At 49.8% G+C, this 57,671-nt stretch carries 53 protein-coding genes and 1 pseudogene; 24 read left to right on the top strand and 30 right to left on the bottom strand.

Annotation, left to right across the window (positions count from 1 at the left end):
• Window positions 1-151: 151 nt before the first annotated feature.
• Together FD09_RS08415 and FD09_RS08410 are read left to right on the top strand one after the other, a co-directional pair.
• Complete coding sequence (locus tag FD09_RS08415; RefSeq protein WP_057820325.1) at window positions 152-1,090, top strand: ABC transporter ATP-binding protein; 939 nt, start codon at window positions 152-154, stop codon at window positions 1,088-1,090.
• Window positions 1,087-1,851, top strand: coding sequence for an ABC transporter permease (locus tag FD09_RS08410; RefSeq protein WP_057820321.1), 765 nt, complete (start codon window positions 1,087-1,089; stop codon window positions 1,849-1,851). Before FD09_RS08415 ends, FD09_RS08410 begins: the two co-directional genes overlap by 4 nt.
• 3 nt (window positions 1,852-1,854) lie before the next feature.
• Here FD09_RS08410 and FD09_RS08405 read toward each other — a convergent pair whose 3' ends face one another.
• The 3 genes from FD09_RS08405 to FD09_RS08395 are packed head-to-tail and all read right to left on the bottom strand — an operon-like array spanning window position 1,855 to window position 3,819.
• Complete coding sequence (locus FD09_RS08405) at window positions 1,855-2,205, bottom strand: iron chaperone (RefSeq protein WP_057820319.1); 351 nt, start codon at window positions 2,203-2,205, stop codon at window positions 1,855-1,857.
• A gap of 31 nt (window positions 2,206-2,236) precedes the next feature.
• Window positions 2,237-3,121, bottom strand: a complete 885-nt coding sequence (locus tag FD09_RS08400; protein ID WP_057820318.1) for a sensor histidine kinase — start codon at window positions 3,119-3,121, stop codon at window positions 2,237-2,239.
• Entirely contained in the window at window positions 3,118-3,819 is a 702-nt protein-coding gene (locus FD09_RS08395; protein WP_057820316.1) for a response regulator transcription factor, read from the bottom strand. Before FD09_RS08395 ends, FD09_RS08400 begins: the two co-directional genes overlap by 4 nt.
• A gap of 176 nt (window positions 3,820-3,995) precedes the next feature.
• Here FD09_RS08395 and FD09_RS08390 point away from each other — a divergent pair, with 176 nt between their 5' ends.
• Entirely contained in the window at window positions 3,996-4,583 is a 588-nt protein-coding gene (locus FD09_RS08390) for a GNAT family N-acetyltransferase (protein WP_057820314.1), read from the top strand.
• A gap of 154 nt (window positions 4,584-4,737) precedes the next feature.
• Here the strand turns inward: FD09_RS08390 and FD09_RS08385 are convergent, their stop codons facing one another.
• From FD09_RS08385 to nrdD, 3 genes are all read right to left on the bottom strand, one after another.
• Window positions 4,738-5,649 (bottom strand): LCP family protein, encoded by a 912-nt coding sequence (locus FD09_RS08385; RefSeq protein ID WP_235812248.1) that lies wholly within the window; start codon window positions 5,647-5,649, stop codon window positions 4,738-4,740.
• Window positions 5,650-5,842: 193 nt separating this feature from the next.
• Entirely contained in the window at window positions 5,843-6,466 is a 624-nt protein-coding gene (gene nrdG / locus FD09_RS08380; protein ID WP_415649698.1) for an anaerobic ribonucleoside-triphosphate reductase activating protein, read from the bottom strand.
• Between the two features lie 123 nt (window positions 6,467-6,589).
• The gene (gene nrdD, locus FD09_RS08375) at window positions 6,590-8,779 is read right to left on the bottom strand and encodes an anaerobic ribonucleoside-triphosphate reductase (protein WP_057820312.1); all 2,190 of its coding nucleotides are present in this window, start codon (window positions 8,777-8,779) and stop codon (window positions 6,590-6,592) included.
• A 345-nt stretch (window positions 8,780-9,124) separates the two neighbouring features.
• Here nrdD and FD09_RS08370 point away from each other — a divergent pair, with 345 nt between their 5' ends.
• The 7 genes from FD09_RS08370 (at window position 9,125) to FD09_RS16275 (ending at window position 15,839) form a co-directional block, all read left to right on the top strand.
• Entirely contained in the window at window positions 9,125-10,048 is a 924-nt protein-coding gene (locus tag FD09_RS08370; protein ID WP_057820311.1) for an NADP-dependent oxidoreductase, read from the top strand.
• Between the two features lie 22 nt (window positions 10,049-10,070).
• Window positions 10,071-12,032, top strand: a complete 1,962-nt coding sequence (locus FD09_RS08365) for a cation:proton antiporter (RefSeq protein WP_057820309.1) — start codon at window positions 10,071-10,073, stop codon at window positions 12,030-12,032.
• 36 nt (window positions 12,033-12,068) lie between these two features.
• Window positions 12,069-12,368 carry an ArsR/SmtB family transcription factor gene (locus tag FD09_RS08360; protein ID WP_057820307.1) on the top strand — a complete coding sequence of 100 codons (300 nt, stop codon included), beginning with the start codon at window positions 12,069-12,071 and terminating at the stop codon, window positions 12,366-12,368.
• An 87-nt stretch (window positions 12,369-12,455) separates the two neighbouring features.
• Complete coding sequence (locus FD09_RS08355) at window positions 12,456-13,610, top strand: MFS transporter (RefSeq protein WP_057820305.1); 1,155 nt, start codon at window positions 12,456-12,458, stop codon at window positions 13,608-13,610.
• Window positions 13,611-13,743: 133 nt separating this feature from the next.
• Window positions 13,744-14,439: a VIT1/CCC1 transporter family protein gene (locus tag FD09_RS08350; RefSeq protein ID WP_057820492.1), complete on the top strand. Its 696-nt coding sequence runs from the start codon at window positions 13,744-13,746 to the stop codon at window positions 14,437-14,439.
• Window positions 14,440-14,792: 353 nt separating this feature from the next.
• A complete protein-coding gene (locus FD09_RS08345) occupies window positions 14,793-15,620 on the top strand; it encodes a transglutaminase-like domain-containing protein (RefSeq protein WP_057820303.1) in 828 nt (275 codons plus the stop codon).
• An 81-nt stretch (window positions 15,621-15,701) separates the two neighbouring features.
• Window positions 15,702-15,839 carry a hypothetical protein gene (locus FD09_RS16275; protein ID WP_157053732.1) on the top strand — a complete coding sequence of 46 codons (138 nt, stop codon included), beginning with the start codon at window positions 15,702-15,704 and terminating at the stop codon, window positions 15,837-15,839.
• A gap of 341 nt (window positions 15,840-16,180) precedes the next feature.
• Here the strand turns inward: FD09_RS16275 and FD09_RS08340 are convergent, their stop codons facing one another.
• Together FD09_RS08340 and FD09_RS08335 are read right to left on the bottom strand one after the other, a co-directional pair.
• Entirely contained in the window at window positions 16,181-16,510 is a 330-nt protein-coding gene (locus tag FD09_RS08340; RefSeq protein ID WP_057820301.1) for a hypothetical protein, read from the bottom strand.
• Window positions 16,510-17,409: an AAA family ATPase gene (locus FD09_RS08335; protein WP_235812247.1), complete on the bottom strand. Its 900-nt coding sequence runs from the start codon at window positions 17,407-17,409 to the stop codon at window positions 16,510-16,512. The genes FD09_RS08340 and FD09_RS08335 overlap by 1 nt, the downstream gene beginning before the upstream one ends.
• Before the next feature lie 327 nt (window positions 17,410-17,736).
• On the opposite strand from FD09_RS08335, the gene FD09_RS08330 reads away from it, so the two are divergent.
• Window positions 17,737-18,090 carry a PadR family transcriptional regulator gene (locus FD09_RS08330; protein ID WP_057820299.1) on the top strand — a complete coding sequence of 118 codons (354 nt, stop codon included), beginning with the start codon at window positions 17,737-17,739 and terminating at the stop codon, window positions 18,088-18,090.
• Complete coding sequence (locus tag FD09_RS08325) at window positions 18,074-18,898, top strand: DUF1129 domain-containing protein (RefSeq protein ID WP_057820298.1); 825 nt, start codon at window positions 18,074-18,076, stop codon at window positions 18,896-18,898. Before FD09_RS08330 ends, FD09_RS08325 begins: the two co-directional genes overlap by 17 nt.
• A gap of 41 nt (window positions 18,899-18,939) precedes the next feature.
• On the opposite strand, the gene FD09_RS08320 is transcribed toward FD09_RS08325, so the two are convergent.
• The 3 genes from FD09_RS08320 to FD09_RS08310 are packed head-to-tail and all read right to left on the bottom strand — an operon-like array spanning window position 18,940 to window position 21,309.
• The gene (locus FD09_RS08320) at window positions 18,940-19,560 is read right to left on the bottom strand and encodes a hypothetical protein (protein ID WP_235812246.1); all 621 of its coding nucleotides are present in this window, start codon (window positions 19,558-19,560) and stop codon (window positions 18,940-18,942) included.
• A gap of 44 nt (window positions 19,561-19,604) precedes the next feature.
• Entirely contained in the window at window positions 19,605-21,026 is a 1,422-nt protein-coding gene (locus FD09_RS08315) for a DHA2 family efflux MFS transporter permease subunit (RefSeq protein WP_057820294.1), read from the bottom strand.
• Window positions 21,027-21,042: 16 nt separating this feature from the next.
• Window positions 21,043-21,309: a hypothetical protein gene (locus tag FD09_RS08310; RefSeq protein WP_057820292.1), complete on the bottom strand. Its 267-nt coding sequence runs from the start codon at window positions 21,307-21,309 to the stop codon at window positions 21,043-21,045.
• Between FD09_RS08310 and FD09_RS16700 the strand changes: the two genes are divergently transcribed.
• Window positions 21,308-21,529 (top strand): hypothetical protein, encoded by a 222-nt coding sequence (locus tag FD09_RS16700; protein WP_235812245.1) that lies wholly within the window; start codon window positions 21,308-21,310, stop codon window positions 21,527-21,529. The genes FD09_RS08310 and FD09_RS16700 overlap by 2 nt on opposite strands.
• A gap of 13 nt (window positions 21,530-21,542) precedes the next feature.
• Here the strand turns inward: FD09_RS16700 and FD09_RS08305 are convergent, their stop codons facing one another.
• From FD09_RS08305 to FD09_RS08290, 4 genes are all read right to left on the bottom strand, one after another.
• Complete coding sequence (locus FD09_RS08305; RefSeq protein ID WP_235812244.1) at window positions 21,543-21,923, bottom strand: hypothetical protein; 381 nt, start codon at window positions 21,921-21,923, stop codon at window positions 21,543-21,545.
• A gap of 82 nt (window positions 21,924-22,005) precedes the next feature.
• A complete protein-coding gene (locus FD09_RS08300) occupies window positions 22,006-23,073 on the bottom strand; it encodes a HAMP domain-containing sensor histidine kinase (protein WP_057820291.1) in 1,068 nt (355 codons plus the stop codon).
• A complete protein-coding gene (locus FD09_RS08295) occupies window positions 23,070-23,741 on the bottom strand; it encodes a response regulator transcription factor (protein ID WP_057820289.1) in 672 nt (223 codons plus the stop codon). Before FD09_RS08295 ends, FD09_RS08300 begins: the two co-directional genes overlap by 4 nt.
• 51 nt (window positions 23,742-23,792) lie before the next feature.
• Window positions 23,793-24,161: a hypothetical protein gene (locus FD09_RS08290; protein WP_057820287.1), complete on the bottom strand. Its 369-nt coding sequence runs from the start codon at window positions 24,159-24,161 to the stop codon at window positions 23,793-23,795.
• Window positions 24,162-24,310: 149 nt separating this feature from the next.
• Between FD09_RS08290 and FD09_RS16270 the strand changes: the two genes are divergently transcribed.
• From FD09_RS16270 to FD09_RS08255, 8 genes are all read left to right on the top strand, one after another.
• Window positions 24,311-24,457 (top strand): hypothetical protein, encoded by a 147-nt coding sequence (locus tag FD09_RS16270; RefSeq protein ID WP_157053731.1) that lies wholly within the window; start codon window positions 24,311-24,313, stop codon window positions 24,455-24,457.
• A gap of 12 nt (window positions 24,458-24,469) precedes the next feature.
• Window positions 24,470-25,387 (top strand): ABC transporter ATP-binding protein, encoded by a 918-nt coding sequence (locus tag FD09_RS08285; protein WP_057820285.1) that lies wholly within the window; start codon window positions 24,470-24,472, stop codon window positions 25,385-25,387.
• Window positions 25,356-26,147: an ABC transporter permease gene (locus FD09_RS08280; protein ID WP_083487689.1), complete on the top strand. Its 792-nt coding sequence runs from the start codon at window positions 25,356-25,358 to the stop codon at window positions 26,145-26,147. The genes FD09_RS08285 and FD09_RS08280 overlap by 32 nt, the downstream gene beginning before the upstream one ends.
• The gene (locus FD09_RS08275; RefSeq protein ID WP_235812243.1) at window positions 26,113-27,237 is read left to right on the top strand and encodes a sensor histidine kinase; all 1,125 of its coding nucleotides are present in this window, start codon (window positions 26,113-26,115) and stop codon (window positions 27,235-27,237) included. Before FD09_RS08280 ends, FD09_RS08275 begins: the two co-directional genes overlap by 35 nt.
• Entirely contained in the window at window positions 27,234-27,839 is a 606-nt protein-coding gene (locus FD09_RS08270) for a response regulator transcription factor (RefSeq protein WP_057820281.1), read from the top strand. The genes FD09_RS08275 and FD09_RS08270 overlap by 4 nt, the downstream gene beginning before the upstream one ends.
• A 278-nt stretch (window positions 27,840-28,117) precedes the next feature.
• Window positions 28,118-29,356 (top strand): MFS transporter, encoded by a 1,239-nt coding sequence (locus tag FD09_RS08265; protein WP_415649681.1) that lies wholly within the window; start codon window positions 28,118-28,120, stop codon window positions 29,354-29,356.
• 67 nt (window positions 29,357-29,423) lie between these two features.
• Window positions 29,424-30,113: a beta/alpha barrel domain-containing protein gene (locus tag FD09_RS08260; protein ID WP_057820279.1), complete on the top strand. Its 690-nt coding sequence runs from the start codon at window positions 29,424-29,426 to the stop codon at window positions 30,111-30,113.
• A 61-nt stretch (window positions 30,114-30,174) separates the two neighbouring features.
• Window positions 30,175-32,160 (top strand): GTP-binding protein, encoded by a 1,986-nt coding sequence (locus tag FD09_RS08255; RefSeq protein WP_057820277.1) that lies wholly within the window; start codon window positions 30,175-30,177, stop codon window positions 32,158-32,160.
• A 314-nt stretch (window positions 32,161-32,474) separates the two neighbouring features.
• Here FD09_RS08255 and FD09_RS08250 read toward each other — a convergent pair whose 3' ends face one another.
• From FD09_RS08250 to FD09_RS08205, 10 genes are all read right to left on the bottom strand, one after another.
• Entirely contained in the window at window positions 32,475-34,283 is a 1,809-nt protein-coding gene (locus tag FD09_RS08250; RefSeq protein WP_057820275.1) for a PTS lactose transporter subunit IIBC, read from the bottom strand.
• 257 nt (window positions 34,284-34,540) lie between these two features.
• The gene (gene lacG / locus FD09_RS08245) at window positions 34,541-35,974 is read right to left on the bottom strand and encodes a 6-phospho-beta-galactosidase (protein WP_057820274.1); all 1,434 of its coding nucleotides are present in this window, start codon (window positions 35,972-35,974) and stop codon (window positions 34,541-34,543) included.
• A 13-nt stretch (window positions 35,975-35,987) separates the two neighbouring features.
• Window positions 35,988-36,350, bottom strand: a complete 363-nt coding sequence (locus tag FD09_RS08240) for a PTS lactose/cellobiose transporter subunit IIA (protein ID WP_057820273.1) — start codon at window positions 36,348-36,350, stop codon at window positions 35,988-35,990.
• Between the two features lie 24 nt (window positions 36,351-36,374).
• On the bottom strand, window positions 36,375-37,238 hold the full coding sequence (locus FD09_RS08235; RefSeq protein ID WP_057820272.1) for a PRD domain-containing protein: 864 nt from the start codon (window positions 37,236-37,238) through the stop codon (window positions 36,375-36,377).
• A 184-nt stretch (window positions 37,239-37,422) separates the two neighbouring features.
• Window positions 37,423-38,271 carry an AraC family transcriptional regulator gene (locus FD09_RS08230; protein ID WP_057820263.1) on the bottom strand — a complete coding sequence of 283 codons (849 nt, stop codon included), beginning with the start codon at window positions 38,269-38,271 and terminating at the stop codon, window positions 37,423-37,425.
• Between the two features lie 71 nt (window positions 38,272-38,342).
• Window positions 38,343-40,508 (bottom strand): 1,3-beta-galactosyl-N-acetylhexosamine phosphorylase, encoded by a 2,166-nt coding sequence (gnpA, locus tag FD09_RS08225; RefSeq protein WP_057820255.1) that lies wholly within the window; start codon window positions 40,506-40,508, stop codon window positions 38,343-38,345.
• A gap of 266 nt (window positions 40,509-40,774) precedes the next feature.
• On the bottom strand, window positions 40,775-41,122 hold the full coding sequence (locus FD09_RS08220; protein ID WP_057820248.1) for a PTS lactose/cellobiose transporter subunit IIA: 348 nt from the start codon (window positions 41,120-41,122) through the stop codon (window positions 40,775-40,777).
• Window positions 41,123-41,133: 11 nt separating this feature from the next.
• A complete protein-coding gene (locus FD09_RS08215; RefSeq protein ID WP_057820240.1) occupies window positions 41,134-42,129 on the bottom strand; it encodes a LacI family DNA-binding transcriptional regulator in 996 nt (331 codons plus the stop codon).
• 68 nt (window positions 42,130-42,197) lie between these two features.
• A complete protein-coding gene (gene lacG, locus FD09_RS08210; RefSeq protein ID WP_057820239.1) occupies window positions 42,198-43,637 on the bottom strand; it encodes a 6-phospho-beta-galactosidase in 1,440 nt (479 codons plus the stop codon).
• A gap of 44 nt (window positions 43,638-43,681) precedes the next feature.
• The gene (locus FD09_RS08205; protein ID WP_235812251.1) at window positions 43,682-45,391 is read right to left on the bottom strand and encodes a lactose-specific PTS transporter subunit EIIC; all 1,710 of its coding nucleotides are present in this window, start codon (window positions 45,389-45,391) and stop codon (window positions 43,682-43,684) included.
• Window positions 45,392-45,794: 403 nt separating this feature from the next.
• Here FD09_RS08205 and FD09_RS08200 point away from each other — a divergent pair, with 403 nt between their 5' ends.
• Window positions 45,795-46,562, top strand: coding sequence for a DeoR/GlpR family DNA-binding transcription regulator (locus FD09_RS08200; protein WP_057820238.1), 768 nt, complete (start codon window positions 45,795-45,797; stop codon window positions 46,560-46,562).
• A gap of 118 nt (window positions 46,563-46,680) precedes the next feature.
• Here the strand turns inward: FD09_RS08200 and FD09_RS08195 are convergent, their stop codons facing one another.
• The 4 genes from FD09_RS08195 to FD09_RS08185 form a co-directional block, all read right to left on the bottom strand.
• On the bottom strand, window positions 46,681-50,406 hold the full coding sequence (locus FD09_RS08195; RefSeq protein ID WP_057820236.1) for a KxYKxGKxW signal peptide domain-containing protein: 3,726 nt from the start codon (window positions 50,404-50,406) through the stop codon (window positions 46,681-46,683).
• A 243-nt stretch (window positions 50,407-50,649) separates the two neighbouring features.
• Entirely contained in the window at window positions 50,650-52,347 is a 1,698-nt protein-coding gene (locus tag FD09_RS08190; protein WP_057820235.1) for an oleate hydratase, read from the bottom strand.
• A gap of 19 nt (window positions 52,348-52,366) precedes the next feature.
• The gene (locus FD09_RS16265) at window positions 52,367-52,507 is read right to left on the bottom strand and encodes a methanol dehydrogenase (protein ID WP_157053730.1); all 141 of its coding nucleotides are present in this window, start codon (window positions 52,505-52,507) and stop codon (window positions 52,367-52,369) included.
• 178 nt (window positions 52,508-52,685) lie between these two features.
• Window positions 52,686-53,240: a TetR/AcrR family transcriptional regulator gene (locus FD09_RS08185; RefSeq protein WP_057820234.1), complete on the bottom strand. Its 555-nt coding sequence runs from the start codon at window positions 53,238-53,240 to the stop codon at window positions 52,686-52,688.
• Window positions 53,241-53,410: 170 nt separating this feature from the next.
• Between FD09_RS08185 and FD09_RS08180 the strand changes: the two genes are divergently transcribed.
• Window positions 53,411-55,063 carry an ABC transporter ATP-binding protein gene (locus tag FD09_RS08180; RefSeq protein ID WP_083487681.1) on the top strand — a complete coding sequence of 551 codons (1,653 nt, stop codon included), beginning with the start codon at window positions 53,411-53,413 and terminating at the stop codon, window positions 55,061-55,063.
• 278 nt (window positions 55,064-55,341) lie between these two features.
• Here FD09_RS08180 and FD09_RS08175 read toward each other — a convergent pair whose 3' ends face one another.
• Complete coding sequence (locus FD09_RS08175; protein ID WP_057820232.1) at window positions 55,342-57,222, bottom strand: beta-N-acetylhexosaminidase; 1,881 nt, start codon at window positions 57,220-57,222, stop codon at window positions 55,342-55,344.
• Window positions 57,223-57,442: 220 nt separating this feature from the next.
• Here FD09_RS08175 and FD09_RS08170 point away from each other — a divergent pair.
• Window positions 57,443-57,671 (top strand): annotated as a pseudogene (locus tag FD09_RS08170) (hypothetical protein); the annotation flags it as partial.

The raw sequence follows: 57,671 nt of genomic DNA, 5'->3' as shown, positions 1-57,671 counted from the left end.
ACAATTACGACTATAGTGTAGCCAGCCAGCCGCGCAGATGCCAGCAAAAAGGCTCCATGAAGCTGAGTTAATCTTTAATTAATATCCACTTAACGCCCCACTTAACAGTCATCCGATATGGTAGAGACAGTTAAGAAAGGAGCTGATCGTCATGGCGACAACTGCGTTACAACTCAGCGATGTAAGCAAAAAATTTGGTCGACAAACGGCGCTCAATCATATCAATATGACAATTGAACAGGGTGACATCTATGGTCTGATCGGCGAAAACGGCGCGGGTAAGAGTACACTGATGCGGCTTATCACTGGCTTGTCGCCGCTGCGCAATGGTCAAATTATGTTGTTAGGAGAGAACCGCGGCCAGGCCGGGTACGACCGGTCCTTGCAGCGCGTGGGGACCATTATTGAAAGCCCGGCGCTTTATCCCCATTTAACGGTCTATCAAAATTTGGTGGTCAGTGCCAAACAAAAAGGGGTAGCCAACCGCCAGGACATTCAAGATACGATTCAGTTCGTGGGATTAACAGAAAAGGCCAAGGTGAAAGCAAAAAGATTATCCCTTGGTCAGCGGCAACGACTTGGCTTGGCCATTGCTTTATTGGCGCAACCCGACTTTCTGATCTTAGATGAACCCATTAATGGGTTAGACCCCATGGGTATTATTGAGATCCGCGACTTGCTGCACCGGTTGAATACCGAGCAACAAACAACCATCCTCATCTCCAGCCATATCCTCACCGAACTGTATCAAGTCTGTACTCGTTTTGGCTTTATTCATCGCGGACATTTGATTCAAGAAATTACCAAAAAGGATTTGGATGCCGCTAACCAATCCGGCATTATTCTCCACGTGGCCGATGTGAATGCAGCGTCTGAAGTCTTGGATGCCCAGCATATTAAGCCGTTCAATGTGATGAACAACCATCAGATTATTATCTACAACAATACGCTGGATACTGGTGAAATTAATTATCAGTTGAATCACGCTGGCGTCCGCGTCGATGATATTCAAACTCAATCTGGTTCACTCGAAACCTATTTCACCACGCTACTGCAAAAAGCGGATCAGAAAGGCGGTGCGTCGGCATGATGCGCATCTTCAAAAGTGACCTTTATCGCTTATTTCATACCACTGGATTCTGGGTGACCCTCGCTGTCACCCTCATCGCAGCCGTGGTTTCGGCGGCCAACGAGGCGATCGGCGGAATCACGATGGGGACCTCGGCTTTAGAAAACATGGCTGCCCCGAATTGGACCGTCTACAATACGGCCCGGTATCTGTCCTTCAGTACAACGTATCTCCCCTACATTTTTATCGGTCTCTTCGTCATTTTGATCGGTTATGAATTCAGTCAACAAACATACAAAAATACCCTCACGGCGGGGATTGGCCGATGGCAATTTATCATCAGTAAGAATCTCACCCTACTGTTGACCGTTGGCGTACTCATCGCCCTGTTTTTCTTTAGCGGCGTGTTAACCTCCGCAATCGCTGGTCGACCGATGGGGGCCTCAGTGGGCAAAATAATCAGTCGAATTCTGTTGTATACCGGCTCGCAACTGGTGGGGATTGCCGCCGTGTATGCCCTCGCCACGATTTTGCTGGTGCTGTTTCACAGTACGGTGATTTCCGCTGTTTTCATCGTTGTTTTTCCATTATTTGTACCTGGATTCAACACTTTTGTTCACTGGTCTTGGCTGAAGTACATTGATTTTCTATCCACCAGTCAAAACTTAACGGCTGGCATTCTCAGCAACCAAACGCTGAGCCGGTTTATTCTAGTTTCTGTCCTCACTACCATCATTGCATGGCTGGCGAGTGCGCTGATTTTAAAGAATCAAGAACTTTAGCCATTACGCTTGGGTATTATGTGCCAGACACCAGCGGGCAATATCGGTAATGAGGGCCAGTGGCAACGGGGCATCATTGGGTAATTGAATACTGCCCTTGCCGGTCTTGTACCCTGTCAACTGATCTGCAAAAACCGTGGTGGCTGTGCCGCCGGGATATAATCCAATGTGGTTTTTGAACGCCGCAAAGTGGATCAAGTTGCGGTGTTGCCAAAATGTGGGCATTTGATAGGATATTTTCTCTGCGGCGTCCGGCATGACGGCTTTAATCGTGTGATACACAGACGTTAACCGCGGTTGAATGTCTTTGGTCTGAGCCAGGATGTATTCTTCAATGATTGTTGATTCTAACATTGATTTCTCCCTCACTTCTTTTGACTTTCAGCTATGATTCACTGACACCTGGGAAAGTAATCTGAACCACAAATTGTGTCCGCGTAGACGCGGCCAGTGATACGGTACCGCCCAATCGCTGGACCAGCGTTTGCATGATATTCAGTCCTAAGCCGCTGCTCTGGGCAGTCTGATGGGCGGTCGCAAACCGCGCTAAGAGCGCCGCCACATTCGGAATTGGCTCTGCCACGGCATTAGCAAAGGTAAACTGAACGCGTTGATCTGCTAACCGTTCCCCCTGAATAGTTGGCTGACCCACCCCGTAAGTTAGAATGTTGCCGATCAAGTTCTGGAATACTCGGCTCAACAAGCGTTCATCGGTGCGAATAGTGAGATTTGGAGCCAATTCGATATCAGGAGTCAGCTTTTTCGCCGTAAACGTATCGTAGTAGGTCAACAGCAGCCGGCTTAATAAGTCGGTGACATTCACCGACTGCAAGGTTAATCCGCTGTTGGTTTCTTGTAACAAGCTAAAATTCATCAAGGTATCCACATAGTGGCTGACAGTCGCCAAGCTGTCAGCCACTTTTTGTGTCCGGGCACGATCCTCCGGGGCAGGGGCGTTCTTCTGAACAAGCTGATTGTATCCGGCCGCGATGGCCAACGGTGTTTTGATATCATGCACTAGATTGGTCATTAACTGCCGCACCCGGGCATCTTCCTGTTGGCGGGTCCGAAGCAAATGACGGGTCGTATCCAATGTGGTATTGATTTCTTGCACCAGGGGCCGGTGCACCGCTAATGTGGCCGTCACCTTGGCATTGGTGTTCGTTTGATTGATACGGGTCAGTTCTCGCTTAATTCGCCGCATGTCCAATAAGAGAATGACAACGACAAGGATGAGGACAACAATCACTAGCCACAGCAGTATCATCATTGGCCTGCCTCCGCGTGCGGGGCAAAACGAACTCCTAATCCCCCCAACGATTGAATGTATTGTGGTCCACCAGGCTGATTGATTTTTTTGCGCAGGTTGCTCAGATGCACCGCCAACGTGTTTTCACCACCGATATAGGGCTCATGCCACACCGCTGTATAAAGGTCAGCCTTAGGAAAGACCTGCTGGGGATGACCCATGAGCAGTTTCAAAATGGCATACTCTTTCTTAGCCAAGGGAAAAGATTGATCCCCCACTTGGACTGTATAGGCGGTGGGGTCCAGAATAATGTCGCCAATTTGCAAGGTCGCCTGGGACACTGGTCTCCCCGCAGTGTTGGCAGTCCGCAATTGCACCCGAATCCGTGCAGTCAACTCATCGAGATCAAAGGGTTTGGTTAAATAGTCATTGGCACCGGCCTCTAACAAATCGACCACCTTGCCCTTATCTTGCACCGCCGTCAGCACCAGTATCGGCACGGTACTGGTCTTGCGCACCGTCTTCAACACACTTTCACCGCTCACGATGGGCAGCATCAAATCCAAAATCACCAAATCCGGAGGATCCGCCAAGACCTGTGAGATGCCAGTTGCCCCGTCTTGAACATAGCTGACAGCAAAATCTTCCTGCAAAGTCTCCACCAACAGATCATCCAAACTCTGGTTGTCCTCAATCACCAATATCCGCGGCTTGTTCATTACTGTCCATCTCCCATCTCACCCATTATACCAATCTCGGACTACTGGTCCCACTGGATAGAAAAGGCTTACGAAACTTCTTGACACCACTCGAACAATCCGGCAAACTATGCTTATCGAGACTGATCACACGTTCCCCTTGTGTAATCGTGTGAATCTATTGAGGAGGAAGAAAAATGACTGATGTTTTCGCCCAATGTCCGATCTTTACCAGTACGCACTACCTTGCCCGCCAAACGACACCCAAAGATGCAAATGATTTATTGCAGGTATACAGCGACCCCGCCGCCGTCCCGTTATTCAATAGCGATAATTGCGGTGGTGATGATTTCCACTACCAAACATTAGCCAGAATGACGAAGGCAATTGCGTATTGGCAGACGGAATATGCCTATCACGGTTTTGTCCGGTGGTCCATCATTGATCGACAAACAAAAAAAGCCATCGGCACCGTGGAAATTTTTGATCGGCATGCCGATGACTTCTTTGATGATACGGCAATCTTGCGACTAGATTTAGGCAGTGCGTATGAACAATCAGAAGCAATCGCTGAAATCATGAATCTATTTCTTCCCCAAATTACCAATTGTTTTGTTTCTTCAAATGTGGCTACCAAGGCGCCGCGTGCGGCTCATGCTCGAATTGATGCGCTGAAACAGCTGGGCTTCACTGGCTCATCAGAAGTCCTGGTGGGCCACGATGGCACGGCGTATACGGACTATTTCACTCTTCCAACCCGCCTAGCAGCAATCAAGGTAAATTAAATATCGTGTAATTCTGATTGTCGGTGGCGTTAAATTTGAAATTGGGATTTTTAGCATTCTGTTGGGTTTCCGCGTTGACCAGGACTTCTTTAGATAAGCCCAGACTCTCCCGGGTCTTATCCGACACCCGTTGCAACTCGCTGGTGCCGGCGACTTAATAGGCCAGCGGGAACGAATACTCCGGTGTTTGAACCAACGCGTTTTGCCCGTGCAGCGTATCGGTAGACACAGTCTTCGCCGCACCGCGATAATGACTGAAGATGCCGACCATATCGTCAAAGCTGAGATCGGTGGATAAATTACCAGAGATGGATTTAAGCAACGCCGTAAAATGGGTAATCCCATTCATTGAGATGGCCTTACTCAATACCGCTTTGATCACTTGCTGCTGCCGTTCTTGCCGACCGTAGTCACCCTTTTGCACATCTTCATGGCGCATCCGCGCGTAAGCCAGGGCCATGTTGCCGTTCAGATGCATGGGCCCCTTGGTGAAGTGCTGCCCGCCAGTATAGTGGCTGGTGAATGAGAAAGGCACGTCCACATCAATACCGCCCACGGCATTCACGATTTGTTCCATACCGCCCATGTTGACGGTGACGTAATAATTAATAGGAATGTTCAACAGCTTAGAAATTGTGTTCTTGGCCATGGTCGAGCTGCCCACATTATAGGCGGCATTCACTTTTTGCATGTTGAATTGGCGGGTACCAATCAGCTGGGCTGCTGTGTCCCGGGGAATACTTACCAACAATGTCTTCTTTGTTTTGGGATTAATCGTGGCGACGATCATGGTGTCTGAATTTCCCTTATCGATGCGTCCTTCAGCCCCTGTATCGACTCCCAATAACAAGATTGAGATCGGTCGTTGATCGGAAAAGTTGGCCACAGCGTTGGCGCTTTTCCCAGTAAATGTTTGTCCAATTGAATCACGGGCAACAAAATACAGGCGCAGGGCATAGGCACTCGCACTCATGATGAGCAGGAAAGCGAGTAGAAATACGACCTTCATCACCCCATGCGTCACCCGCTGCTCTTTACCGCGTTGCCGATGTAAGTTGTTTGCCATTCTAGACACACCTCACCATTATGGTTGACTCTAATTATATCAATTTCAATTTAAAATCCACAAAATAATCAAGACTTTAATTTATCTTGAGATGTTTTCAGCGTTAACCACAAAAACAGCCAGTACCTATCCGTCATCTCTGACAGGCACTGACTGTTTTTCAAATCAAATGGATAGTGACTGATAAAACTGGTCACTTGACCAGTCGGGGCCAGATCACCACTTTATTTTGTTGCAGTGAAGCTGGTACATCGATGATCCGCTGATTGCTAGAACCGCGGAATTGCAAAGTTAAATCTTTTTGCGCTTCCAAGAATCGGCCATCCACCAAAATATCCAGCATACTGAGTAGTTCCAGCTTATCTGCCGATTCTTTTTGCAATTCGTCCCAAGTGTACCCGGTCCAGGACCAAATATCTTTGGTGTGACCGAATCTCTCTCGAATTGCCCGACACAATTTCAGGCAGACCTGCGTATTCAGAAACGGTTCGCCGCCCAGCAGCGTGATACCCTGCACGTAAGAGTGCGATAGGTCAGCCAGAATCTTTTCTTGGACTTCGTCCGTATAAGGTTGACCGTAATGGAAGTTTTGGGCGACGGCATTGTAGCACCCCGGGCAAGCAAATTTGCACCCAGAAACATACAAACTACACCGCACACCTTCCCCGTCCACCATCACAAAAGGCTTGTAACTGGCATAGTAACCCAAGGACAAATCCTTGGCCAACCATTCCTGGGGCTTGGGGTTCTTCGGCAGTCGGGCAATTTTTTTCTTGCTCTCTTTGTCCATACGCTTTTGAATTTCTGTACGATCCATTGAATTTATTACTTCCTTACTACCATCTCTCGAGGACAAATCATGCTAATTTGAAAGTGTAGAAGATTCACGGCTATATAGTGCCATTACGTAGCAAGCTGCGGCACGGCAATAGAGCCATTTTTAATAGCGTGCGTTCGCGATTTGATCGTTGCTAAAGCTCATATGCTTCACCCGGTGAATAATTTCTTCTTGACGGCCATGAACCATCGGCCGCTTATTGGGATTGCCCAAATAACCGCATAACCGCTTCACAACATCACACGTTTCAGGATCGTGGTTGCCGCATTCTGGACATTCGTAACCCTTCGCGGTCGCCTTGAACTCACCCTTGAAACCACACTTGAAGCATTGATCAATGGGGGTGTTGGTACCCAAATAACCAATTTTGTCATAGGCATAGTCCCAGACAGCTTCCAGCGCTTTCGGGTTTTGTTTCAAATTCGGATATTCACAGTAGTGGATAAAACCCCCTGCACTGTATTGGGGATAATCCTTTTCAAAATCGAGCTTCTCAAACGGCGTCACTTTCTTGCGAACATCGTAATGGAAGGAGTTGGTGTAATATTCCTTATCGGTGATGTCTTTGACAACGCCGAATTTCTTCCGGTCATCCCGGCAGAAGGTGTCCGTTAATGACTCACTGGGCGTGCCGTAAACAGAGAAGTGATACCCGTATTCTTTCTCCCACTTCTTGCAGTGGTCCGCCATGGACTTCACAATGCTGACAGAAAAGGCCTTAGCTTCAGGATTGTGTTCCCAATTGGGGCCGTAGAAGACGGTACCGACTTCGTACAGGCCAATGTAACCCAATGATACAGTAGCCCGGCTGTTGCGGAACAGGGAATCCACAGTATCTGTGGAGGCCAACCGATGACCAAAGGCACCATACTTATACAAGATTGGAGCACTTTCGGGCGTCGCCTCCTTGGTCCGTTGTACCTTGTATACCAGACCCTGCTTGCAGATATTCATGCGTTCTTCGAAGATTTCCCAGAACTTCTGTTGGTCACCCTTGGATTCCATGGCGATCCGGGGCAAGTTCACCGTGATCACGCCCAGGTTCATCCGCCCGGAATTGACCTCTTTCCCGGTTTCAGGATCAGTCCAGCCCTGCAAGAACGAACGGCAACCCATAGGCGCTTTGAAGGAGCCAGTCAATTTTTTAATCATATCGTAGGACAAAACATCGGGATACATCCGTTTGGTGGCACATTCAATGGCCAGTTGTTTGATGTCGTAGTTGGGGTCTTCTGGATGCAAATTCAGGCCCTTCTTCAAGGTAAAGACCAGCTTCGGGAAAATGGCCGTCCGCTTTTCCCTACCCAAGCCAAGAATTCGAATCCGCAAAATATCCTTCTGAATTTCCCGTTCGATCCAACTCTTCCCCAAGCCAAAGCCAACGGTCACAAAAGGCGTCTGGCCTTGGGTTGAATACAATGTATTGACTTGATATTCCAATGTTTGTAAGGCATCATAAATGTCCTTGCGAGTCCGTTCCTTGGCAAAGGCGTCTACCTTGGCCGGGTCGTCAGTCAATTCCTTGGCTTCCCGGATATGTTTTTGGTAGTTTTTTTCAGCGAAGGGGGCCAAAACTTCATCCGTCCGGTCACTGGAACAGCCGCCGTATTGGGAAGAGGCGACGTTAGCGATGATTTGCGTCATCTGGGTCACTGCTACCCCAATACTGTGGGCAGGTTCAACTTCGGCATTGCCAATGGCAAAGCCGTGGGTCAACATGTATTTGAAATCAATCAGGCAACAGTTGGTTTCTGCCATGTAGGGGGTATAGTCCAAATCATGCCAGTGGATGTCTCCGCGCACATGGGCGTTGGCCACGGCTTTGGGCATCATCTTTAACCCGATGGCCTTGGCCACTGCGCCAGCCGTCAAGTCCCGCTGGGTCGAAAATACCCGACTATCCTTGTTGGCATTTTCATTCACAACGGTCTTATCCTTATTTAACAGCCGGTCGATTTGGAAATTGACATCCCGCCGCTGTTTCCGTTTCAGATCTTGTTTCAGCCGATATTGAGTGTAGCTTTCGGCCCAGTCATATTTACCATCATTAATTAGCGATTGTTCTACGATGTTTTGAATCTCAGAGATTTCCACATCAGTCGTATAGCGGTCTTGGATTTTGGCGACCACATCATTAGTAATATCGTCGATGGTGTTGGTGTCCGCGGGGGACAACTCACCGACACTCTGGGCCGCCTTTGTAATTGCCCGTTGAATTTTGCTGGCATCAAAACTGACGATGCGGCCGTCGCGCTTTTTGATTTTTGTTGTGACTGTGTGTACCTCTAACATCGTGACCACTCCTTCTTGAAGATAGCACCCATGTGCGGCCAACTGTACCAACGGTTCATCCGTTGCCACTACATGATGTGTTCATGAATCATATTAACACAACATATGGCATATGGGTATTACAATTTACAGAATTGGCGAAATAGTTAACAGGTGTACTGACGCTTCTGAATCTCCGTCAAAAGTCAAGCACCCCAAGACAAGTTCTACGGTATCTTTTTTGGACTAATCAATTGTGCACTACCAGATTGTTCAACGCTGAATTGTCTACTAAACGAAGCAGGCATATTGTTTGTTGTACCGCCCTTTTCCGGCTAAAATGACCGTCAAAAGGGAGTTGAATTAATGATGAAAGCATTTGGTTTTACACACGGAGGCGGCCCTTCCGCCATTCAAGAATTCGAGGTTTCTGCGCCAAAGCCAGGCCGAGATGAAGTGTTGATTGATGTGGAGGCCATCGGGTTGAATAATCGGGAACGGTTGTCCCGGGAACAGGGCAGCTTTGGCGGTCCCACCATTCCCGGCCGGGACGCCGCCGGTATCGTGGTCGCGGCAGGAAACGGCGACAGCCCTTATCAAATCGGTGATCGCGTTGTCGCCCACGTAAATCAGAGTTATGCGGATCAGGCCGTGGCCGCCGTGCGCAGCACTGCAAAACTCCCGGACAACCTCCCTGCCGTCACCGCTGCCGCCCTAGTGACCCCAGGAATCACGGCTTACCGGATGGTGTACACGTTTGGTCGAATTAAAGCTGGTGAGACAGTGATCATCAAAGGGGCTTCTGGCGGGGTCGGTTCCCTTGCCGCCCAACTCGCCAAACAACTGGGGGCCACCGTCATTGGTATTGGCAGTGCCCGCAATCAAACATTAGTGGAAAAGCTCGGGGTCGATCGCTTCGTCGCCTATGATCAAGTCGACATCGCCAACGAATTAGCCGCCAGCGGTGATGTCGTCCTCAATGCAGCGATGAATGGGACTGGCGGCGATCAGGACGCGGCCATGACGAAACCCAATGGCCGCATCATTTCTGTGAGTCATCGTACCCCGGTCCTGCGTGATGGCATTACGTTCCAACATACGTATCCTGGCGATGACACGGATCACGCGGCATTGCCGCTGCTCGTTAAAGAAGCCGCCGCTGGTCAACTCACGATTGCCATTGATCAGGTCCTGCCATTCACCCTGGCCGGTTTTGTGGCTGCCCATGAAGCACTAGATGGTCGGCACACCGGCCGCATCGTCATCGCTAAGGCGGCGAAGACGTTATAATTCAACTGAAGGGGGAATAATCGTGGATCAAGTCTTTGTATTTGTATTGATGATGGCCGCCGTGGTATTAGCCAATGTGCTGGCCAAACACCTGCCAGTGATTCCCCTGCCTTTCTGGTTAATCGGGTTGGGGATGGTCTTGGCAATTTTCCCTTTCTTCCGCAGCTTCACCTTGGATCCATCCGTTTTTGCTTTTGCCATCATCACTCCATTGTTGTTCAATGAAGGGCAAAACGCCTCCCGCCTATGGATTGGCCGGACCTTGGGCAACATCCTGTCCTTGGCCGTGGGCCTAGTTCTGGTCACCGTTTTAGTGTTGGGTTTCGGCTTGAGTACCGTCACTTTTGTCCCATTAAGTTTAGCCTTTGCCCTCATTGCCATTGTGACCCCGACAGACGCCTCCGCCGTGACCGCCATTAGCCGCACCAATCCCCTGAGCGAGGGCCAGTTATTAATCCTGGAAAACGAATCGCTCTTTAACGACGCTGCCGGTATTGTGGCCTTCGACTTGGCGCTGGCCGCATTCGTTTCTGGTCAATTTTCAGCCTGGCAGGCCACCGGTCAATTTCTTTACGTCGCCATTGGTGGAATTCTCTTCGGGGCCATTGTCGGCACCTTAATCGTCAGCCTGCGGACGCAATTGATTAAATGGGGCGACGATGAGCCGATCATCATGACGACCCTCCAGCTGCTGACACCGTTACTGGTTTACTTCTTCTCCGAGGAAATGGGCTTCTCCGGTATCCTCGCTGTCGTCGCTGCTGGGATCGCCCACGGCGTGGAACGGGACCGGTTACGGCTCACCAGCGCGCGGATGCAGATTGTGTCGACCAATGTGTGGGAAATGGTGACTGGCATTTTGTCTGGTCTGGTATTTGTCTTATTGGGCGTCACGCTGCCCACTGTGATCAGCGACGCCTGGTACGACAACACGTTTATCCTGCTCAACTTTATCGGGCTGGGCATTTATTTCAGCAAACTGATCATGCGGATTTTGTGGAGTCGTTACTTAGTCAAGGTGCCCCACAGCAAACGCCATTGGCATGATGCCTTAATCATCGGCTTTGGCGGAGCGAATGGAACCATTACACTATCGCTGGCCTTTTCCATGCCGCGGACGATCGCTATGCGCAACGAACTGATTTTCATGGCAGCCGTCGTGATCATTATCAGTTTGATCGTACCGCCGTTAGTCTTCCCGTTTTTGGTGAAAAAACAGCCCGTCGCCAACAAGCAGCATATCTGGGTCCGCCGGATGCTGGCTGAGGGCATCAAAGCCATGAGGGAAGAAACAGAACACCCCGCCGAAGCACAGATTGTCCTGGATAGTCTGGCCCAAGAACGAATTTTGGACGATGCCCCGAATCGCAAAACGCAACAATTGCTCTTTCAACAGGTCATTGATACAGAGAAACAAACCATCGAAAGCTTACGTCAGGCCAAAACCATTACCGATGACGAGGCCCATTACTATAATAATTTCATCGACTTGAACAACTTCACCGCGGATCAGCGAATCTGGAAAAATCTGTTTTTACGCGCCCGTTTTTCCTTACACATGGGTCATGTTTACCGCGACCTGCGTTCGGTGCAAGATGCTTTCCTCACCAGCCCAATCAATTTGGAACCAATTTATTGGAAGAAACAGTTCACGGCTCACGGAGAGGATATCCTCCCGATCGAAAAGATCGGGTATGATGCCGTGATGAAACATTTAAGTGAACTGGAGACTAAGGACAATCGAGCAGAGTTGAATAATATCCGCCGTTTCTACCGGGATCGCCACCGCCGGATACAGGTCGACTCCGTCGATGCCGATATAATTTATCAAATGTTTCTCAAGGCTTTCCACGCTGAATATGAGTTAATTCAAGCGGCGTTGGGCAAGGGTGAAATCACCGCTGAGTTGGCTGAACGCTTGCAGCAGCGAATCACGTTTGACGAGATCACTTACCTGCAAAATCGTAATGCGTTTCAAATTTAGGTTGCATCCCAAATGGAAGGATGGTAAAACTGTTTTATGGATATCAAACAATCATCAGCCACTGAGACAGAAGAATTCCGACGCCGAATCTTCTTCGCCTTGTCCGAACCGGGGCGTTACACCATTGTGCGTATGCTGTACCACGTCGGTCACGAAATGGGCTGCAGTGAACTCAACCGTCATGTTGAAATCGACAAGTCCACGATGTCATATCATCTGCGGACATTGCGCGAAATCGGCATGGTCACGACCCGCACCCAGGGCCGAGAGAAGTTTGTGCGGCTCAACACGGAGCGGATCAATGCAGTATTGCCAGGCATTCTGGCCAGTCTTTAACCAAAAAGCGTGCCCATCGTGGTGCACGTTTTTCTTTGCGATAATTGTTTGAAAGATTTCCAACTATAAAACAGTTAGGTGACAAGTATGAAACGCAAACGATTATCATTACTCTTCTTTTTAGTTGTGTTCATCATTGGCACAGATACATTCCTGGTTTCTCCGTTGTTACCGACGCTCACGCGGTATTACGGAATTACCACGAATCTTTCCGGTTTTATTGTCAGTGCCTACGCGCTGGGCTATACCCTGTCGGCAGTGATTGTTGGACCGATATCTGACCGGCATGATCGGCGGCGTATCCTGCTCATCGGGATGACCGTCTTCGCCGGGGCGACTGCCCTGGGCGGTCTCGCTAATACCTATCCGCTGATGCTGGCCGCCCGCTTTCTGGCAGGACTAGCCGCTGCGTTTGCCGGCCCGCAGGTATGGGCGGCGATCCCACTGTTGTTCCCGAAAGACCAGGTGGTCAAAGAGATGGGGTATGTTACCGCCGGTTTAGCGGTGGCCCAGATTATCGGCGTTCCGCTGGGCAGTTTCTTAGCCGCCGTTTCCTGGCGCTTCCCGTTCTTCTTTGTCGGCACCATCGCGTTGCTCTTGACCATATTAAGTGCGCGTTACTTACCCAGTCTCAACGCCGACACCGATCAAGCACCCACCGCTGTCTACAGTCAGGTTTGGCATAATCGGCCAGTCGTGAAGTTATTGTTTGCCTATTTCTTGTTCCAGATGGCCAACTTCTGTGGTTTCGCCTTCATTGGGACATGGTTTGCCAAAAGTTACAGTCTCGCCATCTCGCTAATTGGCAGTCTAATGCTGGTAATTGGAATCGGTCAATTTATCGGCAGTCTACTAAGCAGTCGCCTCGTCCACTGGTTGACCCTGCCCAAGGCCTTCGCGCTGGAGTTTCTGCTCTTTATTGCCGGTTACATTGTGTTACCCATTGCCCCGTCCGCATGGCTGGCCACTTTGATTTTGGCTTTCATTTATTTAATCGGCGGTGCCATTTTTCCATTATTCATGTCCACTCTGCAGGAACAAGCGGGTGAAACCCGCGGCACCATCGCCTCTTTAGCCAATGCAGCGATGTATTTGGGCGAGGCCATCAGCGGCGGCATTGGCGGATTTTTGATCGCCAACTTCACCGGGTTCTACGGCATCGCTTGGTTTACCGCCGCGGGTGCATTAGTCGCTGCCCTACTCTACGGCGCCCAGGGGTATTTTCGGACCGTCAAAAATTAATTGTGATCCTTTTCTCTACCTTTTAACGGAAAAATGCGGTATGCTTTTCGTAATCAATACCCAAACCGACAAATAATGTACTGGGGTATGGAAAATGAGGGTGTCAATTTTGATTGGACCAAAACAGCCGCACATGACCTGGCGTCAACGCTTATCCTTTCGCCGCGATTTGGGTAATCGGCTCAATGTGTTACGAGCCGGCGTGATGGGCGCTAACGATGGAATTATTTCCACCGCCGGAATCGTGATGGGGGTCGCCGGTGCCCACATGTCGTCCACGGCCCTGCTGCTGGCCGGTGTGTCGGCGATGATTTCCGGGGCGTTATCGATGGGCGGCGGTGAGTACATGTCCGTTTCCGCCCAGCGGGATTTGCAGGACTCAATCTGTCAAAAAGAACAGGAACAACTGGAAAACGACAAAGAGGCCAGTTTCCAAGGCATGTACAAGCACTACTTGGACAAAGGATACGCCGCCGAAAATGCCGCCGCCATGGCCCACAGTATCGTCGATAACAACGATATTGCAACGATTTTAGCGGAAAAGTTCCAAATCAAATTGAATAAACTGCTCAATCCCTGGCTGGCCGCCGCCGCTGATTTTGTGGCCTTTATTATCGGGGCCTTGCTGCCGTTACTGTGCATCACTCTGATTCCTGATCCCTACAAGGTCAGCGTGACCATGGCCGCCGTGGTAGTTTGTCTCTTCGGTACCGGCTATACCAGTGCGCGTTTGAGCAATGTTCCCGCCCGTAAAGGCGCGCTCAGAAATATGATTGTAGGCTTGTTGACGATGGTCATCGGGTTGATTATTGGCTCGTTGATTGGTTAATTGCTGTGCTTAAATGCGCACTAGATACGCCTTAAAATCCGTATAATACACAAATGGTCAAGCAGATGACTATATTCTCCTCATCTGTTTGACCATTTTGTTAAATTCTTTTGGGAATACAAATAATTGCCCAGTTGTCTACTGCTTCTGGCGCCTTTTATTAGCCACAAATCCGGCTGCGATGGCGATGACAATACAGACAATAAGTACATATCGCATGTTCTCACATCCTTTTCATCAGTCTATCTAATTGTCTTGGTCATTGCAATCAACAGCCAATGGCGACAGTTGTACTAATCCCTAGAGCAATATGATACAGTAAGGAAAAGTGAAAGAAGAAAGCAGGTGACCGCGTGAAAAGTTCTTACATTCATTCAACCGATCCCGAAATTAAGCAATTAGTAACCGACTTAGGCGGTCCCGACCAATCCGCCTTAGAATTATGTGCCAATATCCTGGACTGGTTTGACGCCGAGAAAATCGAATATAGTCGATTAGACGTACCGCATTCTTCCATGTCGCGCAGTGACTTGGATGTATTGCACACCCACAGTGGCATTTGCAGTGATTTCAGTCATCTGCTGGTCAGTTTATTGACGGCCGCTGGCAAACCAGTCCAATATGCCCATGTTCAGCAAGATTGTTACGGCGATCGGCAGGAACATGTCTGTGTAGCAATCCAGGTGAACAATCAGTGGCAACTGGTGGATGCCACTGATCCCTACCGTAAGTGGTACGGACTGGACTGTCCCCATCAGCAGTTCACGCTTTTGTCGCCTGCACAGATGACAGCCTATCTCCAACAGACCCAGGCCACGCCAAGCCTGCTCAACGCCCCCTGGCTGCATGACCAGATCGTGATGGAAACAGAAGAAAGTATGGGGTCCGTTTCTGTAGTGCTTAGTCTACCCCAGACCCACCAGTGGCGGATTGACGCCTACTACCATTACTACACCGCCCTTTGCAGCGGCGCCCTCGTGCGTCAGGTAGCTACGCCGGATCACTCATATTTGCAGTTCTCTGAATTTTCACCGGAAGACATTTGGGATGAAAAGCAATGGTCCAACCCCTGCACCGTCCAGGAATTGCCTAATAAGCTGGTCTTTGCCAGCCAACAAATCGGCGACGTCTTGCATGAACATCAACTCGCTCTCACAAAAATCATCCAGATGGTCGCTTAATCGCTCACATGCGCACTGATCAATGCATAGTTTTCTGAAAAGACTATACTAATCAGTGGAACCAGGATCGAGGTGAGTTCCGTGAAGCGGCGACAAGATCTTAACCAGCGTCAATCTTCCACTGAAGATGCGACACTGCCCAAGAACAGCAAGAATGACGAAGTTGAACAAATTTTTGCTGCGATGTTTGTCAATGCGTTGGATAACTGGTGGGTTTGAGGTTCAAACCTGGCAACCACCGTCAAGAATCAATCAAAGCTTGTTGGTAGTGAGGTCAAAGTGCTCACGATTTTGATTGTTTTCAGTCCGTCGGTTGCAAGCAAACGGCCCAGATTCGTTTTTGTTGACGAATCTGGACCGTTTTTTTTTGCCTGTTTTTTCATCCTATCTGCCAGTCATATTCTCTGACATTGGCAGATAGTGGCAGGTAGTGGCAGATAGCGTAAGATAGTGGCAGATAACCTCACGATTGTTTCTGCCTGCCAGTCATCTCCCGGTATCTCCCGGTCAGACCGGGAGATAAGTTACTATTTGGAAACTTTCCGTCTAAAGAATCCTATCTATTTTGCGGCATGGTCCAATACTGCCTGCATCGCTCCCTGCTCCGCGGCGGTGGGTAAGGCCGTCCCTTGGGCAAATCCTGCCAACCGGTCTGCGGCAATGCCGCTCATCGCCGCTAAGTCAGTGTCGCTATAGTGATGGGCTTCCACCAGTTTTTGAAACCGGGCATAGACGATCAACGCATCCAAGTCGTCATCACTGACGATCTTGCTGTCATAATGTTTGTACTCCAGAAAATCGCGGAGAGAGTCCTTGGAGAGAATTGCCCCCAGGCCCATGGCGAATGCCCGTAACTGCCGCATGATCCAATCTTTATCTTCAGTATTCACTATTCAAACTCCTTTGCATGCTGGTGGAAAAAATCATAATAGGCCCGCACTTCTGGCAGCTCTGTCCACTTTTTCACCGCTACCGGGACTGTATCCATGTCGTAGATCTTTGCTTCCGGCATCGCCAAAATGAAGGGCGAGTGGGTAGCAATGATGAATTGGCAATTGAAGAAACGGGCCGAATCGTTGATGAACTTCACCAACTCGGTTTGTTTTTGCGGTGACAGGGAATTTTCTGGTTCATCTAATAAATACAGACCGTTTTCTTTGATCCGATCCGTAAAGTACGCCATCGCACTTTCGCCATTCGACCCTTCTGTCAGATTACGCATTAAATGATCCCGAATGTAGCGCGACTGGGTCTTGCTGCGGGTTTCTAGAATGGCCTTGAGCTGATCGTAGTCTTCAGGTCCGTTGAACTGGAAGCGGGCGTGCTTGGTTTCTAAATATTCATTCTCCAGATGATCCCGCTGCCGATCAATGCCGGCATTGGCCTCCCGAATCGTCAACATGTAATCAAACACATCGTCACTGGTAATGATTGCACTCATCTTGGGCACCTTGCCCACCGTGGTGGCGTCTGTTCGTTTCAGATAATCCTGGTAAAAGTTGGTCCGATTGTACGGCGCTTCCCGATGCAATTTCAGCTTTTCCGCAATAATATTTAACACGGTGGTTTTGCCAGAACCGTTACCACCATTCAGAATGGTAATTGGTGCACAATCCAGTTGGGTGAGTCCCTTATCTGGCAGCACTTGAAAGGGATAATATGTATTGTATGTTTTCTTTTTCAGATCAATGAAGAAATGCCATTCAGCGTCTTCATCAGGAAAGAAAAATTGGGTCAAGTACAGTATCGCCGCCACCGCCTTTCTCGTTGGCTCTATTGTATCATTCAAGCCACCAGAAGCAGAAAGTACCGTAACCTCGTGCGGTTTAGTCTTTATTGACCAAAAACAAAGAATCGCCGATATTTGCATTTGAGCCGACGGTTCCCAGTATCAAAACGCAAATATCGGCGTTTTTTTCGTTAGTACCCGGGTATGTATCGCATAATAATCAAAAATTCTTTAATTTTTCCGTTTTAGCCGTTAAAGTTTTGACCGATGCTTGGTTGCGCACCGCCAATAGCCATCAAATATCGGCCTTTTTCGGACTACATTGTTTGACAAGGTAGTCAATTTTTTATATACTTTGCATTACAAGGTAGAGAGGGCGGTGATGGTATGACGACAGAACGAATCCCTTCACAAATGCTGAAAGGCATTTTGGAAGGGGCGATCCTCATTATTATTGGTCAAGGCGAAACGTACGGCTACGCCCTGCACGAGGCGCTGAATCGCTTGGGCTTCGGTGACATTCCAGAAGGGACGATTTATCCATTATTGTTGAAGATGCAGCGCAATAACCAAATTGTCGGTGTGCGTCATCCGTCCACCACCGGCCCGGATCGCAAATATTACCATTTATCGGCAACTGGTGAACAAGATGCCATTGCCTTTAGCCGTCAGTGGCAGCAGCTTGCCGCCGCTATGGACCAACTAACCGAAGGGAGTGAGCCGCGTGAAGACGAAGATTGAGAAAGATAACGATGCTCGGATGGCTCGATTGAAGGGACTCAACCATCTGTACGTCGAGGAATTAACCAACTATTTACGCAGTCAGCGCAACAAAAACTTTTTAGCAATTGAAGAGACTGTCGCCGACATCATTGACGATGTGGCCGATGCCCAGTCCCATGGTTTGTCGGCCCGGGACTTTTACGGAAAAGATGCCCAAGGCGCAGCCGATGCCATCTTGGCCACCATCCCCAATGCCAGTTTCAGTGAGAAAATGGTATTCATCATCCCAATATGCAGTATGTTGGCTGGCTATCTGATTTATCCCACCTTGTTACGTCCGCAAATTCGCTTTGGGTCTGATCTTTTTACCGGTCTCTTCGTCGCCCTCGCCATCTTTATCTTCTTGCCCCAAATGGATTCGCTGAACCCGAAGAAAGCGGCCTGGGCAGTGGGCTTAATGTTCATCATCCCGGTAGCCTGTATGCTAGTATACGTGATCATCGGCAGTCAATTACCGGTGCATCCCACCGTCTGGTTATCCACTTGGCCGGTGGCGGCCACCCTGCTGGTCGCGATGCCGGTGGCCTTTTTCATCATGACCTTGAGCATGCACCACTTGCGCGTCATTGATCTTTCTTGGTTTGGGCTAACCTGCGCAGCCTCGATTGTCGGTTTTCTGATTCATTATTTATCCTCTTTCAGTCAACCCCACATCTACGTCAGTGTGAATATTCTCCTAGCAATCGCCGGCATCACTCTCTTCATCTGGCAAATCGTCCACTTGTCCAGCTACCGTGAGCAATTCTCGCAAGTCCAAGACAACTAAATAAATAGCGTTGTTCCCGTATACCAAGAGCAACGCTATTTTTAGTGGGACCATTTCACTTTTTGCACAATCAGCGCGGCCACGCCGACCAGAGCAATGACCGTACCCACCGCCATACCGAATAGCCCAGTCACTTGATTGACCGCTTGGCTTTCCATTGATAACAACGCGTATTGAGTCAAAACAATAGCCATGGCGCCATCAGCCAGACTCATCGCCTTCAAGAACACCAACGGACCATGGGCCGACCGCCGCGCCCGGATAAACCCCACAATTGCCAGAGTGATCTTATAGAAACCCATCGTGGCGACGGTGATGGCGGCAATGCGGCTGAAGTGGGTTTGGTAACCGCCGCGAAACATAATATAGGCGCACGCCGTAAAGGCCGTTCCCAAAAGCACATACGCAAAGCCGCCGGCGCGAACAAACTGCTGCGCTGCCAGCACTTCATTTTTCCGCCGAGAGCGGGAATAGTGCTGCAAGAACAGCGACCGGGCAATCGCCAACACGACGTAATAACCACCAAAGATCAACAACCAGAGGGAACTGGTCCAAACGCCAATGCCAATCTTCACTAAGGCCAGGACGAAGCTGAAACTCGTACTCACCATACCCATTAAGGCCACCCGATCCGCCCGGTTCCCAGCGTGGCGGTGGTACAATCCCTGCAGTCGATTAATGACGATTCTCCTCTCTCCGCATTAGCTTACTTGGTGCCTTCCTCTACCACCTGGACTGTCGGTTTCGTAGACCGCACTTTCAAGAAGACAATCACAGCCATGACGGTGACAATACCGGCCATCATGATGAATGCCGCATTGACGCCGCCAGCAGTGGCCACGACGGTATGCCCCGTCACACCCCGGTTAGCGACAAAGGACATCAGGGCCACGCCTACGGAAGCCCCCACAGCCCCTGCCACGGTCCGTAAAGTCGTCAACACCGCTGAGGCGGAGGCAATGGCGCCACCGCTCAATTGGGTGACACTCCACGTCACAATCGGCATCATCAGAAATGATAAGCCCGCGCTGCGCATTGCCCAAGTCACCGTCAAATACAAGACTGACGTCCCCACACTGAGAAAGCTGGTACCAACCGTACTGACCAGCACCAACAGGACACCCACAATCGCCAGTGGCCGAATACCGAAGCGATCATACAACCGGCCGGTAATTGGACTCATCACGGCCATGATCAGCGCACCCGGCATCATGATTAAGCCGGACATGGTGGCGGACAAATGATGGACCGTCTGGACATAAATCGGGAAAATCGTCGACACGGCCATCAGTACCGCATACATCAAGACGCTGAGAATCACGGCAGTCCGAAAGACCTGATCTTTGAAGACATGCAGATCCAACAACGGTTTGTCGATATGCAGCCCCCGATAAACAAACGCCGCGCCTGTCACCACTGCGACCAGCAAGGGACCCACAATTCCTAAGCTCATGAATGGCGCCGTACCAAGATTACCAAATCCCAAAGTGGTACCGGTGAAGGCGGCGCTGATCAGCAGAAACGACGGCCAGTCAAAGCGTAATTTTTCTGTCGGCAACACATTCTTCACGACAACCAAGGCCAACAAAATATCCGCTACGGCCACCACTAATCCGGTCCAAAAAATGATGCGCCAGCTCATATAGTCAATCAACAATCCGGTAATCGTTGGCGCAATAATCGGTGCGGCACTGGCCGCCAGACCATATATGCCCATGACACCGCCCTGCTTCTCTGGGGGATAAATGGTCAAAATAACAACCTGGGTCAACGATAGCAAAATACCCGTTCCCAACGACTGAATAATGCGCCCCGCGAGTAAAATCGGAAAGATGGGCGCAATCGCCGCCAGCAGCGACCCGCCGCCGAACAGCAGCATACTGGTGATGAACAATACTTTAGTGGGCAATCGTTTGATCAAAAAAGCGGTCGCCGGAATCATGATCCCCATGGCCAAGGAGAAGCCGCTGGTCAGCCACTGTCCCGCGTTCGCGGTCACATGAAACTCTTTAATAATATCCGGCAGCGCGGTGGTCAATGCGGTTTGCAGCAATGAGGATATTAACGTGCCAATTAGTAGTACGGTAAAAGTTAGATTTCGTTCCTTCGATGATGGTGTTTTGACCATTCGTCGGACCTCTCTTTCATTTTTCAATAATTCGTACGCATTGGCGGTACATCACCGTTGCAAACGCACTGAACAACAATCCGCCGATGAATACCGGCAAAAAATCAAGACCCATGATCACTGGGCCAAATATGATGAACCGGTCGGTGACGACGGCGCCAAGAACACCAAAAACTAAACTCAGGGTCAGGACAATCAGATTTTCACCCCGCCACAACTTATCAATCGCCCCCACTAAGGCACCGCAGACCAAACCGATCAAACTACAGAAAATTAAAATCATGGCCGATCAACCTCCTCGTTACCAATCCACGGCGATTCCCGCGACCAACAAGATACTGAGCATTCCGGCAATGGCATACATGAATAGTGTCATGGTGTTTTCCTCCTTCAGTGCAGCAGTGCAAAGGCCGCTTTGCTGGTTTCCGCAATGGCATCGTATTGCTCGTCAATTAACGGGGTCACCTTCATCGTTTGGCGGCCCTGCCACCAGCGATAGATAAAATAAGCAGTGCCTCACGCCAGGAACCCTGGCACGGCCAAGATAATGGAAAGAACGATCAGCGCCGCTTCCCAGGCAAATACCGAACCCGCCATGAACGCCGCACCACCGATTCCCACCGTCAGCCCGACGATTCGAGCCCCGACGCTTTTCGCGCGTTCCAGTCGGATCACCCGGGCCAGTTGTTGTTCAAAGGTCTTTTGCAACCGATTCAGTTCGGTCTTATGGGCGATGGTGCGATCGCGTTTAAACGACAACGTCACGCCATGGACGCCTTCTTTGACTTCTTGCAGTTGCCAGCCGAAGTTGGCATAGCCGTCCACATAGGTGTTTTGCATTCTCACCGCCACAGTTTGCTGCAGGTATTCAAAAGCGACAAAGTTATCTAGTGCCATCAAAAACGCCTCCTGTATTTCTTAATGAGTTAAGAATACAGGGGGCGTGTTTTTGAATTGTTCACAAGATGTTGCTGAAATGTTAATTGTCGTGCTGGGGGATCGACACAATCATCGTCGTGCCTTGACCCAGTTGACTGTGCACTGCAATTTGGGCACCGATCAACCGAATGATTTGGGCCACCATGGCTAATCCCAGCCCATTGCCTTCCACCGCGTGGGAAGTATCGCCTTGGTAAAACTTGTCAAAGATATGGGTCTGGGTGGCCTCGTCCATGCCCGCACCATCGTCTTGAATCGTCACTTGCACCATTTGATTGTGTTTTTCAGCGGCTACCTTGACATGCCCCTGTGCGGGCGCGAATTTCACCGCATTACCAATGATGTTATGCCACACGATCCCCAGCAATTCTGGATCACTGGCAATCGTTAACGTGTCTGGTATGGCCACCGTCAAATCCAGGTCTTTCTGGTCCAAGGCGTCATCATAATCGAGTATTGCTCTCGTCAACTGCGCACTGAGGTCAAATGGGACATGAGTCGGCTGGCTGACTTGGGTCTGCAGCTTATTCAGTTTCAAAATATTGGTAACCAATGCGGCCAGTTGTGTGGCCGCTTGATTAATCGTTGCAATGTAGCGCGCCTTATCAGCTGGGCTCAAACCAGGTTCCTGTAATGCTTGGGCATACCCTTGAATATTCGCCAGGGGGCGTTTGAATTCATGGGACACATTGGCGACAAAGTCCTCCCGCAACGTTTCCGTGGAACCCAATTCAGCTACCATGATGTTGAAATTAGCAAACATGGCGTCCAAATAATCATATTTCTCAGGCGCATGGACCGGCTGCAAATATACCGAAAAATCACCCCCGGCCACTTTCTCCGCCGCATCGCTCAAGTCCCGCAACGGCTTATCAAACGCATGATACTTCTGCCAGGCCGTAAAAGCAGAAAACGCAGCCGCTACCAGAATCCAGTAGATCACATACCAGACCAGTTGCGGGCTGATGACCAGGTGCCAGTTATTGCCCAAGATCAAGCCCGGCATTGCCGCAAGAATACTCATCACAAAGAACGAGCCAAAAAATTGAAACCAGGAGAAGTGCCGATTGACTCGGACGCGGACTGCTTTATATTTCATATTGTTCATTTCAGCACCGCCTTATAACCGAGTCCATGAACGGTTTTGATGGTGAACCCATCTGCGTCTTTGAACTTATCCCGCAATTTGGTGATATACACATCCACGGCGCGCATGCTGGTGTCACTGGCCAGATCCCAAAATTCGTCCATCAACTCCGCCCGCGAAAAGGCATGGTCCGGGTAGGATAACAGCTTGTACAGAATTTGAAATTCCCGCACGGTGACACTGATCTCTTGACCGGCCAATATGGCGCTGACCGCTTCGTTGTTCAACGTCAGATTGCCCACCGTTAAGACATTGTCTTCAGTGATCTTGGCCCGCCGTAATAACGCTTTGATCCGCAACTGCAACTCGTCAAAGTTGATCGGTTTCACCATGTAATCATCGATGCCGCTATTGAACCCGCGTTCCTTCGAGGCGATGTCGTCGCGCGCAGTGATGAAAAGAATCGGAATGTCGGGGTTGGTCCGGCGGATATCTTGGGCAAATTGATAGCCATCCACCTTAGGCATCATGATGTCCGACAAAATCAAATCGAATTGACTGCCATGCAAAGCATCATAGGCCGCAGTCGGATCGGCAGCGCCCTGAACGGTGTAACCGGCCTGACGCAATATTGTTTGCATGATGTCGTTAAACTGAGTGTCATCCTCAACCACCAAAATTTTGACCATATTGATTGTTCTCCCTTTTCCGTCAATCGATGGGCTTAGTGCACGCGTCCTTCATCGTTCGCGCTTTTTTGCCACGGCCGCCAGTGCCACCACAGTGCTGCGGCCCACGAGGTAGACCGCCTCTGCCAAAAACCAAGTCATATACTGACTGCCGCGAAAGATTGCCGGTTCGCTTTGCAGGCGAACATGTACCACCACAAAAAATCCCACTAAAAAGAGGGTGATCGCCGCATCCACGATTCCCCAGCGGCCACCCTTCTGCTGCCAGATCAACCAACCCAGCCAGCCAATACTGGCGGCGACGGCTACCACCAGCACAATATTGAACCAGGTACCCAACGGTTCAACAAACCGCGCAATCGCACACAAAATCAGAAACACAATTAGGACAATATCCGTCCGCCACGTTTGATTGCTCACTGCACTCACCTACTTTCGTTACTGGATACTATACCGATATCCATGACATTTGTCATGCCCACTCATGACAGTCCTTACTACTGGCCGGACCAGTTTTTTTATATTCTTAGTTCATCAACAAAGCAGAAAACAAACGGAGGTTACCGATCATGAAAAAAGTCATCCATAACAATTCTTCTGACTCACAGGACCTGAATCCATGGCACAACCCGAAATTCCGCACACTCCATGCCCTAGTCTGGAGCATCATCATTCCGGTGTTGGCGATCCTCAAATACAGCATGCACTTATTCTAAGGAGACGAAATTATGACAAATCCTATTATCACCTTGGATCATGTCGCGTTTGATTATGGTCGCAAGCCCGTTTTGCGGGATGTCGATTTGACGGTCCAACCTGGTGAAATCATCGGTCTTGTCGGCCCCAACGGTGCCGGTAAAACTACGCTGCTCAATCTCATTCAAGGGATTCTCCCTGACGCTGCGGGAATCACCATCTTCGGCGGCCAACCGGGCAACCCGACTGCAAAAGCCGCCACTGGTTCCATGTTGCAGGGCAATCTGAAGTTGCCCCGAGTGCGCGTCAGTGAACTCATTTCGTTGATCGGCGCGCAATATCCCCACGCATTGCCCACGAATGAGGTTTTAACCCTCACTAATCTCACTGCGCAAGCCAACCAAAGCATCAATACACTATCTGGAGGCCAGCTGCGCCGCGTCACCTTTGCTTGTGCCATCGTCCATCAACCCCAACTGCTCTTTCTAGATGAACCCACTGTCGGCATGGACGCCCAGGCCCGCCAGGAATTTTGGGCATTGATTGAACGGATGCGCACCCGTCATGTCACCGTCATTATTACCAGTCATTATTTAGAAGAAATCCAGCACGTGGCCGATCGGATCGCCATTCTCACGCAAGGCCGCTTTGCCTACTTGGGCAGTTGGGATGAGTTGCAAGACGCGCATAACGGGGGCCAGATCAGCTTCACCGCCCCGTTAGCCCCCACCGCTTTTGCCCATCTCCCCGGCGTCAGTGCTGTCACTGCGACGACCGATCACATCACCTTGACCAGCACCGACACCGATCTCACCGTGCAGTCACTGGTGCCATTCTTCAGCGACTTGCACCACTTCACAGTCACCCGGCAATCCTTGGAGACCATTTACCTCGACTTATTGAAAGAAGACGATCAAAATGAAGAAATTTCTCAACCAGCTAAAGTTTGATGGTAAGCGCCTATTTCTGCGCAACCCCCAGTATCTATTTTTCGTTCTGGCCATGCCCATCGGTTTTTACATTCTGTTTACTAAAGTGATGACCATGGGCTCCGCCAGTGAAATGGTCACCTTTGCCCGCAGCTACATGGGCAGCATGATCGTTTACAGCATTGTCATTGGCGCGTTATTCAGTCTCGCGGCGCTAATGCAGCACGACCGGCAAGTCGGTCTGGTGCAAACTTTGAGGCTGACACCCAACGGGACTAAATACTACTATGCCTCACTATTGACCCTGATGGGATTATTGAACGCTCTGTCTGCTCTGGCAATCATGCTCGTGGCCGTCATCGTAAACCATGTGGCATTATCCGTCGGCACCGGACTAGGCGTCTTGATCATTGCCGTGTTGGGCAGTATCCCGCTGATGACTCTGGGTGTCCTCTACTCCCGTATCCAATCCGTGGAATTGTTAAACGTATTGAGCAACCTGACGTCATTCCCGCTGGCGATCATCAGTGGTTTATGGTGGCCGCTAAGTTTACTGCCCAATTGGGTGCAAGCCATTGGTAAAGTCACCCCCACTTATTTGACGAATCACCTGCTGACCCGCTTTTTAGCCGGGAATGCACTGCCCACTCGTGATATGATGGGCATAGCCGGCTGGGCAGTGGGCATGCTGATTTTGCTCTTTGCCCTGACTGCCTGGCAGAATATGACAAAGGTCGTGATCCATCGTGGCAGCACCCAAGAAACGCCGTCCGTACAATAGACACATGAGCCGGGTGATCGGCTATGTCTGGCTGCTCTATTTTCCATACTCCATCATTTCGTATTTGCCTCCAACACGGCCCAGCGATTATCTCTGGCTCTCCGTGGCGGGGGTGTTCCTGGTTTCCTATATTCTGGTGATGGAACGGCCCAATACTTGGCGCTTCTCTATTCCGATAGAAGTCCTCGCCTGTGCCCTGTTTGCCATCTTCGCGCAAGGGTTCTATTTACTCATTTTTCCTGGCTGGCAAGTGGCCTCGATCTTGAGCAATTATCCCAAGCGTCAATTTGCAGTTTTTTTAGTGGCTTACTATGGTGCTTTAATCGGTGGGATTGCAATGTTGTATTGGCAGTACACCACCATCAATTGGGGCGATGGTGCCGCTTGGGGGATGATCTTTCCCGCAATTTCGCCAATCTTTTCTTATTCCTTCTCCAAATCCGTCTCCCGCTCCATCCGGTTGGCGCAATCCAACAGTCGCTTGGAAGCGGTCGTGCGGCGGGGCGAACGAGAACGGATCGCCCGGGATTTGCATGATAACCTCGGCCAATCCTTCTCCATGATTACGGTAAAAGCGCAATTAGCAGAGAAGCTGTTAGAAAAGCAGCCGGAGAAAGCGGTGGGTGAATTGCAAGATATTGCGGATACGAGTCGGGAAAATCTGCAGCTCGTCCGCAATATTGTCAATGACCTGCGCCAGGAAAGCCTGGCTGATGTCCTGTTGGCGCTGGAGAAAAATCTGCGGGAGGCCCGCATCTCTTTATATACCGAGGGTGAAGAATTAGCTGATGATTGGCCCACGGCTTGTCAGGTCACCTTGGCGGCGGTCTTGCAAGAAGCCATCACCAATGTGATTCGTCATAGTCAAGCCCGCCAGGTCACTGTCACGTTCACTGCCACCAATGCCCAATACATCATGACGGTGCAGGACAACGGTGTCGGCAAGGATTACCACCGCACCAACTCCCATGGCGTCAGCGGTATGCTCGAGCGGGTCGAACAGGTCGGCGGCACATTAAAGATTGTCGCCAATCAAATCGGCACCCTGGTGACGGCCACTTTACCGCGAAAGGAAGTAGAAACGAAATGATCACTATTTACCTGGCAGAAGATCAAAGCCTTTTGGCCTCTGCCCTGGCCCAGCTCTTGGACCTGGAAGATGACTTGCATGTCCTTGGCACCGCCGCCGATGGCCAGCAGGCCTGGCTGGACATTTCCCGGGAAATACCGGACATTGCCATCTTAGATATTGAGATGCCCAAGGCCACCGGGTTGGATGTCGCCGATTGGATCCATCACGCTGGTTTGAAGACAAAAGTGATCATCTTAACGACTTTTGCTCAGCAGGCCTACTTTGAGCGGGCCATCAACGCACAGGTGAATGGCTACTTACTCAAGGATTTGCCCAGTGACGACTTAGTCGCCGATATCCGCCGTATTCAGGGTGGAGCGACGATTTATTCTCCCGAATTGGTGCAAAACATGGTCACCGCCAGCAAGAACCCTTTAACTGAGCGCGAAATGGATGTACTCAAAGCTGCCGTGGATGGCGCAAGTACTAAAGAAATCGCCAAAACCCTTTATCTTTCGGAAGGCACGGTCCGCAATTATTTATCCGCCATCTTCAGTAAACTCGCCGTCCATAACCGTTTGGAGGCCGTCCATTTCGCCCAGAAGAATAAATGGGTATAGAACAGCTTTTTTTCACACTGCTATGGTTGGATGATTCAGCACCCTGTGAATATAGTGGCACCATTCATGGCTTCATGAATATAGTCAATGGGGGGCTATACCGCATAGAAAGGCGCATATCGTGTTGACCAGGTGATTACCAATTTTGATGAATTTGACCGCAATCTCTTGCAATAGCGCCATCCCTTTGGTTCCCCTTACATCGGACCAATTCGCAATAGCTTGACCAACCTGCTTATAATAGGAGTTATACACTTTTATTGAAAGCAGGATTTTTTGTGGGAAAATTACGAGAATTGCGGAATCTGCAAGGGTGGCAGAGAAATCTGGCCGTGCTGTGGGTAGGGACTTTCATCGCCGGCGTCGGCTTCAGTGAGATCTCTCCATTTCTTTCACTCTACGTGTCTGAAATGGGTAATTTCACCAAGAGTCAATTATCGATTTATTCTGGTATCACCTTTGCGGCCACATTTCTTGTTGTCGCTTTGGTCTCACCCTTCTGGGGGCGACTGGCTGATCGGCGCGGCCGCAAACTCATGTTGCTGCGCTCAAGCCTCGGTATGGCGTTGATCATTGGCGCTACCGGCTTTGTCCACAGTGTCTGGGCATTGATCGGCTTGCGGGCACTCAACGGGTTGGTGTCGGGGTACATTCCCAACGCCAGTGCCTTGATTGCCACGGAAACACCGAAGGAACACAGCGGTGCCGCCATTGGCATCTTGACCACCGGGATGGTGTCTGGCAATTTAATCGGCCCCGTGGTCGGCGGCTTTTTAGCCCAAACCTTCTCTATTCGGTTAACGTTTGTCATCACCGGCTTTTTGCTCTTGATCGTGTTCTTCCTGAGCCTGACCTTGGTCCACGAACACTATCAGCCCAGTCCAGATCTGTTGAACAAAAAGAAACGGCCAGGACTGCTCACGCAAGTCAAGAATCCCCGGGCGATCATGACCCTGCTGGTGTCCACCATGATCATTCAAATGGGCAATATGACGGTTTATCCCATCATCAGTTTGTACGTCAAAGAATTGATGCACAATATCGGGCCCATCGCACTCGTCGCTGGTTTAGTGGCAGCCTTGCCGGGGATTTCTAACTTAATTGCGGCCCCTCGTTTAGGTCGATTGGGAGATCGTTACGGCAGCGGGAAAATCTTGATCTTCGGTTACATATTTGCGGTATTAATGTACATTCCTCAGGGCATTGTCGGCAGTGTTTGGGGGCTCGCCTTTTTCCGGTTAATGGTGGGTGTGTCTGATGGTGCGCTGTTTCCCACTGTTCAGACCCTGCTTTCCAAGGGCACCCCGCAGGATTACACTGGTACCGTCTTTAGCTGGAACCAATCGTTTCAGGCCATGGGCAGTGTCATCGGCTCTCTGATGGGCGGGTTTGTCACCAGTCTGTTTGATTATAATGGCTGTTTCCTGTTCACGGCAGGCAGTTTGGCACTGAATTTCGTCTTAGTGATCATGTTTATTCCCGAGTTACGTTTAGCCAATTTGCGGGCTAATAAATAGCTTTCTTTTCCCCTGACTGGCATGTTACCATCAAGACAAATTGAAAGATTGAGAGGTGTGTGACCCCATGGATCGCCCAATTAAAACTGTCCCAAATTTAACTTCTGAATTACGTAAAGACATCGTTGAATCACCCACTGTGATTCGCAACGCTTCCGGCATCCGGTTGTTCGGCAAGCGCATTAAAAGTATCGTTTACACCACTGATGTGGCTGTGATCGCTAATTCTGATGCGGATGCAATTTTGGCAGTCTATCCCTGGACCCCGAATACCCGGATTTTAGACGCCGTTAGCCGGGTGGCCAATGTACCGATTTTGGCTGGGATCGGCGGCGGAATCACCAAGGGGCTGCGGTCTGCCACTGTGGGCCGGTTTGCGGAGGAAAATGGCGCGCAAGCCGTCGTACTGAACGCACCCACCTCGATCGTCACGATCGCCAGTGTGGAACGGATCGTTGATGTGCCCATTATTTACACTGTGGTCAACAAGAGTGTCGATCTGAAGGAACGGATTGATGCGGGGGTTGACGCATTCAATGTGGCTGGCGGGAAAGATACCGCTGAGCTGGTTCGGTGGATGCGCAATACGTTGAAAGACAGCCACCCGAACTTTCCGATCATTGCTTCTGGTGGTAAAACTAGCGACCAGATTGCAGAGACGATTGCTGCCGGGGCGAATGCGATTACCTACACGGCGTATGGTATTTCTGAGCAGACTTTGCATGAAAAGATGGACCATTACCGGGAAACCCACTAATTTTTAATCACACCAGTGCGTCACACGGCGCACTATTTTTATGTCAAGGAGGATACCAATCGTGAAACATATCGTCACCGGTATTGTGGCCCACGTGGATGCCGGTAAGACAACTCTGTCAGAGGCTTTGTTGTATAAAACGGGTGCCATTCATACCTTGGGGCGGGTCGACCAAGGAGATGCCTTTTTGGATACCGATGCGATGGAGAAGAAGCGGGGAATTACGATTTTCTCCCACCAAGCAGAACTGACTTATGGTGATCTGGCGCTCACATTGCTCGATACGCCAGGGCACGCTGACTTTGCGGCCCAAACCGAGGAAGTGCTGCCCGTATTGGACTACGCAATTCTCGTGGTATCTGCGACGGATGGCATTCCTGGTTATACCCGGACCCTGTGGCATTTGCTAGCCCGTTATCACGTGCCTGTTTATATTTTCGTCAACAAAATGGATGCTCGCGGGGCCGATCAACAGGCTGTACTCACCCAACTGCAGAACGCCTTATCCGCCGGTTGTACCCCGTTCAACCTGGATGCCCAGGATCAGCTGACAGAAGAAGCAATGGAAAATGCGGCCATGCAGGACGACGACGTGTTAGGGGATTATCTCGCGAGCGGCGAGCTGGCTGACCCGACTATCCGGCAGCTCGTTGCCCATCGTCAGGTTTTCCCTGTCTACTTCGGTTCCGCCTTGAAAACGAAAGGCATCACTGCGCTTCTGGATGGGTTGGTGCGCTGGACGCGGCCGGCCAAACCCACCGCCGCATTTGGTGCACGGGTCTTCAAGATCACCCATGATAAAAATGGTGAACGCCTCACTTGGGTCCGTGTCACAGGCGGTGAACTCGTTGCCCGGGCAGAACTGGTGCCGGACCAAAAAGCGAACCAGCTGCGGGTATATCAGGGAACGAAATTTACCGTTGTCCCTTCAGTGGCCGCCGGTGAGGTGTGTGCATTAACTGGCCTGACGGATACCTATCCGGGACAAGGATTAGGGAATGCGCAAGATGCTATGCCCGCCCAATTGGAATCTGTATTGACCTACGCCGTGGATCCCCAGGCAGAGGATATTTCCACCTGTCTGGCGGCCATGCGGGAATTGGCGGACGAAGACCCCCAGTTGCATGTCACTTGGTCGGCCAGTCGCCAGGAAATTCGGGTGCAAATCATGGGCGTGATTCAACTCGAAGTCTTACGGCAAATGATGACGGACCGCTTCAATCTCAATGTTGATTTTGTGCAGGGCCGAATTTTGTATAAAGAAACAATTACTGCGGCTATGGAAGGTGCCGGGCATTTTGAGCCTTTACGGCACTATGCCGAAGTCCATTTATTATTACGTCCGGGCAAACGCGGCAGTGGCCTGATATTTGATTCCACAACGAGTGTCGAAACATTGCCTAAAAATTGGCAGCATCAGGTACTCACCAGTCTGCCGGCTAAACAACAACTCGGTGTTCTGATTGGCGCCCCGCTCACCGATGTGCATGTGACCCTCGTCACCGGCCGCGGCAGTATCGTTCACACCGTGGGCGGCGACTTCCGTGAATCATCATGGCGAGCCTTGCGCCAAGGGTTGATGATGCTGCGCGCGCAAGGAAAATGTATTGTGCTAGAACCCTGGTACGATTTCCGCTTAACCATCAGCCGTGACCAAGTTGGCCGGGCGATGAATGACATTCAACAAATGAGCGGCCAAATTGATGATTCCCAGGACACCACCGCTGACGATCTCACCGTCTTAACCGGCAGCGCACCCGTATCTGAAATGCGCGACTACGCCCGCACCGTCAATGCTTATACCCACGGCCAAGGCAGCCTCGAATACACCGTCGCCGGCTACCGCCCCTGCCACAATGAAGACGAAGTGATCGCAGCGGCAGATTACAATCCCACTGCCGACCTCGACAATCCCCCCGGCTCCGTCTTCGTCGCCCACGGCGCGGCGTATACCGTGAACTGGGATAAAGTACCAGAGACAATGCATTTACCCTATGTTTACTCTTCGAGCAAATTGACGGAGATGATATTTCCAGCAGGTAGTTGAAGAACCGAGACTGGATCATATCTTGATTGAATATAGTGCCAATGCGGAGCAAGCGTAGGTGGCAGGGGGCTCAGTGGTGGAAACTGCAATAAACCTGGCCCGCTCCTGGCCAGGTTTATATGCAGTTAGGCGACTTTGAGACCGCGCCCCTCAGCGGGCTCAAAGCGCCGTCACCACGTTCCAGCCCCCTGCCACCGAAGCTTGCGGAGCATTGGCACGGGCCTCATCGCCCAAACTAATTTCAACCCAAACAAAGAGCCGCGCATCCATAGGGAAGATGCGCGGCTCTCGTATTATATTCTGACTAGAAGCGATTAGTTAGCAGGCGTTGTTGCCGCTGCCCCATCATCTTCCAGATTTTCCATGACGAAGTTGATCGCCTTTTCTGGATCACGCGTCAAGGCAATATATTGCTGTCCCTTCGTGGCGACCAGTTTAATACCCAGTTTGTCCGTATCAGCTTTCAAATCTTCATAGTAAGTCCGTACTTGCGGTGCCAAGATAACCATGTCGTAATTCGGCAGGATATCAGCCTGGGAGCCATAAGCCCCGGCGGCCGCAACGATTGGTTCATGATACTTCTTGGCCCCATCTGTTAAGGCATTGGCCAGCTGTTCACTGGTACCGCCGCCGGCACACAAGACGAGGACTTTCACTTCATGCGCTAATTTTTGATCTGTGGGTTTTTCATCCGTATTTTCGGCAGTCACCGTTGCAGTGGCCGCATTATCGTTGGAAACAGAAGCAGTGACAGGAGCAGGACCAGCAACGGCACCGGCCGCAGCACCCGCAACAGCCACACCAGCAGGAATGGCTTCGCCGGCCGCTTCCTTTGCGGCATCTTCAGCGTCAACCTTGGCTTCTTGGGCAACCAAGGTGGCATCGTAAGCTTTCAAGAATGGCATGTAGATTACGGCATCAACGACCAGCAGAATACCCTCAAGGAGTAACGCGGTCCACTGGAAGTTAGTATCAATGAACGCCCCGATCGGTCCCGGCAGCGCCCACGAGTTGACGTACATAAACCCGCGCATCCACTGCATATCGATGAAGAACTTACCAATGACCACGTTGACGACTGGGGCCAGCACAAATGGCACGAAGAAGTACGGGTTCAAGATCACCGGGGCACCGAATAGCAAAGGTTCGTTGACGGCGAACATGACCGGAACCACAGAAGCGACCCCGATGGCTTTCAACTGTTTAGACTTCATAAAGAGAATGAACAGAATGGGTACGATGAACGTGGCACCAGTACCACCAAGTTCACCAACGAAGTTACCAAAGTTTTCTGTCAAAGCATGGTAAGGAAACTTACCAGCTTTGAACAGGTTCAAGTTAGACACAGTGTTCCCAAACAATGCCGATTCAATTACTGGCTTAACCACAGACGGTCCATGAATTCCTAAGAACCAGAACATCGGGATCAAGAACCAGATGAGCATCATGCCTGGGTAAGTTTCGGCACCCTTGAAGAACGGGGCAAACAATGTCGAAATCAAGGCACTGAATGGGACGTGTTCCCATGCGCGGACACCGGCATCAATCCCGGCAAAAACCAAAGTCGACATACCAAAGGGAATGATATCCCGGAAGTTCTGGGAAATGACCCCCGGTACTTCTTTCGGCATCTTGATGGTTAAGTCCCGAGAAATACAGAACCGATATACGTTCACAGTGACAAAGGCGGAAACGAAGGCGGACAGAATCCCTTCTGTACCGAAGTATGAAGGTAAGTAATTGCCTTTGCTCGTGGTCCCAATGGCCAGCAGCATGAAGCCGACCATGGCAGCCATCATGGTGGACGTATTGTTGATGAAGCGGCCGCCCTTCATCTTGGCGTTCATTGAGTTGGTCAATGCCTTCGCAGTGGTCCCAGATACGTAAAACCCGACGAAGCCCATGGTGTAGTTATAAATCTTGTTGAACCAAGCATTCAGGTCTGCAGGCAGATGTACCCCGACCAGCGGCAGTACGTTCGTCAACATGATGAAGATACTGGAGAAAAGAATGATCGGCATGGCGGCAAGGAACCCGTCCTTGATGGCCTGCAGGTAAATATTCCGAGAAATCTTCTCGAATAAGGCCTGATGCTTTTGTAGTTGCTTGATGATCCAGTTCATGACCTTAAACCTCTTTCCAAATTTCTAATAATAGCGTGTCCGCGACCGTGACCGATTTCAGTGAGCGCTTGCAAAAATGCGTAAAAAAAGACCGCTGACTAAAGATAATGGTTGATCCGAACCATATCATTTAGCCGCGGCCACGCCTGATTGAACAGTAACGATCCACGAACTTACTTACAATTTTTAATATAGCACCTTCTGAATCGGATGTAAACGGTTCAGAAAAAATATTTTAGTGTTGTTGATAACGGTGCCTATTTCGGCATCGTGTCGGCTAGTTCCTTATACCAGAGCGCACTCTTTTTGACGTAACGCTTCTGATTAGTAAAATCGACGAAGAACAAGCCGTAGCGTTTGTTGTAGCCATTGGCCCAGGAGAATTGATCCTGCAGCGACCAGATGAAGTAGCCGTTGACATTGACCCCTTCACTACGGGCTTTGAGTAATGCGGCCACATGTTGATCCACGAAATCGATCCGTTTGGGGTCATCAATAATCGTGTCATCTGTGACACCCTCGGGTAAATCTTCCTTCATCCCCAGACCGTTCTCAGTGATGAAGATTTCCTTGATGTTGGGATATTCGATGCTGACGCGCTTCAAAATATCGTACAGACCTTCCGGATCAATGTTCCAGTCCCAGTCGGTCGTCGGAATGTCGGGATTCTTGACCGCTTGGCCCACGCCCTTAAACTTGAACGACGTGGTGCCCTTGGTCCCAGTGCCATTGAAGGTGTTAGTGCTGTCGCCATCATAGGCGGCGAAGAAGGATGGTTGATAGTAATTCAGACCAAAGAAGTCATTACGGGTGGACGCTTTCTTCAAGATATCCATGTCACCGAGTTGAATGTCCAAATGGGCATCATTGGCGTCTAAAATCTCATTGATCAGCTTCATGGTCTTGGGGGTGTATTCTCCCTTGAAAGTACCGTCCAACAGGAAAGCATTCATGAAGGCATCGTCCAAATCGGCCGCATGTTGGTTTTCAGGGGTCACTGGATAAGGATAGACCGGTTGTAACACATGAATCAAACCGATCCGACCATCATAGCCGCCGTCTTTAAATAGGTTTACTACCCGAGCGTGGGCCAGCAATTCATTGTGTTGGGCCTGAATCGCACTGGTCACATCAAAGTGATGATTGGGCGGGAAGTTGCCTTGGATGTACTGGGAGAAGGCCAAAGAAATCAGCTCATTAATCGTGAACCAATTTTTGACTTCTTTGAATTCGTCAAAACAGAATTTGGCATAATCCACAAAGTAATCAATGTTCTTCCGGTTCAGCCAATCGCCATCATCGAATAGAGTCTTGGGGCTGTCAAAATGATGCAGCGACACATAGGGCGTGATGCCATTATCCAGGCATTCCTTAAACAAGCGGTGATAGTAATCCACACCAGCTTGCACTGGTTCGCCGTAACCCTTGGGGAAGATCCGGGTCCAAGCAATCGATAGCCGAATGGCATTCAGCCCATATTTCTTCGAAAGGGCGATGTCTTCAGGATAACGGTGGTAAAAATCGCTGGCCGGGTCCGGTGAGAAACGGCCCTGGGCCTGCAAATAATCGTCCCACATCGTTTTACCTTTACCATCGACTTTGGTCGCCCCTTCGACCTGGTAGGCCGCCGTGGCCCCGCCCCAGATAAAGCCTTTGGGCAGGGACTGAACTCGATTTAATAAACTAGCCAATTGTAGAAACCTCCTATTTCGATTCTGCGTTTACCTTAATGCCTAACTGATCCTCGATCTTCGCGATTCGCTCGTATTCATCAATGAAGAACTTCATTTGATCCATCATCAACATGGTGGTCATTAACGTATCTTGACCGTGCACCATGATGAAGGTGACATCCATATCCTCGCCGCCGGCCTCTTTGCTCAACAGCTTGGTTTGTTCATTGTGGGCTTCCACGATGGAATCGTTGGCTTCTTTGACCAGTGCATGGGCATGGTCAAAATTACCTTTCTTTGCTTCATTCAATGCTTCGATCAGATCAGTCCGAGCATCACCCGCATATGCGACGATGGCAAAACCGGTCATTGAGATTTCTTCTTTAGTAGCCATATTTATAGTTCCTCCTAAGTAAGTTCATTTCGACGGTGTATCCGCCGTTTCTTGAATCAGACGTTGAACGTGAATAATGAAGTACACCCTTTCATTTTCATTCAGGGTAATTTCCAACTGCGCTTCCAAATCATCACAAACCTTAGTCGCAATCTCGAATGACTTGGGGTACAACCGATGGAAATCCGATTCAATATTCGCACTGAGTACATGATCGTCCATCTCGTGATTGTGCAGCCGTTCCACCAGGTATTGCAGATGGATCATTAACCGGTCGAAATAGTTGGCATTGGCGAGATTGCGGGCAATGCCGTATTCGGCAAACACTTGCTGGACGATTTTATTGACTTTGACACTGAGTTCGTCTTCCGGTTGGGGATCCGGATCTGTCCCCTGGGCATTAATGAAATGCAGTGCGAGACTGTTGATTTCATTGTTGGGAAAATGAACGTTGAGGCCGCGATTGATCATCGCCAGCGCCTCGGTGGCAATCTGATATTCTGTGGGATATCGATCATGGATATCCGGTACCGGACTGGGCTTGTACGTCCCCTTCATCAGCCGCTTGTACATCTGGGCCACGTGGTCAGTCAACGTGACATAGATGTAGCTGAGTACCGAATAATGATACTCGCTCTTCGCCATCTCAATGACCGCGAAGCAAGTCGTCACAATGTCGATAGGGACATCCTTCAACAACGACGTAAAGCGATGTTTCACTTCCGGGTTGTCTAGGTAAAAAATCTTTTCGGCTTCTGTTGCTGGAATCGAATCACCGCGGCGTTTCTTGAAGCCAATACCTTTGCCCTGGACAATGGCTTGCTTCCCGTCGCCGATATTCACGAGTGCAGTGTTGTTATTGTAAACTCGAGCGATCACCAACAACATTGGACACCCCTCCTTCATAAAAAAAGACCACAAACAATACGCCTAAGCGCAGTTTGTGGTCATGCCTGATCGTATCAGTAACAATCCACTTCGTTCACTACTCGATGAGTATACCCGAAAAAACGATTACTGTAAACGGTATCTGTTACTTTTTGTTTTAAAATGTTTGCCAATCCTCGATATATCAGGATTTCAGCGGCAGTGAATCGCCGCTGCTCTTGGCAATGACATGCAATCGTTTCTCCTTACGATAATCGGTCGGCGTCATGTCCTCCCGTTTTTGGAAGGTTTGGGTCAGATACGATTGCGACGTGAAACCAGCAATGTCCGCCACCTCGGCCAGGCTGTAATTCGTCGTTTCCAGTAGAAACTTAGCCGCATTCAGCCGCACTCGCTGGATATAGCGGCTGATGGAGACACCATAGTCCTCCGTGAAGGTGTGGGAGAGATGATACTTACTGCGGTGGAGCATCGCGGCTAAGTCATCCAACTTGATATTGTCGGCAAAATTATTGTCGATGTAGTTCTTGATCTTGAAGGAATCCGATGAAACCGTCTGACTCTCCTGGGCGGCAATCGGCGTCATGCTCAGCCGACTGATTTTCGTGAGAATAATGTGGACCATGTCGTAGACCACGGTTTGCCAGTATAACTTCTTGGCGGTTAATTCGTTGTGCCCGTGAATGAAATAATAGGCCAAGTCGGCGTCACTGTCATGAAGCTGCAAATGATCCTGATTTTCCTCACCATTCAGCTGAATGCCCTCAACACCAATCACGTAATAACTCATGGGCGCCTCCAGGTCGGAGAACTCGGTATGCTCCACCATGGGCGGAATGTACAGCACATCCCCTTCTTTAACCACGTGATAGTCATCCTTGATCAGGAACCGGCCGCTGCCGGCAGTGATGTAGAAAATTTCCGTGAAGTAGTGGGTGTGGCGCAAATGGAGCCAGTGCTTCTCATTGTTGTCGGAGTGGTTGATATAGAGGACACCGAGGTCCTTGGTCTGGACAAACCGTTTATCCGTCATGGTGGATTCTCCTTTCCTTAAATTGAGCTGTAACTCGTGAAGCCACAATTCTTGGCTGAGATTATTTTACTCTATTTTAGGCTGCCCCATTCAATGGCGTTACCCGCCAAATGCACCGCGTGCTTGCTAGTCGCGTTCAAATAAACAGTCGTATCCACAGCTTCGGCACTATTATTGATCACACAATATTGATGAGTTTCTGGGAAAAGCGACACTTCACACGCCGGATTATCTGCGTACCCTTGCGTGATTCGATCAGTGGCACCCGCGGCATAGTAGATGGCTCGCATCAACAATCGGGCGTTTAAGAAACTAAATGGCAAACCGGTCATGTACACCCCTTGGCCTTGACCAAACGGATGGGCGGACAAATGAATCTCGCCATTACTGTATTCCAAAATCTGGGTAGCTTCGTCGGTGCTATAAACCCCGAGCTTCGATTCACCCCAGTTAAATTGATCAATCCCTTGGGTAATGAAGTGGTCCTTCGTCACCTCTGTAAAGTATTTGTCGTAAGAGAGGGTGTAGCCGACTTCTCGTTCCACCCCAAGCAGTTGCTTCAGCTGGAAGAATTGACCCTGATAACGCACTGCACTGGGATCGCCGATACCGACGAAGCCGCCGCCTTGATGAACAAACGCATTAATGGCCGCTACTAGCTGCGGATTCTGCCAGACATCGCCGCCGGAATATGCGGTGCCTTCGTCGCCCATATTCAAGAGCACATCCGCGTCATTGGGGATGCCATTCTTTAGAATATCCTGGAAGCTTAAGAAGTGGACATCCACATTCATTCCACTCAGGGCTTCCATCACGCCGTAATAAGTGTAACTGCCCTTATTGGGAATGGCGTGGGCGACAGTGAATGCCTGCCAGCTGCGCAGCTTGCCCCATTGATTCAAGACGTAGACGCGCAGGTTGGATTGCGGTTTGGTGTCTTGGGTATGCGCATGGATATCCCGGAATTCGTCTGTAATTTGGGTTACGGTGTCCACAAATTTCGGGAACTTGGCCGCTAAACTGAGATAACCGCCATACCCCATCCGTTCCATTCCCGCCCGTAAAATCGCTCGTCGCGCTTGAATCCAGTTTTGCTTGGCCTCAATGGATGGATCATTGTGTTCGTTGAATGAATCTGGGAAGAAATACGGGAGGAATCGACCTTCCCGATAACGGACATGGGGAATATCCACAATCATTCGAGTCGTCGTGCCGTCGCCGACGCTGCCGACGATAGCGTCCAAGCCAATGTGGCTGAAATATTTACCATAAGGTTCCGTACCGATCCAGTGATCGCCCAAGAACATCATTGCTTCTTTACCATCGGCATGCACAAGATCCACCAACTCTTTGGCTGTCTCACTGACAAACTGGGAAACAAAGTCAATATACTGGCGGAAATGGTCGCTGGGTACCCGAAATGGCGAGTTGTAATAACCCTCATCCACGAAGTCTTCAGCAGTCAGCTTTTCGCCGGTTGCTTTTTCAAACTCCGCCATCATCCGGGGTGAGACGGTTAAGCCATACCCAAACCAATCCACGTATTTTTCCTTGGCGTGTTTGTTAAAGATCAGCGTGAATTGATAGAAGAAGGTGGTGAACCGCACGACGTCGACTTCAGGATGATCGGCCAGCCAGCGCTTCATCTCTGCCAGAACAAATTCGTGGGAGTGCGGCTGAAGGACATCGAAGGGCATCTCGTGGGGCTTATCACCCCAGTCGTTGGTGAGATGATTGTACATTTCCACCGGATCCCAAATGCAGTACGCCAGAAACGACACCGTGAATTCGTGCCACGGGGTAATGTCAGTCACTGTGATGGTGTTGTGGGCTTGATCCACACTCCACTGTACTGGATCAATTACCACTCCGGCGGTGCGGTCATACACTTGCCAATATTCTTTGGGATCATGCCGATAATCCGGCTGCAATTGCTGATCGAAATACGCTTCTGCGAAGGCAATTGTCACAGTGGCTTCTGTCGCCACCACCCGCTCCGACATCAGATAGGCTTCTGGAATTTCTTCCCGGTGTTGACTAATGAAGTCGTTGTGTCCCCGCACTGGGAAATAAGCATTGTAGATCTTCATGTGGTTATCTTTGAATCGGGGATCCAGATGAGTGCCATCGGAATCACGAACCGCATCGGCATGCCATTGTGCCGCAATTTTTAATGTTTCTTCGTAGAAATTGTTCTCGCTGGGAATGGTCACCCGGCCTTTAACTGGTTGTGTCATAGATTGTAAAACTCCTCTCATTGGCTTTCTCAATTTGTAGTATATCGGAAAAGTAAGCGCTGCACTTTATTTATATTGCCAATTATTTTATGTTTTTTTTGTGTCTCCCGTGTTTCCAATGTATTTCTAAAAACCGGCAGCCTATGTTCTTAACACCAAAACAGCCCTGTATCGCGCTGGATACAAGGCTGTCTGAGAAAGATACTGTGATTTTAAGATTTTGTTGAAGCTCATCAATGGCGACTGTTTTTCGCCAAATCAATCATTTATTTGCCTTCGCCGACCTTTTTCTCTAATACCTTGAGCCGCTTAAACACATCGATAAAATATTTCGTCTCATCAATCAGCAGCATCGTCGTCATCAGCGTATCTTGACCATGGACCATGATGAAGGTCACATCCATGTCGGCGCCGCCGGCTTCTTCGGAAAGGATCTTTGTCTGCGCGTTGTGCGCATCGTTGATGTCGTTTTGGGCTTCTTTGACTTTGGCTTCAGCCTTGTCAAAATCACCATTTTGAGCGGCATCTAAGGCTTGTAATACAGCCGTCTTGGCATCGCCGGCATAAGCAACGATTTCAAAGCCGGTCATGGAAATTTCTTCTTTACTTGGCATATTTTCAACTCCTAGTGTTGACTACTTTCGCGATAACTAATCGTGGTACCGACAATCGTACATTCTGGAATATGTGGGGTGTTGCCCTCTTTTAACTGAGCCAGCAGCATCTCCGCTCCCCGCTCGGCCACGCGATCCGCATAAACCCGGATGGAACTGAGCGACGGCGTGGAAAAAGCGGCGGTGGCGGAATCGTTGAAACTAATGATGGAAACATCCTCCGGCACACGGATTCCCTGTTCATGTAAGAAGCGTAAAACACCGGCGGCCATGGTATCACTGGCCACAAAGAGGGCATTGGGAAAATTGGCACCTAATTTTTTGTAGGCGTGAGCTGCCAGTCGATAGCCATCTTTGGGTGTCACCGGACCGCGAAACACATTTTCCGCCCGATACAATCGCTTACTTCGCAGAAAATGACGAAACACGTCCAGCCGGGGATTGCTGATTTTCTCTAAGTTATCATTGGTACGGCCATTACCGGTAAAGATGCCGATGTTCGTGCGGTCGTGGTCAATAAAGTTGGCCAGTACGCGCTCTGTGGAGACCACGTTATCACTGGTGACACAACTAATATCGCTGGCCAATGAATCTTCACCAACAATCACCAAGTTCACGTTTAATCTTTTCATCTCGGCCCGTTGCGGCTTACTGAAATGACCCACCGCAATAATGCCGGCACAATCCCGCGCCACTGACCAGCTCTGGTCTGCAAAAATTCGTTTGACTGCCATATTGTGGGCAGCCAGGCGCTTTTCCACTTCGAGCCGTAACGATAGATAGTAAGCATCCTGAACCTCTTGTTGCTCGGTGTACCAGGACAATACTGCAATGGTTGCTTGGGTTCGCTTTTTAACCGGTTTTTTATAATTCACTTCTTCTGCGGCTTGAAACACGCGCCGTTTGGTGGCTTCCGTCACAGACAAAGTTTGATCATAATTCAATACTCGGGATACCGTGGCAATGGATACCCGGGCACGTTCGGCAATTTCTTTAAGACTGGCCATAATTTCCTCCGTTGGTGTACGTTAGAAATATCGTAGCACGAATAAGAGAAAATTTCGCATATCGCCCGTTACAGCGGATTCGCGATGGTCACGTCCGCCGCTGGCACCGTGTGAGTTTCCGCCATTTCCTTAAACCAATACGCACTCTTCTTGGGATACCGCTTCTGTGTATCAAAATCGACGTAGAACAGGCCGTATCGTTTGTTATAGCCATTCGTCCAGGAAAATTGATCTTGCAGAGACCAGATGAAGTAGCCCTTGACATTCACCCCATCCTGCATCGCCTGCAAGATGGCATTCATGTGCTGCTGTATATAATCGATCCGCTTATCATCCTGAATCGTGTGCTGGTCTGGGGATAACGACTCCTTCAGGCCCAGCCCGTTCTCCGTGATATACAAATTCTTGATATTTGGATAATTCTGGTGGATTCGCATCAGTTGGTCATACAAACCTTTCGGATAGATGGGCCAATCCCAATCCGTGACCGGCACACCGGGACGCAAGCCAGATTCGCCAATGCCTTGCAACCGGGAGATGGATGATCCCTTTTTCCCGGTGCCGTTATGCACGGTTTCGGAAGGACCATTGTAAGCCTTCATGAACTTACTGAAATAATAATTAACGCCTACGAAGTCTAATTGATCAGCGGCCTCTTGAAGTTCAGCCTCATCTGCGTTTGAAATTTGAATATCAGCTTGCCGATTGGCAACCAGAATCTCCCGCATTAACTGCAAAGTCTCATCGGGATAGTGGCCAGCTAAGGTGCCGTCTAAGAACACTCGATTATCCAATGTGTCTTGCAAATCCGCTGCATGTTGATCGCCCGCACTCGCAGGATCAAGCGGATAAACGGTTTGGAGGGCATGCACGATGCCGATCTGACCAGCCAGGTGCATCGCTTTATAGGCGTTCACCACCCGCGCATGGGCCAAGTTGAGATTGTGCTCTGCTTGAAAAGTCTTGTGGAAATTGTACTTCTCGTTAGGCGGGAAAGTGCCTGTCACATATTGTTGCACGGCTGAAGAAGTCGGTTCATTGATTGTGATCCAGTATTTCACTTCTGGAAATTCTTTGAAGCAGAACTTGGCATAATCCACAAAATGGTCAATATTGGCCGGATTCAACCAGTCGCCATCTTCATAGATGTTTTCCGGCGAATCAAAGTGATGCAGGGTCACGAACGGTTCGATCCCATCTTTAGCACATTCGGCAAACAGCTTGTGATAATAGTCCACCCCGCGTTGTTCAATTGCACCATAACCTTTTGGAAAAATGCGGCTCCAGGCAATGGATACCCGGATGGCATTCAAGCCAAACTGCTTTGACAAAGCCAGGTCTTCTGGGTAGCGATGATAGAAATCCGATGCTGGATCAGCGTTGAAACGGCCCTGCTTTTCCAGATAGCCGTCCCAGAGCACGCGCCCTTTACCGTCTGCTTTCGTCGCACCTTCAACTTGATAGGCGGCTGTAGCACCGCCAAAAAGAAAATCGTTAGGAAACTTCATGCGTTAAAATCCTTTCATAAATAAGTCTGTGCGAAATCAAAATGTCAGGCGACATTTCTTTCCACAAAGTCCAGAGCCATGTCACCATCCTGCGTCAATTGGATGTATTGCCGACCCGTGGTGGTCACCATCTTAACGCCGTACTTGTCGGTGATCTTCTTCAGGTTGTCTTTCATACTGTCCATTTGTGGGGCCAAAATCACCAGATCCATGTCTTTGATTAGATTCATATCTTGACCATACGCCCGGGCAGCAGCTGACAAAGGTACATTGCGGTCTTTCGCCAATTTGTTCAAAGCTTTGGCTAAAATGCCGCTGGTTCCGCCGCCGGCACAAAGGACTAAGACATTAGTATCCTTCGTTAACGTCGGGGCTGGTCCATCGCTTTGAGTAGCAACTTCAGGGGCTACACCATCAGTCGCTGCTCCTGTGGTGGCGACAACAGCATCGTTTTCTCCCACTACGGTATTTTCCAATTCTGCTTCTTTCGCTTGTTCACCAGACAGCAGCTCACTGTCGTATGCACGTAGGAACGGTAGGTAAATCAGGGAATCCAATACCAGAATCAACCCAACGTAGACAAAGGACAACGGCGCAAAGCCAGTGGAAATTGGAATACCAATCGGTCCTGGAATCGTCCATGGCATGGTATACATCACCGAGTTCATACCCAACGTAGAAACAAAGAACTTGAAAATTGCAATATTGACCATCGGTGTTAACAAAAACGGGATAAAGAACACAGGATTCATGATGATGGGCGTCCCGAAGAGAACTGGTTCATTCACAGAGAAAGTACCCGGAATAAAGGCCGCCTTACCCACAGCCTTCAATTGCTTCGAACGGGCTAAGCCAAGCATCAAGTAAGCTAAGACAAAAGTCGAGCCTGTCCCACCAAAGTTCATTACGTAATCCATGGTGTTCATGCCCAATACGTGCGAAGCCTGTTGACCGGCTTGATAAAGCTTTAAGTTAGCAGCAGTATTCGCAATCATGATTGGAACAACAGCTGGCTGTACAATCGACGGACCTTGAACCCCGCAAAACCAGAAGAAAGCCATGGCTCCGGCAATTAACGCTAAGCCAAGATAAGAATCGCTCGCCCGGAAGAGTGGCGACAATACCTGAATGATCCATTTTGGTAAATTGGTTCCGGTAAAGGTTTTGAAAGCTACCGTCACCGCCCAAAACGAAGTAACAGAAAGAGTTAATGGAATAAGGTCTTTAAACGTTTGCGAAATGTTCTGGGGCACTTGCGGAGGCAGTTTAATGGTGACGTTATTCTTGATACAAACATAGTAAATATTGGGAACAATCAGACCGACTAAGTACGCAGCGATCAAGCCCTGTGTACCCATGTATGTCAAATCACTACCAGCTTTTAGCGGTAGCGCTGCCAAAATAATAAAAGAAATTTCGGCTGCAATAATCACAGATACTGGATTGACTTGGTTTGTCTTTGGTAAATTCAAGTTTTTAGCATCAGTCAAATTTTTGGCAACCGTTCCTGCTACGAACAATGCCAATAGTCCCATGGAATAGTTATAAGCGAGCATTAGATTGTTAGTGACAGTGGTTGACCAGTAAAACCCCCAAGCATTGGGTACATAAGCAACCATTAGAAAAACACTGGAAAACAAGATGATCGGCATAGCTGCAATAAATCCGTCTCGAATTGCTGACACATAAGTGTTTGAAGCAATTTTTTCAAAAAGTGGACGGAGCTTTTCGATTTGCTTCTGAAAAGCGTTAATCACGTTACTTCCTCCAATCAGAAACTGTTTTTGAAGATGGGCGCGCTTCCATCTGACAAGTCCCATTGTAAAGGAACGTCAGTAAAAGTCAATGGTCAATTTACTAAACCATTTTTATTAATGCCTATAATAAGGCGTTTTGAATTATTATGTTTGTAAAAACTGAGAAAAAATAGAATTTTACCACTGACATTTCTGCGTTGCTAATTGGTTGGCAAACAGCAATGTGAAATAAATTTCAATGCGTCATGAAGTGATATCCTTGCAACTCAGTCGATCAACTGTCGAGAATTCCATTAACCATTGCGCTACTGCTATTTGTTTGCTTGTGCATCTTTATGAGTTGTGCTAACTTGACATTGTTAACAATTTTGCACAAGCGTGAAAGGAAAGGGACAGCACCATGCTGAAGAGAGAACGACTATTGACGATTCGAGAGTTAGTGGATCGCAAAGGAATCGTCACAGTCACTGAGATTGGCGAGAACCTCGGGGTATCCGCCATGACCGTGCGCCGCGACCTAGATGAATTAGCCGGGGAGAACTTGCTGATTCGGATCCACGGCGGTGCACAAAGCAAACGCTATAACCAAATGACAGAACTGTCCCGAGTGGAAAAACGCAACCTACACGTGTCTGAAAAAACAGCCATCGCCAAGATTATTGGCAGTATGATTCATGACGGCGATACCGTGTACATCGGCCCGGGGACCACCAACGAGCTGGTGGCTGAATATATCACCGCCACGGATGTCCGGGTGATTACCAACAGCCTGCCCGTGTTCCAATCTTTTCAGTCCCGGGCAGATCATTTCTCGCTGCAACTGATTGGCGGTCGCTACCGGCCCCGATCAGGTGCCTTTATTGGCAGCCTAGCAAACGAAGTCTTGCGTCGTCTGCGCACGGACAAAGCCTTCGTCAGCGTGAATGGGCTGGACGAACAAGTATTGAGTAATGCCAATACTGAGGAAGGCGAAACCCAACGAATTGCGCTGACCAATGCGGGGCGGCGGTATGCCGTGGCCGACCACAGTAAGCTGAACCGGCGTGACTTCTATGGGTTCTATGATACGAGTCAACTGGACGGAATCGTGACTGATCCGCAGATTACCAATAATGACTATACGAAATACCGGCATTTGACTGCGGTGTTTTCGAAGCTGAAGAAATAACCTTCAAAATTTTCCGGAAGAAAAAACGAAGTCGGACTTTTCTCAGTCTGACTTCGTTTTTCTCATTGGTGAATAATTTAGGTGACCCTTTCACTCAGTTTTATCGGATAAAGAGTGATCAATCCCGACGTCGTTTACGATCCGTTACCATCCAGCCAAAGACCACGGACAAGGTGGCCAGTACCGCACCGGCGATCATCAGCCCTGTGCTGTTGTGCTCGCCCGTCTGGGGTAATGTGGCAAGACCCGCAGCGTTAGCAGACTGATGGCCTGGAAGCGTCGATAAGTTGTGCAGTGACCAGTGTGCACCAGCTGCCTGACTAGACTTGTTGGTCAGGTTGGACCACTGGCCGCTTTGGCCGCCTTCGTTGCCGGCGTGATCGCTAGTTTGCGAGTCACTCGTCGGTGTTTTTGCTGTACCAGGTGTCCCTGGCTTGCTCGGGGTCCCCGGTGTTCCGGGTGTACTTGGCGTACCGGGTTTACTCGGCGTGGTTGGTTTACCTGGCGTGACCGGCTTGCTAGGTGTGACTGGTTTGCTCGGAGTCACGGGTTTGCTTGGCGTAATTGGTTTGCTCGGAGTGACCGGCTTACTTGGCGTGAGCGGTGTACTCGGGGTGCTCGGCTGACTGGGCGTGATTGGCGGTGTCGGGGCTTTTGGTTGATTCAATGTCATCGTCGGTGCTTGAACCGTCGCCTCCGGCAGTTGCAGGTCTGGTTTCACCGTTGTGCCCGCTAGGTATGTTGGCCCATTGGTGTTTGCCCCGTCGACGACGGTAGGGCCAGGCACTGCCTTGGCCGTGCTATAGGAAGTGACCGGCGCTAACTTCATGGTGGGCGTGTTGAATCCATTCACGGTAGCGGCTTTAGTGGGCGTCGGGGTGGGAACTAACTGACTGTAATCCGTCTCAGGCAGGTAATAAAAGAACAAATAACCATTTTGCGATGAATCGCCGCTAAGCTTCAATCCGTTATTGATAAATTCTTGCTCTGCATCCGTACTCGTGAATGTATAGATCTGGTTTGTTGTTGTTCCATTCAAACTACCTGCTGCGTTGCTTGCTTGAAAAATCCCATAGCCTGCTAAATAATATGTTTTGCCATCCTTCGTATTCGTATAAGTGGGCTGGAGTGCGAAATCGGTCGCATTCCAATCCGGATCGGTCCATTGGCCCGCAAAAGCCTGTTTCAGGGCCGTCGTTGACAACTGATGAGCGGCTCTATCGTCGGTCACTGTATACTCCGCTGGGTATATGGTCTGTCCCTGAATGAAGCTTGCATCGTCATCGTCTGACTTCAAAACTTCATCCCAAGAACCTGACGAAAGAATCACATTTTCCATCAGTGTTTGTGTCTTGTTTTCGGTATAGTGATGCTGAGGTGCGATTGAACCATCGGTACTTAATATGTCGGGATCAGCCAAGGTTTTCAGAGCTTGCGCATTTTGTGTCGGATCAGCCGCCACACCGGCCAAAGTCTTAATCAGCTTCTGATATTGCACAGAAAAGCCATTCGTGCCCTCTAGACTGTTCTTTAAATCGTTAACATCCTTGGTTACGGTGGCCGCATCCGTGGGATCGCCTGTGCTAAGTTTATCCTTTGCATCAGTCACAGTGGCATTATAAGTGTTGACTGCATTGAGATAGGCATTGACCACGGACGTATAACTAGCCTTCGTGGCATCCTTGGCAATATCCGCATCCGAATTGAACGTCGTCTTACCGACCTGAACATTGTGATAAGTCTTGCCGTATTCCGCTGCACTAGGGGTACTGGTGATCGACGTCGTCGTGCCATTGATCGCATCAATATACGCGTAACCCTTCTTGGTGAGGTCATCGCCAGCATCATGCAGTTGCGGATAGAAGAATGCCCAGCGTTTATCGGCTTTAGCCTGATCGATCAACTTGTTCCATGTATCCACAGCTGTTTGCTGATCACCGGCGGCTTGATTAATTTGGTTAATCTTTGCTTGTAAGTTCTTAGCGGCGGTGCCAATCATTTGCGCCGCCTGAAACTGCTCATTGTTCTTTTGCATAATGGCCGCATTCATCGCCGGGACTGTATTCGCCCCAGCACCCGTAAAGTCATTTTGCAATTTTGTGACGCTGTCTTGGAATTGATTCCAATCATTGTTTGGATCAGTGACCGGCTGGACTGCTTGTCCGGTATTGTTGTCATAATCTTTGCGAGCAATTTGATAATTTGCAAGTGCACTCTGATAGGCGTCATTGTCGGTCTGGAACGCTTTGACAGCGATAGTTAAAGCATCCTGAGCATCCATAACGGCTTTTTGATGCGTCTGTAAATCTTTTTGCGTATCTTCATTACTCTGGCCATTGTTGACGCCATCCACTATCCCATTATATTGAACAACTGCATTTTGCCAATCCGCCACTGCATTGCCTAAGCCTGTATAGGTGCCCTCTGCCTGATCGTAAGCTTTGTTGGCCACTTCATATTGGTTGTGTGCATTATTCTGTGCGGCTGCCTTGGTGACCTCATCTTTAAACTGGTCATAATCCTTCTGTGATGGATTCTTAGTCGGATCGGCGGACGTAGCGGTGTTTGAATTCGTGTCCACCGGATTAACTTTTTGATTTGGATCCGTCGTGGTGTCGTTGTAAACCGTCACGTTGGTATTGTACGCAGTTAATGCGTCATCATAGGCATTCTTATAATCATCCAGTGTGTGGCCGGTGGTGTCTGGAGCGGTGACGGCGTGCTCGGTTGCTGCGGTATCGCCCTTGTTGGCACTATCCACAGCTTGCTTAATCGCAGTATTCAATTGATCCGCCGCCACCTGTAATTGCTTTTGAGCGGCCACTAATGCTTGGGCAGTCTCGTAATTGGCTTCCCCATTTTTAACTCTGGCCAGAATGGTGTTGACCTGGGCAGTATATGCATCGACTAGCTTGTTATAGTTGGCTAGCGTGGCGGTCTCGTCTTTGTCGCCAAGTTTAACCCCGGCGATGGCACTCGGTTGTGGCTGATTTGGCAAATTATTAAGGGCCGCTTCGTAAGCCGCCACGACATCAGCCGTCGTGACTTTGGTCCCAGTAAAATCATTGGCCGCCTTCGCCAGATCGTCCAGTGCAGCATTCACCTTCGTCAGCCAGGCTTGGTCACCGGGTTTTGGATCTTTCAGTAAGACTTGTAAGGTCGCGGCACTTTGATTGGCCTTGGCGGCGAGATTATTGGCGTGATCCGTTTTATCCTTAGCGGTTTGATAGTCATCATCGGCAGTCTTTTGGGAATCGGCTTTAGGATCGGTTTGGGCCGCGTCCTTATCGTCCACTGGCTTGGCAGATTCTTGGACTACTGTGTTAACTGGTGTATCCTTTTGTGCTGCCGCTTCTTTGGAGTCTGTCTTCGCTGGCGTATCCGTGAGCTGAGTTTGGTCAGGAGCTTTCGTCTTGGCAGAGTCCGCCGCAGTGTCGGCTTGAGCGGCCGATTGGGCAACAGTCGAATTGTCTTGTTCAGAACCTGTCTTGGTGCCTATATTGGCGGTCATTAATTTTTGCGGCGCTATCGGTGCAGCCACCGCCGCCTGGTTGGCGACCGCTGTATCCGTTGATTCTTTCTGTTCTTTAACTGGTGCCGCAGTTGACTGATTATCTTGAGTTTTGCTGATCGCAGGTTCGTGTGACCCTTGCTTTGTCACGATCACTCGATCGGCAACGGCTGGTTGCGTCGTCGCTGCCTGAATGGCCTGCGGCTTGCCGGCCAGTACAAAAAAGCTGACAGCGGCTAGGCTGGCAAATACCCAACGCTTCCCATCCTTGTACATTTTGTAGTGCAGTTTGACGTCTCGACTATGATGATCCTGATTACTATTTTTCAACATTCCCATTTCCCCCCAGAACGCTGGCTTAGTGATGTATATTGTAAGCAACCATACTGGATACTAATCCACAATATTACCTTATCATATCCATAAGAATATGATATGCCAACATCGATGAACAATTCTTGCATCTTTTGGTTTTTCTGATCGTTTGTTCGTGCCTTTGCCAATTGGTCTAGCGAAAAATGAGCAGACAAAAACACCGCTGTAATTTTGGCAGCGGTGTTGGTTTCAAGAGAAAAATTATTCAAACATTTTTTTGGTCGCGCGCAGCAGCGTCGGAATGTCCTTATCGTAACGCGGTGTCTTCACCAGATGGGACATGGGGATGCCCGCGAAGTGATACGCGGCAATCTCACCTGAACGGACAGCACTTTGTTCAGTAAAGACCATCTGGAACGGCTGCTCCGCGAATTCACCCGTAAAGGCTAAATTCGTGGAATGGGCTGGAATGACCAGCGGCCGGTCACTCTTAGCCCGATTATTGAACAACGCAGAGGCGTATGGCATGTGCACCGGGATATTGTTGATGATGCTGGCCAGAATGTCGTCCTCCTTGTCCTTAATATTATTCGGACCCGGATCGACCTTGGATAGTTGACCAATTAATTCTTGCGCCATTTCCTTACCGGTCATTTCAATATATGGCTTGTCGATGAATTCACCGTGCCGGCGCGGATACAGGAAGTAACCCCAGATGACGGATTCATTTGGCTTCTGCGTCGTGAAATGCGGTTGGTGGTGGACCACGATGGACATATTCACATCCGGTTGACCCAATGCGGTGATCGGTGTCGTGGACAGGAATGAGTTCAAGGCGTTACCCGGTTGCTGCGTGGTAATCCGGGCAATTTCGTCCAGCAACAAATGATTCTTGGTGGTCAGCGTGAAGCTAGTCCATTCGCTGGCATTGCGATCCGCAAAGAACTTATCTGGATTACCGACATTGTAGAAGCGTTCTGCGACTTTCTTCCACAGAGACGCTGCCGCACCATAATCCATATTTTCACCAGCGGGGGTATCGTAATCACCCATGGTGGTGGAGTCGGTGATGGATCCGTTGGTGAAGAGAACGGCGGTGTCGGCGGGTACATCGACATGTTCCGCTTCATCGGTTTCTGTATTCGTCATATGAATACCGGTAACCGTGATTTCGTCTTGCATCGGCGTATCTTTGAAGTCGAAGTCCGTGACCCGGCGATTTAAGACAATGTGGCAGCCTTGATCCTGTAAGTATTTGATCAACGGCAGCATGATGCTTTCGTACTGGTTATAACGCGTCCGGTTCACGCCGACCAGGTGCTCGATCTGAGTGAATTCATAAATCATCATGTGCATGTAACGACGTAATTCTTGCGCAGAACTTTGGATGCGGAAAGCAAAGGTAGTTTCCCACATGTACCAGAAGTTGGTTTGGAACATATGCGGATCGTCCTTGAAGTAATCGGCGATGGACACATTATCCAGCTTTTCTTCTTCAGAATCCGGCATCATGACCAATTTAGAAAGCAGTGCCCGGTCCATGTTGCTCAGACCCAAGTGGCCGCCGTTGATGATCCCTTTACCGCCCTGGAGCAAGCGGGCCTTGTCGAAGGTCCGGTGCTTAGCGTCAAAGTCGCGAGTATCTTCCGCTGCCGTCATACCCTCTTCAGTCACGCTGGGAATGCGATCCAGCAGATCCATCAGATCCACATACGTGCGGTAGTTCAGCATCCGGCCGCCCCGAGCCACATAACCCTTGGTGTTTTCCAGCGGATGATTCTTATTCCAGTATTCATCCGTTTGACCAGTCACTGGGGAACCATCATTACTGCCGTGGTCATCAAGGGAATAAAAGGTGATATTATCCCCGTCCCAATGGGCTTCTTGAATCAAGTACACCGCCGCAGCCATGTTGGCCAAGCCGGCACCGATCATGATTGCTTTTGTTTTTGTTGCCATTGAATGTCCCTGCTTTCTGCTAATCATTTTCCTGGCGCGGTTCAAATGGTGCATAGGCCGCTGCGTCATCACTGAATAATTCTGACTTTTTAGCTAAATAAGCCAAGCCGCCTACGATAGCGGCACCGAATACTAATCGGCAAAATGTTTTCTTCTTCATTTTGAAAGACTCCTTTCGGCTTTAAAAACGTATGCTGACACTTCTATGATACGCGCTTGCTCACGGTTCGCGCGATTTTTTTGAAACTGGTTACAACCGCTTCAACAACTTCATTCTAATACGCGAATATTGGTAAAAAATAGACAACCTTGGGCACTTGCCCAAAATTGTCACTTTCTTAATGTTGCTGACTGTTTTGCATCGCATTGCGGACACTGCCGTCCAACATAATTTCCGCCCGGTGGATCACATCAGCAGGGGCCTCCTGTAAGTCGTCTCGCAGCCACTGAATCACCTGCATCACCAAGGCCCAACCGTAAAAGTTGACGATGCTTTTTTCCAGAGCCGCCGGGGCGTGGGGATCGACATCTTCCACGACCCCCTTAACCATTTGGCTGGCCGCTGAGTAGAGAAAATTCTCAAGTAAATCCCGCGCCACCGAATGAAAGGTCTGCAGACAAAATTGCTGATTCGCCGCAATGTAATCCAGAATCAGAGAATAGGCCGTCTGCCAGCGATCAACTTTCAAATATCCCGCCAGCTGAGTGACCACTTCCTGCTCGTAAATCCAACCCAGCAAATCATAGATGTCCGTAAAGTGATAATAGAAGGTGTTACGGGTCACCTGCGCCCGCTTCGTCAACATTCCCACAGTGATGTGATCCACGGGGGTCGTTTGCATATATTCCTTTAACGCGTCTGCCAGGCGCCACTCGGTTTTTCCTTTGGCCATTTCGATTCACCTCATATGTCTATCATACCTGCTTGACCAGGTTGGTGGAAGAGCGGCCCAGTCCTGGTTCAGCGCGGGTCAAGACATTTTTAACATTCAATATGCATATCTGCAAACTCACCAGCATCCCCTCTCCATCCCCCGTATTCTTAATTTAACAACAAAAGGGGATGGCAATTATGTTCCATTACTTCAAAAAATTCTGGTTCAGCAACTTACTATACGTGTTCTTCGCTGCTGTTGAATCTGGTCTGACAATCATTTCTGCACTGTTGGCCGCCGCCGAGATCGACGCGCTGATCAAGTTTAACTTCAACGATTTCCTCAAATGGACATTATGGGACATCGCCACATTCGCGGTACTGCTGGTGGCCGATTACATTAACGGCGTGCAGCGAGCCAAGATCATGCAGAAAATGGACAGTGCCCTGCGGCTGGACATTGGGGAAAAGCTGAGTCGGCTGCGTTACGATCAATACCACGCCCATCAGGCCAGTGATTACAGCTCCTGGTTAAGCAATGACGTCAACCAGATCGAGACCCAAGGCTTTACCAACGTCTACAACATGCTGGATAGCATCCTCACCGCGATTTTTTCCATGATCACCTTGATCGCCCTGCACTGGACACTGGCCATTGCGACCTTGGGGTTCTCCGCCTTAATGATTGCCGTGCCGTTGCTGGTACAAAAGAAAATGGCCCAGACCAGCATGGCAGTCACGGAGAAAAATGCCGCATTTTTGCAGAAGGTCAATGACCATCTTAACGGGTTTGACACTCTGCTGGCATTAAATCATCGGGAGCGCTTGGTCCAAGCCATCAAACACGGTCAACAACCGCTGGCCACCGCAAAAGTGAAGCAGGCCAAAGTGCAAGTCATTGCCGGCGTGCTGGGAAACATCACGAATATTACCGCACAAAGCGGCATTATCTTTATCACCGGGATACTGGCACTACGCAAAATCGTCCCGGTGGGCATCATTATTTCGACCGGCAACCTGGCCTTCCGAGTATTTGGCACCTTGGCCAGCCTGGCCAGTATGATCGCCATGGTCCGCGGTACCAATGCCATCTTCAGCAAGTACAACAGCCTGCCCGTACCGCCTAAACAAGATGGTGCCGCCCTGGATGCACAGCTGCACAGCGGTTTAGTGCTGGCACATCTGACCGTCGCGTATGACGACCACGCCCCCATCATTCAAGACATGCAGCAACAGTTCAAACTGGGCGGCAAATACGCCATCGTCGGTCCCAGTGGCAGCGGCAAATCCACTTTATTCAACTTATTAGCCGGCAAGTTAACGAATTACAGCGGCTCCTTGACCTTGAATGGCCAAGAATACCACGATCTGAATACCACCGCGATCCGCGATCAAGTCATGTACCTGGACCAAATTCCCTACATCTTCTCCGGCACCGTCCGCGACAATCTGACGTTGGGTGATGACTACCCCGATGCCGCGCTGATCGATGCATTGAAACGAGCCGACTTATGGGACCAAGTACAGGCGTTACCCGATGGTCTAGATAACAGCGTCGGTGAAAACGGCCGCACATTCTCCGGCGGCCAACGCCAACGCTTAGCCTTAGCCCGCGGCTTCTTGCGGCATAAGCAAATCATCCTCATGGACGAAGGCACCGCCAGTCTAGATAAAGACCAGGCCCTAAAGATCGAAGAAACCCTACTCACCGATCCCAAATTGACCGTCCTGATGATCACCCACCAACTGTACCCAGAGATTCAAAAGCAATTAACTGCAGTGGTGACGATGAATCCTGTGCACACAAACATGGAAAACACGATAACCTTGGCCACGGCGTAGAAACGTCAAAAGGGTCGGAACGAAATTTTGCCTGATGTGCCGTGCCAATGCTCCGCAATCTCCGGCTGAATGGGCTGGAACGCTGTGACGGCGCTTTGAACCCGCTGAGGAGCGCGGTTTCAAAGTCACCTAACATCATACAATCTTGGCCAAGACCAGGCCAAGATTGTTGATGTTTCCACAGCTGAGCCCATTCAGCCTCCGATTGCTACGCATTGGCACTACATTCATCAGGATTCGAAATCTCGCTCCGGTCCTTTTGTGATTCAGTTTTAAATCTATACCCCACCTAATTTGCTAGCAGTGGTTATTTCTTCATACAAGCCATGACCCACACTGTTCTTAGTCACTTCACCCATCGGCAACTGCGGCTCATCCAGCTCCGCCAACGTGTCGACCCGCACATCAATCCACTGCTGCAGCCGCCATTGCACCGTGTCGATCCGGCTAAGTAAGCCACCATACCGCACATCCATGACTTCCCAGCCAAATGGACTGTCAAGATCAAACCAACAAGTCCGATGAGCATCCCGCAGCTTCACGATCGCACTATGCAGATCCGTCAGCGCAGACATCGCTTCACTCATTTCTTCCCGATTGTCTGTGGTATAGGCTTCTCGAATCGCCTGCATCAACGTCAATTTCAACACCAATACCCGAGCGAGTTGCGTATAGAATGCAAAAACATTCTGGGCTTGCGGATCAGCAAGCTTTTGTGCACTAATTGCCACCAATTTTTGCGACAGTTGGCGATAATGTCCCAGTAAATCGGTATGCTGCATATTGGCCCCATATAATGGACTGAGTAGGTCTTCGTAAAGAAGAATCTTGCTGGGATTAGCTGCATCCGGGTTGCCGGGGGTAAAGTCCGGCAGCTGATCAAATTCATTCAGGGTCAAATAATCGGCAGCCTGTTTCTCCTGATACCGGGTGAACGCATCCGCTAATTCAGTATCAGAGACAGCGGGATGATAGACCTGTTCCGCAAAGTTTTGAATCGCCAAGATTGCTGAGGCAAACGGTGTCTCACCGCCATCATCGCCCCACATGGTGGCATAGACAGTTTGCAAATGGGCCTGCTTGGCCGCCGCCATGCCGGCGTTCATGGTGGTCAGCGCTTTACCATAGTTCGGCGCAATCCCGTTCCAGGTCCAACAACCCACGGCCAGACTCACGGGACGACCGAGTTCCTGGTGTTTGGCAATCAGCTTGTCGTAAATATCCTGATCCGCATGGTAGTAGTCCCAGTACATCAAATCCACATCGGGAATTTGGTCCTTGAGTGTTTGTGAAAACTGAACTTTTGGATCGTAATAACCATAACCGGCTGCCTCAAACCACATGTCGCTCCACATGATCGGGTGCAGGCCCAACTCTTTAGTGATTTCGGTCACCTTGCGGACATGATGCAGCATGATTTCCGTACGATCCACCAAACCGTGGCGGTCTTGATACACGCCCCGCCCCAGTTCGTGGGCCTCGTCCATCCCGATGTGCACCTTCTTCGTGCGGAACGGTGCCATCGCCGCCTGAATAATGGTTCGTAAGAAATCATAAGTCTTCGGTTCATCCACCAGCAAAATGCCGGTAGTATCCCGAATGTCATGCATGAACGGCCACTTCATCAGATTGATTAGATGCGCCAGCGTCTGAATACACGGAATCACTTCAATTCCCAATGCGGCTCCGTAATCATCGATCTCTTTCAGCTCTTTTTGCGTTAGGCGGCCGCGTTGGTAACCCCAGTATGGATACGCCGGGACTTCGTACACATCTTCCATATACAGCAACGCCGAATTCAGTCCCAGTTGGGCACTGAGCGCCAACATATCCTTTACCCCCGCTGCGGTTAAAGCAGCGTTGCGGGACATGTCCATCATCAAGCCAGCTTCTTTGAATTCCACCGCCTCATTCAGATCCAACAGTGCGTGCTGCTTCACTGCATGGTGCAGCGCCGTCAGTCCCCGGAAGAAGGCCGCTTGGGTGGGATAACTAATGGAGCCGCTGGTGCCGTTGAAGTGCACGACTAAATGGTTATCTCCGGTTTGCTGCGTCCGAATGGAAATGCCTGCCAGCGTGTCTTCTAACTGCAGGCGTTTATTCATAATTTCGACCCCCGGCGCAAACGCAGCGGGTAAATCAATTAACTGCAATGCCATTTTGTCTCCTCCAAAATTTCACGATATTCCTCTGTACCGTACCTTGTTGGGCCAATAAATGCAACGTTTTCATCCAAAAACAGCGATTCCTCCCCCACTTCAACGCCTCGCTATAAGTGGGGGAGGAATCGCTGAGCTTTTGACTTGACTGTTCGCTATGGCAACCTGGTATGCTGGTTTCAGGGGATGAGAACGTACTTTCCCACTAAAGGAGGCCAGTATGCAAAACGCGCAAGTACTCAAAATGCAGATCAAGTTCGCGCCAGACGATACTGCGGGACCAGCAGCCATGCAGGAAACTATGAATCACTATCGTGATGCTTGTGATCTGATCAGCCAGCATGTCTTCGACCGGAATTTTAAGTTCAGCACCTTCTATCTCCACACCGTCTTCTATAAGAAGCTCACGGATAAGACGTCTAAACTGTATCTGAAAGCGCAAATGGCTC

This window comes from Schleiferilactobacillus perolens DSM 12744, assembly GCF_001435585.1.
In the GTDB taxonomy this organism is placed as follows: domain Bacteria; phylum Bacillota; class Bacilli; order Lactobacillales; family Lactobacillaceae; genus Schleiferilactobacillus; species Schleiferilactobacillus perolens.
This window is presented reverse-complemented; position numbering and strand designations above follow the sequence as displayed.

Excerpts from the sequence above, each read along its gene's own strand:
- FD09_RS08200 (WP_057820238.1), top strand. The coding sequence starts at position 45,795 with ATGCTGAAGAGAGAACGACTATTGACGATTCGAGAGTTAGTGGATCGC.
- FD09_RS16270 (WP_157053731.1), top strand. The coding sequence starts at position 24,311 with ATGAAAAAAGTCATCCATAACAATTCTTCTGACTCACAGGACCTGAAT.
- FD09_RS08230 (WP_057820263.1), bottom strand. The coding sequence starts at position 38,271 with ATGACGGATAAACGGTTTGTCCAGACCAAGGACCTCGGTGTCCTCTAT.
- FD09_RS08285 (WP_057820285.1), top strand. The coding sequence starts at position 24,470 with ATGACAAATCCTATTATCACCTTGGATCATGTCGCGTTTGATTATGGT.
- FD09_RS08410 (WP_057820321.1), top strand. The coding sequence starts at position 1,087 with ATGATGCGCATCTTCAAAAGTGACCTTTATCGCTTATTTCATACCACT.
- FD09_RS08280 (WP_083487689.1), top strand. The coding sequence starts at position 25,356 with ATGAAGAAATTTCTCAACCAGCTAAAGTTTGATGGTAAGCGCCTATTT.
- FD09_RS08220 (WP_057820248.1), bottom strand. The coding sequence starts at position 41,122 with ATGCCAAGTAAAGAAGAAATTTCCATGACCGGCTTTGAAATCGTTGCT.
- FD09_RS08300 (WP_057820291.1), bottom strand. The coding sequence starts at position 23,073 with ATGAACAATATGAAATATAAAGCAGTCCGCGTCCGAGTCAATCGGCAC.
- FD09_RS08180 (WP_083487681.1), top strand. The coding sequence starts at position 53,411 with ATGGCAATTATGTTCCATTACTTCAAAAAATTCTGGTTCAGCAACTTA.
- lacG (WP_057820239.1), bottom strand. The coding sequence starts at position 43,637 with ATGAAGTTTCCTAACGATTTTCTTTTTGGCGGTGCTACAGCCGCCTAT.
- FD09_RS08240 (WP_057820273.1), bottom strand. The coding sequence starts at position 36,350 with ATGGCTACTAAAGAAGAAATCTCAATGACCGGTTTTGCCATCGTCGCA.
- FD09_RS08350 (WP_057820492.1), top strand. The coding sequence starts at position 13,744 with ATGACCTGGCGTCAACGCTTATCCTTTCGCCGCGATTTGGGTAATCGG.
- FD09_RS08360 (WP_057820307.1), top strand. The coding sequence starts at position 12,069 with ATGGATATCAAACAATCATCAGCCACTGAGACAGAAGAATTCCGACGC.
- FD09_RS08330 (WP_057820299.1), top strand. The coding sequence starts at position 17,737 with ATGACGACAGAACGAATCCCTTCACAAATGCTGAAAGGCATTTTGGAA.
- FD09_RS16700 (WP_235812245.1), top strand. The coding sequence starts at position 21,308 with ATGGCCGATCAACCTCCTCGTTACCAATCCACGGCGATTCCCGCGACC.
- FD09_RS08400 (WP_057820318.1), bottom strand. The coding sequence starts at position 3,121 with ATGATGATACTGCTGTGGCTAGTGATTGTTGTCCTCATCCTTGTCGTT.
- FD09_RS08260 (WP_057820279.1), top strand. The coding sequence starts at position 29,424 with ATGGATCGCCCAATTAAAACTGTCCCAAATTTAACTTCTGAATTACGT.
- FD09_RS08355 (WP_057820305.1), top strand. The coding sequence starts at position 12,456 with ATGAAACGCAAACGATTATCATTACTCTTCTTTTTAGTTGTGTTCATC.
- FD09_RS08415 (WP_057820325.1), top strand. The coding sequence starts at position 152 with ATGGCGACAACTGCGTTACAACTCAGCGATGTAAGCAAAAAATTTGGT.
- FD09_RS08250 (WP_057820275.1), bottom strand. The coding sequence starts at position 34,283 with ATGAACTGGATCATCAAGCAACTACAAAAGCATCAGGCCTTATTCGAG.
- FD09_RS08185 (WP_057820234.1), bottom strand. The coding sequence starts at position 53,240 with ATGGCCAAAGGAAAAACCGAGTGGCGCCTGGCAGACGCGTTAAAGGAA.
- FD09_RS08175 (WP_057820232.1), bottom strand. The coding sequence starts at position 57,222 with ATGGCATTGCAGTTAATTGATTTACCCGCTGCGTTTGCGCCGGGGGTC.
- FD09_RS08405 (WP_057820319.1), bottom strand. The coding sequence starts at position 2,205 with ATGTTAGAATCAACAATCATTGAAGAATACATCCTGGCTCAGACCAAA.
- FD09_RS08295 (WP_057820289.1), bottom strand. The coding sequence starts at position 23,741 with ATGGTCAAAATTTTGGTGGTTGAGGATGACACTCAGTTTAACGACATC.
- nrdG (WP_415649698.1), bottom strand. The coding sequence starts at position 6,466 with ATGGATCGTACAGAAATTCAAAAGCGTATGGACAAAGAGAGCAAGAAA.
- FD09_RS08270 (WP_057820281.1), top strand. The coding sequence starts at position 27,234 with ATGATCACTATTTACCTGGCAGAAGATCAAAGCCTTTTGGCCTCTGCC.
- FD09_RS08190 (WP_057820235.1), bottom strand. The coding sequence starts at position 52,347 with ATGGCAACAAAAACAAAAGCAATCATGATCGGTGCCGGCTTGGCCAAC.
- FD09_RS08215 (WP_057820240.1), bottom strand. The coding sequence starts at position 42,129 with ATGGCCAGTCTTAAAGAAATTGCCGAACGTGCCCGGGTATCCATTGCC.
- FD09_RS08395 (WP_057820316.1), bottom strand. The coding sequence starts at position 3,819 with ATGAACAAGCCGCGGATATTGGTGATTGAGGACAACCAGAGTTTGGAT.
- FD09_RS08370 (WP_057820311.1), top strand. The coding sequence starts at position 9,125 with ATGATGAAAGCATTTGGTTTTACACACGGAGGCGGCCCTTCCGCCATT.
- FD09_RS08195 (WP_057820236.1), bottom strand. The coding sequence starts at position 50,406 with ATGTTGAAAAATAGTAATCAGGATCATCATAGTCGAGACGTCAAACTG.
- FD09_RS08305 (WP_235812244.1), bottom strand. The coding sequence starts at position 21,923 with ATGGCACTAGATAACTTTGTCGCTTTTGAATACCTGCAGCAAACTGTG.
- FD09_RS08390 (WP_057820314.1), top strand. The coding sequence starts at position 3,996 with ATGACTGATGTTTTCGCCCAATGTCCGATCTTTACCAGTACGCACTAC.
- FD09_RS08315 (WP_057820294.1), bottom strand. The coding sequence starts at position 21,026 with ATGGTCAAAACACCATCATCGAAGGAACGAAATCTAACTTTTACCGTA.
- FD09_RS08235 (WP_057820272.1), bottom strand. The coding sequence starts at position 37,238 with ATGTTGTTGGTGATCGCTCGAGTTTACAATAACAACACTGCACTCGTG.
- FD09_RS16265 (WP_157053730.1), bottom strand. The coding sequence starts at position 52,507 with ATGAAGAAGAAAACATTTTGCCGATTAGTATTCGGTGCCGCTATCGTA.
- FD09_RS08385 (WP_235812248.1), bottom strand. The coding sequence starts at position 5,649 with ATGGCAAACAACTTACATCGGCAACGCGGTAAAGAGCAGCGGGTGACG.
- gnpA (WP_057820255.1), bottom strand. The coding sequence starts at position 40,508 with ATGACACAACCAGTTAAAGGCCGGGTGACCATTCCCAGCGAGAACAAT.
- nrdD (WP_057820312.1), bottom strand. The coding sequence starts at position 8,779 with ATGTTAGAGGTACACACAGTCACAACAAAAATCAAAAAGCGCGACGGC.
- FD09_RS08310 (WP_057820292.1), bottom strand. The coding sequence starts at position 21,309 with ATGATTTTAATTTTCTGTAGTTTGATCGGTTTGGTCTGCGGTGCCTTA.